58 protein-coding genes, 10 tRNA genes, 1 rRNA gene, 1 pseudogene, 1 riboswitch and 1 other annotated feature are annotated in these 50,485 nt (G+C 38.7%); of the genes and pseudogenes, 18 read left to right on the top strand and 52 right to left on the bottom strand.

The window, feature by feature from the left end; translation table 11 throughout:
* Positions 1-80: 80 nt before the first annotated feature.
* Together HUK49_RS06950 and HUK49_RS06945 are read right to left on the bottom strand one after the other, a co-directional pair.
* Positions 81-413 carry an ORF6C domain-containing protein gene (locus HUK49_RS06950; RefSeq protein ID WP_191913165.1) on the bottom strand — a complete coding sequence of 111 codons (333 nt, stop codon included), beginning with the start codon at positions 411-413 and terminating at the stop codon, positions 81-83.
* Positions 410-1,240: an AAA family ATPase gene (locus HUK49_RS06945; RefSeq protein ID WP_191913164.1), complete on the bottom strand. Its 831-nt coding sequence runs from the start codon at positions 1,238-1,240 to the stop codon at positions 410-412. The genes HUK49_RS06950 and HUK49_RS06945 overlap by 4 nt, the downstream gene beginning before the upstream one ends.
* 176 nt (positions 1,241-1,416) lie before the next feature.
* Here HUK49_RS06945 and HUK49_RS06940 point away from each other — a divergent pair, with 176 nt between their 5' ends.
* Positions 1,417-1,821 carry a DUF2513 domain-containing protein gene (locus HUK49_RS06940; RefSeq protein ID WP_191913163.1) on the top strand — a complete coding sequence of 135 codons (405 nt, stop codon included), beginning with the start codon at positions 1,417-1,419 and terminating at the stop codon, positions 1,819-1,821.
* On the opposite strand, the gene HUK49_RS06935 is transcribed toward HUK49_RS06940, so the two are convergent.
* On the bottom strand, positions 1,813-2,013 hold the full coding sequence (locus tag HUK49_RS06935) for a hypothetical protein (RefSeq protein ID WP_191913162.1): 201 nt from the start codon (positions 2,011-2,013) through the stop codon (positions 1,813-1,815). The two genes, HUK49_RS06940 and HUK49_RS06935, sit on opposite strands and share 9 nt — an antisense overlap.
* Before the next feature lie 63 nt (positions 2,014-2,076).
* Between HUK49_RS06935 and HUK49_RS06930 the strand changes: the two genes are divergently transcribed.
* Positions 2,077-2,421: a hypothetical protein gene (locus HUK49_RS06930; RefSeq protein WP_191913161.1), complete on the top strand. Its 345-nt coding sequence runs from the start codon at positions 2,077-2,079 to the stop codon at positions 2,419-2,421.
* Here the strand turns inward: HUK49_RS06930 and HUK49_RS06925 are convergent.
* Both HUK49_RS06925 and HUK49_RS06920 read right to left on the bottom strand, forming a co-directional pair.
* The gene (locus HUK49_RS06925) at positions 2,348-2,632 is read right to left on the bottom strand and encodes a hypothetical protein (protein WP_191913160.1); all 285 of its coding nucleotides are present in this window, start codon (positions 2,630-2,632) and stop codon (positions 2,348-2,350) included. The genes HUK49_RS06930 and HUK49_RS06925 overlap by 74 nt on opposite strands.
* 4 nt (positions 2,633-2,636) lie before the next feature.
* Positions 2,637-2,840 carry an XRE family transcriptional regulator gene (locus HUK49_RS06920; RefSeq protein ID WP_191913159.1) on the bottom strand — a complete coding sequence of 68 codons (204 nt, stop codon included), beginning with the start codon at positions 2,838-2,840 and terminating at the stop codon, positions 2,637-2,639.
* Positions 2,841-2,899: 59 nt separating this feature from the next.
* On the opposite strand from HUK49_RS06920, the gene HUK49_RS06915 reads away from it, so the two are divergent.
* Positions 2,900-3,148, top strand: a complete 249-nt coding sequence (locus HUK49_RS06915) for a hypothetical protein (protein WP_191911343.1) — start codon at positions 2,900-2,902, stop codon at positions 3,146-3,148.
* Here the strand turns inward: HUK49_RS06915 and HUK49_RS11470 are convergent.
* From HUK49_RS11470 to HUK49_RS06905, 3 genes are read right to left on the bottom strand one after another with little or no spacing between them, the layout of a single operon-like run.
* Positions 3,140-3,262: a hypothetical protein gene (locus HUK49_RS11470; RefSeq protein WP_268890010.1), complete on the bottom strand. Its 123-nt coding sequence runs from the start codon at positions 3,260-3,262 to the stop codon at positions 3,140-3,142. The two genes, HUK49_RS06915 and HUK49_RS11470, sit on opposite strands and share 9 nt — an antisense overlap.
* A gap of 22 nt (positions 3,263-3,284) precedes the next feature.
* Positions 3,285-4,085: an ORF6N domain-containing protein gene (locus HUK49_RS06910; protein WP_191913158.1), complete on the bottom strand. Its 801-nt coding sequence runs from the start codon at positions 4,083-4,085 to the stop codon at positions 3,285-3,287.
* A gap of 14 nt (positions 4,086-4,099) precedes the next feature.
* On the bottom strand, positions 4,100-4,285 hold the full coding sequence (locus HUK49_RS06905; RefSeq protein ID WP_191913157.1) for a helix-turn-helix domain-containing protein: 186 nt from the start codon (positions 4,283-4,285) through the stop codon (positions 4,100-4,102).
* An 89-nt stretch (positions 4,286-4,374) separates the two neighbouring features.
* Between HUK49_RS06905 and HUK49_RS06900 the strand changes: the two genes are divergently transcribed.
* The gene (locus HUK49_RS06900) at positions 4,375-4,599 is read left to right on the top strand and encodes a hypothetical protein (RefSeq protein ID WP_191913156.1); all 225 of its coding nucleotides are present in this window, start codon (positions 4,375-4,377) and stop codon (positions 4,597-4,599) included.
* Between the two features lie 133 nt (positions 4,600-4,732).
* Here the strand turns inward: HUK49_RS06900 and HUK49_RS06895 are convergent, their stop codons facing one another.
* A complete protein-coding gene (locus HUK49_RS06895; protein WP_191913155.1) occupies positions 4,733-4,957 on the bottom strand; it encodes a DUF739 family protein in 225 nt (74 codons plus the stop codon).
* 173 nt (positions 4,958-5,130) lie between these two features.
* Here HUK49_RS06895 and HUK49_RS06890 point away from each other — a divergent pair, with 173 nt between their 5' ends.
* The 5 genes from HUK49_RS06890 (at position 5,131) to HUK49_RS06870 (ending at position 9,130) form a co-directional block, all read left to right on the top strand.
* Positions 5,131-5,901 (top strand): S24 family peptidase, encoded by a 771-nt coding sequence (locus tag HUK49_RS06890; RefSeq protein WP_191913154.1) that lies wholly within the window; start codon positions 5,131-5,133, stop codon positions 5,899-5,901.
* A gap of 50 nt (positions 5,902-5,951) precedes the next feature.
* Entirely contained in the window at positions 5,952-6,455 is a 504-nt protein-coding gene (locus HUK49_RS06885) for a hypothetical protein (RefSeq protein WP_191913153.1), read from the top strand.
* A gap of 45 nt (positions 6,456-6,500) precedes the next feature.
* Positions 6,501-6,782: a hypothetical protein gene (locus HUK49_RS06880; RefSeq protein WP_191911348.1), complete on the top strand. Its 282-nt coding sequence runs from the start codon at positions 6,501-6,503 to the stop codon at positions 6,780-6,782.
* 186 nt (positions 6,783-6,968) lie between these two features.
* Positions 6,969-7,931 (top strand): Abi family protein, encoded by a 963-nt coding sequence (locus HUK49_RS06875; protein WP_328797262.1) that lies wholly within the window; start codon positions 6,969-6,971, stop codon positions 7,929-7,931.
* A 104-nt stretch (positions 7,932-8,035) separates the two neighbouring features.
* Positions 8,036-9,130, top strand: a complete 1,095-nt coding sequence (locus tag HUK49_RS06870; RefSeq protein WP_191913152.1) for a site-specific integrase — start codon at positions 8,036-8,038, stop codon at positions 9,128-9,130.
* A 145-nt stretch (positions 9,131-9,275) separates the two neighbouring features.
* On the opposite strand, the gene HUK49_RS06865 is transcribed toward HUK49_RS06870, so the two are convergent.
* From HUK49_RS06865 to HUK49_RS06845, 5 genes are all read right to left on the bottom strand, one after another.
* Positions 9,276-9,359 (bottom strand) — tRNA-Leu (locus HUK49_RS06865).
* Positions 9,360-9,419: 60 nt separating this feature from the next.
* Positions 9,420-9,704: a hypothetical protein gene (locus HUK49_RS06860; RefSeq protein ID WP_191913151.1), complete on the bottom strand. Its 285-nt coding sequence runs from the start codon at positions 9,702-9,704 to the stop codon at positions 9,420-9,422.
* Between the two features lie 410 nt (positions 9,705-10,114).
* On the bottom strand, positions 10,115-10,789 hold the full coding sequence (locus HUK49_RS06855) for a CPBP family intramembrane glutamic endopeptidase (RefSeq protein ID WP_191913150.1): 675 nt from the start codon (positions 10,787-10,789) through the stop codon (positions 10,115-10,117).
* Positions 10,786-11,013, bottom strand: a complete 228-nt coding sequence (locus HUK49_RS06850; RefSeq protein WP_191913149.1) for a hypothetical protein — start codon at positions 11,011-11,013, stop codon at positions 10,786-10,788. Before HUK49_RS06850 ends, HUK49_RS06855 begins: the two co-directional genes overlap by 4 nt.
* A gap of 53 nt (positions 11,014-11,066) precedes the next feature.
* The gene (locus HUK49_RS06845; RefSeq protein ID WP_191913148.1) at positions 11,067-11,675 is read right to left on the bottom strand and encodes a hypothetical protein; all 609 of its coding nucleotides are present in this window, start codon (positions 11,673-11,675) and stop codon (positions 11,067-11,069) included.
* 214 nt (positions 11,676-11,889) lie between these two features.
* Between HUK49_RS06845 and HUK49_RS06840 the strand changes: the two genes are divergently transcribed.
* Positions 11,890-12,525: a deoxynucleoside kinase gene (locus HUK49_RS06840; protein WP_102169116.1), complete on the top strand. Its 636-nt coding sequence runs from the start codon at positions 11,890-11,892 to the stop codon at positions 12,523-12,525.
* A gap of 78 nt (positions 12,526-12,603) precedes the next feature.
* Here the strand turns inward: HUK49_RS06840 and HUK49_RS06835 are convergent, their stop codons facing one another.
* A complete protein-coding gene (locus HUK49_RS06835; RefSeq protein WP_191913147.1) occupies positions 12,604-13,434 on the bottom strand; it encodes a metallophosphoesterase family protein in 831 nt (276 codons plus the stop codon).
* A gap of 244 nt (positions 13,435-13,678) precedes the next feature.
* Between HUK49_RS06835 and HUK49_RS06830 the strand changes: the two genes are divergently transcribed.
* Positions 13,679-14,035, top strand: a complete 357-nt coding sequence (locus HUK49_RS06830; protein ID WP_235981029.1) for a hypothetical protein — start codon at positions 13,679-13,681, stop codon at positions 14,033-14,035.
* A 139-nt stretch (positions 14,036-14,174) separates the two neighbouring features.
* On the opposite strand, the gene HUK49_RS06825 is transcribed toward HUK49_RS06830, so the two are convergent.
* The 4 genes and pseudogenes from HUK49_RS06825 to pepV form a co-directional block, all read right to left on the bottom strand.
* Entirely contained in the window at positions 14,175-15,230 is a 1,056-nt protein-coding gene (locus HUK49_RS06825) for a glycoside hydrolase family 73 protein (protein WP_191913146.1), read from the bottom strand.
* Between the two features lie 161 nt (positions 15,231-15,391).
* Positions 15,392-16,784 (bottom strand): annotated as a pseudogene (locus HUK49_RS06820) (L,D-transpeptidase).
* Positions 16,785-17,005: 221 nt separating this feature from the next.
* On the bottom strand, positions 17,006-17,503 hold the full coding sequence (locus HUK49_RS06815; RefSeq protein ID WP_102169110.1) for a universal stress protein: 498 nt from the start codon (positions 17,501-17,503) through the stop codon (positions 17,006-17,008).
* A gap of 62 nt (positions 17,504-17,565) precedes the next feature.
* On the bottom strand, positions 17,566-18,966 hold the full coding sequence (gene pepV, locus HUK49_RS06810) for a dipeptidase PepV (protein ID WP_191913145.1): 1,401 nt from the start codon (positions 18,964-18,966) through the stop codon (positions 17,566-17,568).
* A gap of 94 nt (positions 18,967-19,060) precedes the next feature.
* Between pepV and HUK49_RS06805 the strand changes: the two genes are divergently transcribed.
* Positions 19,061-19,921: an NAD(P)H-hydrate dehydratase gene (locus tag HUK49_RS06805; RefSeq protein ID WP_191913144.1), complete on the top strand. Its 861-nt coding sequence runs from the start codon at positions 19,061-19,063 to the stop codon at positions 19,919-19,921.
* A 103-nt stretch (positions 19,922-20,024) separates the two neighbouring features.
* Here the strand turns inward: HUK49_RS06805 and HUK49_RS06800 are convergent, their stop codons facing one another.
* The 6 genes from HUK49_RS06800 to HUK49_RS06775 all read right to left on the bottom strand — a co-directional run bounded on the left by HUK49_RS06800 (position 20,025) and on the right by HUK49_RS06775 (position 28,420).
* Complete coding sequence (locus HUK49_RS06800) at positions 20,025-21,656, bottom strand: putative polysaccharide biosynthesis protein (RefSeq protein ID WP_191913143.1); 1,632 nt, start codon at positions 21,654-21,656, stop codon at positions 20,025-20,027.
* A gap of 93 nt (positions 21,657-21,749) precedes the next feature.
* On the bottom strand, positions 21,750-22,013 hold the full coding sequence (locus HUK49_RS06795) for a type II toxin-antitoxin system HicB family antitoxin (RefSeq protein ID WP_191913142.1): 264 nt from the start codon (positions 22,011-22,013) through the stop codon (positions 21,750-21,752).
* Between the two features lie 301 nt (positions 22,014-22,314).
* A complete protein-coding gene (gene leuS, locus HUK49_RS06790) occupies positions 22,315-24,735 on the bottom strand; it encodes a leucine--tRNA ligase (RefSeq protein WP_191913141.1) in 2,421 nt (806 codons plus the stop codon).
* A gap of 70 nt (positions 24,736-24,805) precedes the next feature.
* Positions 24,806-25,020: a binding site (T-box leader), on the bottom strand.
* 43 nt (positions 25,021-25,063) lie between these two features.
* A complete protein-coding gene (metK, locus tag HUK49_RS06785) occupies positions 25,064-26,251 on the bottom strand; it encodes a methionine adenosyltransferase (protein WP_102169104.1) in 1,188 nt (395 codons plus the stop codon).
* A riboswitch (SMK box riboswitch) is annotated at positions 26,249-26,355 on the bottom strand. (Overlaps the previous gene by 3 nt.)
* 44 nt (positions 26,356-26,399) lie before the next feature.
* Positions 26,400-26,936, bottom strand: coding sequence for a DNA-3-methyladenine glycosylase I (locus HUK49_RS06780; RefSeq protein ID WP_191913140.1), 537 nt, complete (start codon positions 26,934-26,936; stop codon positions 26,400-26,402).
* 44 nt (positions 26,937-26,980) lie between these two features.
* Positions 26,981-28,420, bottom strand: coding sequence for an MFS transporter (locus HUK49_RS06775; protein WP_191913139.1), 1,440 nt, complete (start codon positions 28,418-28,420; stop codon positions 26,981-26,983).
* 119 nt (positions 28,421-28,539) lie between these two features.
* Here HUK49_RS06775 and HUK49_RS06770 point away from each other — a divergent pair, with 119 nt between their 5' ends.
* Positions 28,540-28,995, top strand: a complete 456-nt coding sequence (locus HUK49_RS06770) for a Fur family transcriptional regulator (RefSeq protein WP_191913138.1) — start codon at positions 28,540-28,542, stop codon at positions 28,993-28,995.
* Between the two features lie 78 nt (positions 28,996-29,073).
* Here the strand turns inward: HUK49_RS06770 and HUK49_RS06765 are convergent, their stop codons facing one another.
* Positions 29,074-30,408: an amino acid permease gene (locus HUK49_RS06765; protein WP_191913166.1), complete on the bottom strand. Its 1,335-nt coding sequence runs from the start codon at positions 30,406-30,408 to the stop codon at positions 29,074-29,076.
* Positions 30,409-30,566: 158 nt separating this feature from the next.
* On the opposite strand from HUK49_RS06765, the gene HUK49_RS06760 reads away from it, so the two are divergent.
* From HUK49_RS06760 to HUK49_RS06750, 3 genes are all read left to right on the top strand, one after another.
* Positions 30,567-31,091: a VanZ family protein gene (locus HUK49_RS06760; protein ID WP_180960003.1), complete on the top strand. Its 525-nt coding sequence runs from the start codon at positions 30,567-30,569 to the stop codon at positions 31,089-31,091.
* A 37-nt stretch (positions 31,092-31,128) separates the two neighbouring features.
* Complete coding sequence (locus HUK49_RS06755) at positions 31,129-31,296, top strand: hypothetical protein (RefSeq protein WP_164476887.1); 168 nt, start codon at positions 31,129-31,131, stop codon at positions 31,294-31,296.
* A gap of 139 nt (positions 31,297-31,435) precedes the next feature.
* A complete protein-coding gene (locus HUK49_RS06750; RefSeq protein ID WP_102169100.1) occupies positions 31,436-31,963 on the top strand; it encodes an HdeD family acid-resistance protein in 528 nt (175 codons plus the stop codon).
* Between the two features lie 59 nt (positions 31,964-32,022).
* Here HUK49_RS06750 and HUK49_RS06745 read toward each other — a convergent pair whose 3' ends face one another.
* Positions 32,023-32,454: an Hsp20/alpha crystallin family protein gene (locus tag HUK49_RS06745; protein ID WP_003717219.1), complete on the bottom strand. Its 432-nt coding sequence runs from the start codon at positions 32,452-32,454 to the stop codon at positions 32,023-32,025.
* A gap of 282 nt (positions 32,455-32,736) precedes the next feature.
* Here HUK49_RS06745 and HUK49_RS06740 point away from each other — a divergent pair, with 282 nt between their 5' ends.
* Entirely contained in the window at positions 32,737-33,585 is an 849-nt protein-coding gene (locus HUK49_RS06740; protein WP_191913137.1) for an aldo/keto reductase, read from the top strand.
* A gap of 76 nt (positions 33,586-33,661) precedes the next feature.
* Here HUK49_RS06740 and HUK49_RS06735 read toward each other — a convergent pair whose 3' ends face one another.
* The 8 genes from HUK49_RS06735 to HUK49_RS06700 form a co-directional block, all read right to left on the bottom strand.
* Entirely contained in the window at positions 33,662-33,985 is a 324-nt protein-coding gene (locus HUK49_RS06735) for a metal-sulfur cluster assembly factor (protein ID WP_191913136.1), read from the bottom strand.
* Positions 33,986-33,997: 12 nt separating this feature from the next.
* Complete coding sequence (gene sufB, locus HUK49_RS06730) at positions 33,998-35,401, bottom strand: Fe-S cluster assembly protein SufB (protein ID WP_191913135.1); 1,404 nt, start codon at positions 35,399-35,401, stop codon at positions 33,998-34,000.
* Between the two features lie 2 nt (positions 35,402-35,403).
* On the bottom strand, positions 35,404-35,859 hold the full coding sequence (sufU, locus tag HUK49_RS06725) for a Fe-S cluster assembly sulfur transfer protein SufU (RefSeq protein WP_191913134.1): 456 nt from the start codon (positions 35,857-35,859) through the stop codon (positions 35,404-35,406).
* Complete coding sequence (locus tag HUK49_RS06720) at positions 35,846-37,081, bottom strand: aminotransferase class V-fold PLP-dependent enzyme (protein WP_191913133.1); 1,236 nt, start codon at positions 37,079-37,081, stop codon at positions 35,846-35,848. Before HUK49_RS06720 ends, sufU begins: the two co-directional genes overlap by 14 nt.
* Positions 37,074-38,342 (bottom strand): Fe-S cluster assembly protein SufD, encoded by a 1,269-nt coding sequence (gene sufD, locus HUK49_RS06715; RefSeq protein WP_235981027.1) that lies wholly within the window; start codon positions 38,340-38,342, stop codon positions 37,074-37,076. Before sufD ends, HUK49_RS06720 begins: the two co-directional genes overlap by 8 nt.
* A gap of 13 nt (positions 38,343-38,355) precedes the next feature.
* Entirely contained in the window at positions 38,356-39,153 is a 798-nt protein-coding gene (gene sufC, locus HUK49_RS06710; RefSeq protein WP_191913131.1) for a Fe-S cluster assembly ATPase SufC, read from the bottom strand.
* 444 nt (positions 39,154-39,597) lie between these two features.
* Positions 39,598-40,251 (bottom strand): aggregation-promoting factor, encoded by a 654-nt coding sequence (apf, locus tag HUK49_RS06705; protein WP_191911381.1) that lies wholly within the window; start codon positions 40,249-40,251, stop codon positions 39,598-39,600.
* A gap of 400 nt (positions 40,252-40,651) precedes the next feature.
* The gene (locus HUK49_RS06700) at positions 40,652-42,349 is read right to left on the bottom strand and encodes a phosphoenolpyruvate carboxykinase (protein ID WP_191913130.1); all 1,698 of its coding nucleotides are present in this window, start codon (positions 42,347-42,349) and stop codon (positions 40,652-40,654) included.
* Positions 42,350-42,527: 178 nt separating this feature from the next.
* Between HUK49_RS06700 and HUK49_RS06695 the strand changes: the two genes are divergently transcribed.
* The gene (locus HUK49_RS06695; RefSeq protein ID WP_102169090.1) at positions 42,528-43,040 is read left to right on the top strand and encodes an acyl-CoA thioesterase; all 513 of its coding nucleotides are present in this window, start codon (positions 42,528-42,530) and stop codon (positions 43,038-43,040) included.
* Positions 43,041-43,098: 58 nt separating this feature from the next.
* Here the strand turns inward: HUK49_RS06695 and HUK49_RS11655 are convergent, their stop codons facing one another.
* From HUK49_RS11655 to rrf, 17 genes are all read right to left on the bottom strand, one after another.
* Positions 43,099-43,470, bottom strand: a complete 372-nt coding sequence (locus tag HUK49_RS11655; protein WP_191913129.1) for a heavy metal-binding domain-containing protein — start codon at positions 43,468-43,470, stop codon at positions 43,099-43,101.
* Positions 43,471-43,790: 320 nt separating this feature from the next.
* Positions 43,791-44,486, bottom strand: a complete 696-nt coding sequence (gene apf / locus HUK49_RS06685) for an aggregation-promoting factor (protein WP_191913128.1) — start codon at positions 44,484-44,486, stop codon at positions 43,791-43,793.
* A 354-nt stretch (positions 44,487-44,840) separates the two neighbouring features.
* Positions 44,841-45,227, bottom strand: a complete 387-nt coding sequence (locus HUK49_RS06680) for a hypothetical protein (RefSeq protein ID WP_191913127.1) — start codon at positions 45,225-45,227, stop codon at positions 44,841-44,843.
* Between the two features lie 67 nt (positions 45,228-45,294).
* On the bottom strand, positions 45,295-45,846 hold the full coding sequence (locus HUK49_RS06675) for a SufD family Fe-S cluster assembly protein (RefSeq protein ID WP_191913126.1): 552 nt from the start codon (positions 45,844-45,846) through the stop codon (positions 45,295-45,297).
* Positions 45,847-45,858: 12 nt separating this feature from the next.
* Positions 45,859-46,446, bottom strand: a complete 588-nt coding sequence (gene nrdG, locus HUK49_RS06670; RefSeq protein WP_102169087.1) for an anaerobic ribonucleoside-triphosphate reductase activating protein — start codon at positions 46,444-46,446, stop codon at positions 45,859-45,861.
* Positions 46,447-46,458: 12 nt separating this feature from the next.
* The gene (gene nrdD, locus HUK49_RS06665) at positions 46,459-48,693 is read right to left on the bottom strand and encodes an anaerobic ribonucleoside-triphosphate reductase (RefSeq protein WP_191913125.1); all 2,235 of its coding nucleotides are present in this window, start codon (positions 48,691-48,693) and stop codon (positions 46,459-46,461) included.
* Between the two features lie 360 nt (positions 48,694-49,053).
* On the bottom strand, positions 49,054-49,194 hold the full coding sequence (locus tag HUK49_RS06660; protein WP_178695933.1) for a hypothetical protein: 141 nt from the start codon (positions 49,192-49,194) through the stop codon (positions 49,054-49,056).
* 238 nt (positions 49,195-49,432) lie between these two features.
* A tRNA-Leu gene (locus HUK49_RS06655) sits at positions 49,433-49,517 on the bottom strand.
* Between the two features lie 28 nt (positions 49,518-49,545).
* Positions 49,546-49,616: transfer RNA gene (locus tag HUK49_RS06650), tRNA-Cys, on the bottom strand.
* Between the two features lie 41 nt (positions 49,617-49,657).
* A tRNA-His gene (locus HUK49_RS06645) sits at positions 49,658-49,732 on the bottom strand.
* 17 nt (positions 49,733-49,749) lie between these two features.
* Positions 49,750-49,820 (bottom strand) — tRNA-Trp (locus HUK49_RS06640).
* Between the two features lie 6 nt (positions 49,821-49,826).
* Positions 49,827-49,909, bottom strand: a tRNA-Tyr gene (locus tag HUK49_RS06635).
* Positions 49,910-49,914: 5 nt separating this feature from the next.
* Positions 49,915-49,987: transfer RNA gene (locus HUK49_RS06630), tRNA-Phe, on the bottom strand.
* Positions 49,988-50,039: 52 nt separating this feature from the next.
* Positions 50,040-50,112, bottom strand: a tRNA-Val gene (locus HUK49_RS06625).
* Positions 50,113-50,120: 8 nt separating this feature from the next.
* A tRNA-Glu gene (locus HUK49_RS06620) sits at positions 50,121-50,192 on the bottom strand.
* Between the two features lie 7 nt (positions 50,193-50,199).
* Positions 50,200-50,291 (bottom strand) — tRNA-Ser (locus tag HUK49_RS06615).
* 48 nt (positions 50,292-50,339) lie between these two features.
* Positions 50,340-50,456, bottom strand: a 5S ribosomal RNA gene (gene rrf, locus HUK49_RS06610).
* Positions 50,457-50,485 lie beyond the last annotated feature (29 nt).

The following is a 50,485-nucleotide window of genomic DNA, read 5'->3' as shown; positions in this document are numbered from 1 at the left end:
ATTACTGGAAAATCATATCGAATGAAAGATTATCAAGAACACACAAAGACACAAAAGTAAATCGGTGAAAAACGACATTTTTAAACCGGTGAAATCCTACATTTTAAAATCGGTGTTGACAGTGGAATATCAAAATAATGCTTAAATTCACTCCAAATAGCTGAGAACACCTTCCTTCCTAGTTGTTTATATGCTGGTGTATCTTTTCCGCCCAATGCCTTAATTACCGAAGTTTTACCCTCTTCATGAATCCTATACTCCTGCGTTCCATTAATTCGCATAGTATCTTCAAGACTGGTAACCCGCGTATCTAATTCATCAATTGACGTAACCATTTCGGCCATTGGTTGAGTTCTTTTCTTCTGTGCTACGTGACCCGTGCTCTTCCCTACAATCTCACTATTTCTAATCATTTGATAATCTCTCCTTCTAATGTATTTACAGTTCGACGACCCCCAGTAATTGACCGCTTATCATCAATCCATGACTGTAAATCATCTAATGCTTTATTCAGGCTTTCCAACGCTGCTTTACCAGAATCAAGGGCTGCTTCACGATCTTCCGATCCAATTTCATTAGTAATCAAAAAATTATGAATATTACTACGAAGTTTATAGACACTCACACGTCCTTGATTTTTCCAATGATTAGCTCTATGTTCTTGGTGTTCTGCATCCTCGTAATCTTTAAGTCTATTAGTGACCCTATCAAGTTCACCAGCTGCTTTACTGAATTTTTCTTCTAATTGCTTCTTTTCTTGCTTAAGTTGCTCATAGTCATCAGGTTCAACCTGCACCTCTTTAGTAACTGTCTTTGTAATTACTTTAGGAGCTGGTTGACTGTTTGAAGCTTCGCGGAGTTGATTGGTAAGCTCTACTTGTGCTTTGCGATTTTCTTCAAGTTCAGCCTGCTGGTCTGCTATTTGAGCATCTTTAGCAGACAATTCTTGCTCACGTTGCTTAAGCTTACGTTTAGTTTCACGAAGCTCCCGAACGGTCATGTCTTCAGGCTTTTTTGTTTTGCCGTTAGATAATTGCTGAGGCTTATTCCGCTCTTCTGGTGGCATGGTTGCGATAAGATAAAGAGCTTTTGCTCCCAAATGTGTGTACGTACCCACATTTGATTGAAGTTCTTCAACAATCTTGATGAAATGTGCTGCTTGAAAACGATCTATTTTTAAGGACTGGAGCCAATTAATAAATTGACCATGAGCTAAATCGTGTTCTTTAACCCATTTCAACCGACGTCCAATTTCAAAAATAGCTTGTCCACCAATTGACTGGTAAGTTTTGATTTCAGTAGTAATCTTGTCTAAATTATTGGATAACGGTTCTAATTCGTTCGTGATAATTGCTTCCTTTCATTTCCACTTCAAAATGCTTTGGTATAATTCTTCCTAGAAAGGAAGTAATAAAATTGAAATTAAAAACTGATAGTATTCGTATGGTTATGCTTGATTTAGAAAGCTGTTTAACATGGGATGGATCACAAACTAATATATGGTCTCCTAATGGTTTAGCAACTTTCGAAAGCTATAAATCCTTAGGACATGATGAATTCATTTACACGGTCTCCAAGCTTATTGAAGGAGGTTATATAAACGGGAAATTATGTCCCGCTAATAACACCATCGGAGATATATACGTTTACTCTATTACTTGGAAAGGTCACGAATTTCTGGATAACATTCGTGATCCAAAAGTTTGGAGTAAAACAAAAAGTATTACCGGTAAGTTTACTAGTGTATCTGTCAGTCTTGTTTCTAACATTGCTTCTCAAGTTATTGCAAAAATTGTTGAAGATACAATGCACTTACAGTAGCTTCTTCAAGCTTCTTTTCCATAACCAGAACAACAAAATCATCAAAATCCATAGCACTGTTTGAGCACTCAAAAAGAATAGCGCTATTTTTGTTTTCCAGATTAAGAAAGCAATTATTGTAATTATTTCAAACACTGTACTAATTGTTAGCCAGATTAGTACAACCACACCCTCAGTTTTTTTCTTTGCCATCCTCATCACTTCCTTTTTGTTTTGTTATAATTAGGCCATCTTCTATGAAAAGAGGCAGATATTATGGATTCAGAACTATACGCAGACTTAGCTCCTACATATCAGCAACTATTGCTTGATGACATTGATGGAATCGTTGAAGGACTAACTACTGATAAAGCACATGCCAAACAGTTAGAGTTTCGTTTTAATCTGTTCAAAAAGAACTTTGATAGTTTCCAAAGTCTTTTTAGTGAAACCAGCACTGTTAGAGATCCTGGAAAATATAATGATTTCATCGCTGATATAAAAGCTTTTATTGCAATTGTAGAAACATTGAAAGCAAAGCAACGACTTACGGACGAAAACCGTCAACAGCTCGTTGAAGTAGCTCACGAATTCCAAGAGATGCGGTACTACTTGCGTTAACTTTCTTTGCAAAACACCCTTTAATAAACTCTCTGAATTCAATGGCAAGCATTGGCTGACCATTTCGGTCAAAATAATCTGAATATTCACGTGCTAATTTAATTACTTGTTGATAGGCGTTTGGCTTATGAGGATCTACTTTTGCAACCTCATGTGCTAAGCGCTTTTCTTCATTAGCGAATGCTTTCAGAAATTCTTCTGACGGTTTCATGACATCACTTCCTTTCATATTTAATTCCAAAGTCTTTAATCAACGTAATAATGAATTTATTAGCGGCTGGATTTTTCTTCCGACCAGCCAAGTAATCAGACACATCTTGCTTGTTCATGCCATACATAGTTGCAAGCTGTGCACGAGAAATATCATGGTCAGCTAAGTAATTAATAATACGTTCACGTCCACTTAATGTTTCTGGCATCGCGTTGCCTCCTTTCTGATAAAATTAAAAACAGGTCAATATAAAGGTGGTGAAAATATATGGATGTTGATATTTTTCAAAAGAATCGTCATGATCCATTAAGAGTTACTAAACTAGTTAAAATCGAGTTTTATTCTGTAGTAGAGGACGAAAAGCAAACAATTGAAAAAGACTTTTCATCATTCTCATTGAATGGCGTTGTATCAGAAGTAAGCTTTGTAGGTAAAACTGATACTGTTACTATTCGACCTGGAGTGATTGAATCCTTGCATTTCTTCCCACACGATGAATTTGATGATTTAGCGTAATTGACGTAATTCTTTTAGCAGCTGGCTTAAATCTTTAGGACTTAAGCTAGCTCTTTTTATTTTCATCAAATCCAAGATGTAATCGCGTAATGCTTTATAAAGTTCTAAGTCCATATAATTAACATTCCTTTCTTATTTATTCCTCCATCCCGCTCTTTACGGCTTGAACACCTTTATCAAAATATAACCATTGAGGTACTTCTTTATCTGAATAGCGGGATTTACTATTACTCCAACGACCATACTCGTTCTGACCTGGTTGCTCAGCCTTGATTCCTAACTTATTAGCAATTCGACCAACCATATTAGAAGTAATGCCAAGTTGCTTACCAACTTCAGTAGCACTGTATTCTTTTTGTTTCATCGAGGGGATGATCATTTCTCCTGTTAATTCTTTAGCCGCCTGAGCTAATAATGATTGACGGCTTGAATCAGATTCGGTTGCCATCGCAATCTTGTACATGATGCTTGCTTTTCGGGTAGCCGCATTATCTTCCATAATTTGAAGACGGCATTGCTGAACCAGGGATGGTTCATTGTTCTTAATCGCTACTCGCATATTGAAGTAATTATCAACAAGCTGGTCATAAATGTCCCAAGCTTTATCATCATCGAGAATTTTAAGAAGCTTGGCATAGCCACGTTCACTTAAGAGGTAAACATGTTGCGTTCGATTGCTACCAATCAGTCCATTTTCTACTGCAAAGTTTCTAAGTGGGTCTGAGCCACTTAGAAAATCAATTAGGTCAATTCCATCTTTGAATCGTTTCCGATTGTCATTAATCCGACGGTTAATTTCCTTTAAAGGTTGGTTATGAATCTTTGCAATATCCTTAACCAACATGGCTTTCTTATCATTACCAAATCCACCTTCAATTCCAGTGAACTTGATTTTGCCAATTTGTTCTCTACCAATTACCCTTAATTGAGTTGTCATTTATTTGTCCTCCTTTATGGCAGTAGTAATTTGTAATCAACTCCCAGAGCCTTTGCAACCTTAATCAATGTTGCAATCTTAGATGGAACCTTGTTCCAACGGTATATAGCATTTTCGCCAACCCCAGATTCACGGCCAACATCTTTCAAGGATTTTCCTTGTGATTTAGCAAGTTGCTGTTTAGAAAGCAACTCGGTCAATTTGATTGACCCACTTTCCCTACACCTCCTTGTTTGACCATTTCTTTACAACACGTTTGCTATAATCACCTAGAAAGGTGGTGAAGTATATGACTAAAGAAGAATTTGAAAAACGTTGGTCGCAATTCATTAAGGAATTCAACAAGAATTTTGATAGTCCTGAGGTTAGCCAACAGCTGCAAGATGTTGCAATTCAAAATACTGTTAATCCAGAAGACTTGAAGATAAATTACGAGCACATTTACCAACAGCAACGCATGGATAACTTAGTTAAAGATGCGATTAAATCATTTTTAGACTTTGATGAAAATTAATAATAGATTTTTTGGCCGATTCTTTATCAATTTTCACTGGAACCTTTAGGGGTTCCTTTTTTTGTTTATCCTTAACCCTTTCCATTTGCTCGCCTTCTAAGTACGTATTTTTTTCTTTACAGCACGTTTTAGTTCACGATTCGTGAACTAAAACTCTAAAAAAATATTTTGGTATTTCTGAAGATTTGATTTTTAGAAGTTTTGTAGCTTTTGCAATTTCTGTATTTTTCCACGAAACTTTATTATTTAGCTTTAATGAAATGCTACGTTCTGATAATCCCATAGCCATTGCAAAATTCAATTGTGTTCCAAAAATTTCTACTATTCGACCGTTCAATTTTGAATAGTCAAATTTCATATCATTTTCCTCCTTTCTTGACTAGTTCACATATCATGAACTTTACATTCATTATAATATTATGACTTTTTATCTTTGTCAATATAAAAGTTCATAAATCGTGAATTTATTTATTGAACTTATATTCAATCAAACTTATAATAAAACCATAATATTATAAAAGGAGAACGGACATGGAAAATACTGCCGATAGATTAAAACAGTTAATGTCCGAAAGAAATTTGAAGCAGGTCGACATTTTAAATATGTCTAAACCCTTTCAGAAATCTTTAGACATTAGTATGGGAAAAAGTACACTATCTCAATATGTTAGTGGAAAACAGTCGCCAGATCAGCCACGCTTATATTTACTTGCTAAAACTTTGAATGTTAGTGAACCTTGGCTAATGGGATTTGATGTAGATAGGAGTCGAAAACTTGAAGAAGCGTTAAAACAATCCGATGTAAATTCTACTAAGCTCATAAAAATTTATAATCAACTTAATTCAGATCGTAAAAATAATGTTTACAATTACGCATCTGATCAGCTAAACAAACAAAAAAATGCCTATTCTTCATTAATTGGTGAGAATAAGCATATCGTATATATTTATGGTGCTGTTTCTGCTGGAACAGGTGAATACATTCCTCAAGATGAAGATAAACCAGAGAAAGTCATTGTTGAAGGCGTTGTTCCGGAACATGATTTTGCTGTACGTGTAAATGGAGATTCAATGGAACCAATTTTTACTAATCAGCAAATCATCTATGTCAACAAAATAGACAAATCTAATGTTAGGAATAACCAATTTATCATTGCCGAATTAAATGGAGAGTTTTTTGTTAAGAAACTTCATATAGATAACAACGATGAAATTAAATTAATATCACTTAACAAAAAATATTCTGACATTGTTATTCACGATTACGATGACTTTATTATTCGTGGAGTTGTAATTATCTAACAATGTCATCAAAAAAATATTAAATAACATATAAAAAAGGAGAATCTGCCGTGAAAAAAATAGGTTTAATTTGCGCTGTTGCTCTGGCGGGGATGAGCTTAGCAGCATGTGGTAATCAATCGACAAAGAAAGCTAGTTCACCTAGTAAGGTAAGCAGTAGCAAAGTGGTTAAACACCACAAGAGACAAAATAAAAAGAAGCAGAACACTTCATCTAGTAATGCAGTTTCTACTTCGAGTGAAAAAGCAAGCAGTCAAACTCAACAACAAGCTTCATCACAGCGGAAGTTTAATAAATCTGATCCAAGTACTTGGCATGATATTCCTTATAAAGGTTATCCTTCTTACGATGCATACTGCGAGGCGAATGGAGGAGATCCCGAGGTTCAAGCCGAAACTGCAAGTATGCAGCACGCAGAAAATGTAAGAAGAGGCATTGAAGATGCTAACGGTAACGAAACTCAAAACTTCCAGAATTGGGTGAGTGCTCGTGATAATGCATGGGATAACGGTAATGATAATTTCCCAGACTATGATCAGAACACTCAGTGGTAACTAAAACATCCCACCCGAAGGGGTGGGACGAAAGAATGTGTATGTATGAAAAATAAAATAGATGAACTATTAAACAACGGTTGGTTTGTTGTCCCATTAATAACTGCACTCGTAATGCTCATGCATTTATTAATATCACATGATTTTATAACTGTCCTATTAACAATAGTTATCATAGCGACTTGCCTAGATATTGCCTTTGGTTCTTCATCAAAAGAATTTAAAAATGAAAGCTTTCTGGTCAAACTATCAATTGTTATCAATAAATTACTAAACGATGCTGGTGTTGCAATAATATTTTTTATTTTAGGATTAATGGCAAAATAAAATATCTATCTAAAATTTAAAAAGCCCATCCTCGCACGGAGGATGGGACGAAGCGATATTGATAATATATAGATGTTGACAAGTTAAAATATGATAGTAGAATGTAGTCATAAGGAAGAGCGGTAGATACTCTACGGAGCCTATTGCGGAAGAGACCTTCATTCTACTAGGAATGGAGGTCTCTTTTTGTTACCTAAAGAATTTAAAACGATCGATGAGCAGATTAATCTTCTGAAATCACGAGGAATGATTATCCCTGATGAGAAAAAAGCTAAAAAATATCTATTAACAAATAATTATTACAATATCATTAATGGATACAGCAAGCCTTTCTTAAAGGAAAAAGAACAATATTTGCCTGGTGCTACTTTTGATGAAGTTAGTAGACTTTACTTTTTTGATAAAGAATTAAAGCAAACATTGTTCAATTATATTTTAGACGCTGAACATCACTTGAAATCAATCTTTGCATATCGATTTGCAGAGACTCATGAAGAAAACCCTGAAGCCTACCTAGACATACGTGCTTATGATCATCAAAAAAGTTTATCTGTTGCTTATATCATTTCCAAAATAAACAGAATAATAAGCAAAAACAGTCATTATCAAAACAATTCAATCAATTATTACCTCCATAACTATCATTTTGTCCCTATCTGGGTATTAGTTGATTACTTAGACTTCGGTGATCTCTCAACTTTAATAAATGTAGTTCCTAGAGGTCTTCAAAATAAAATTGCTAATGATTTAACCAGTTTTATTGTCGATAATAATTGTGACTTTCAAGATAGATTTGATCCAAAAGTAATGGTATCTTTCATCAAGAACATTCACGAAACTAGAAATATATGTGCCCATAATAATCGTTTAATTTACTTTAGGTGTCGATCAGACTCAAAGTATTTTGAGTATTTACATGGGAAATATAATTTTATTCCGGATGATGACAGGAGTACCGTGTATAGTACATTTATTAGTTTACAATGCTTTATTAGCCAAACCGAATACGCAAAACTAAATAACACAATTAGAAAAAGAGCCAAGACATTGGAAAATCATTTAATATCAATCGATATTAATTCAATTTTAAATTTACTTGGTTTTCCGAACGATTGGCACTTACGCCCGATAATAGAACAAAATGACTAACTAAAAAAGTCCACCAACAGCTGCAACTGTCAGTGGACTATGGGTTGAATTATACGGATAACAGATTCAACCCTTTCATTATACCAAAAATGGAGGGATATACTATGGCAACTTATTTTAAGCGTGGTAAAACCTGGTCAACAAAAGTCCGCTGGTACGATAGTGACGGTAAACGTCATTCTAAGTCCAAGTCGGGCTTTTCTACTAAACTGCTTGCTAAACAATGGGCAGTAGATCAGGAAAATAAATTAAACAAAGGTGTGCAAATTGCTAAAGAGATTAGTCTGGTTGATTACTACAACAACTGGGTTAATACCTATAAGAGAGACAAACTATCAGCAATTACGCTTGACCGTTATAAGTATACTGGCGAAGCAGTCAAAGACTTCTTTCATGATGAAAAGATAAAATCAATTACCCGTGTGAAGTATCAAGAATTTATCAATCAATATGGTTCTACTCACGCCCCTACCACCGTCAAAAAAGTTAATTCAATTATTCGGGCATGTGTTAAGTCTGCAATCCTAGACGATTATCTATACAAAGATTTCACTCAACGAGTAGAGCTGACTGCTAATAAAGATAAAGTCGTAAAAGTATACTATTTGAATCTCAAAGAAATTCACCAATTACTAACCGCTGCGACTGATAAGATTGAACATCGTCCTGGCTTTACTAGTCGCTTTATGATTGTCACCGCTATTTACACTGGTATGCGATTAGCAGAAATCCAGGCTTTAACTTGGAATGACATTGATTGGTTACACCAGACAATAAGCATTAACAAGTCGTGGGACATGAATACTCATGATTTCAAACCAACCAAAACTGAATCAAGTAATCGTAAAATCAAGGTCAATCCTGAGTTGTTACACTACTTAAAAATTCTTCAAGATAATCGACAATCTAATTTAGTGTTTATGAATCAGTACAAAAGCATCCCCACAAGTAATGCAGTCAATAAAACGCTCAGGAACTTGTTAGAGAGCTTAAACATTGATCGACGTAACTTTCACTTTCATTCACTTAGACACAGCCATGTGGCACTCCTATTGGCAAATGGAATAGATCTATATGCAATCAGTAAACGATTAGGTCACAGTAATATTTCTATAACTGCTAACACCTACGCATACCTGATTGATGAGTACCAAAGTAAAACTGATAAGCAAATCATCACTGCTCTATCAAGGATTTAAATGGGACCCATTTGGGACCCAAAGTCATTATTTCTTATGTTTTTCCATAATTTCTTTAAAATCAAAAAATCACCGTTAATCCTTTAATATCAAGGGCCAACGGTGATTTTTTTATTATTCATAATTCTTCAATTTTCTTCAAAAATGCCCCAAACAGGATTCGAACCTGTACATGGAAAACCATACAACGACCTGAACGTTGCGCGTCTGCCAATTCCGCCACTGGGGCATCGTTATTAATGAAATAACAACAATCTTATTATACTGGAATTTTATTGAATTACAAGTCCTATTTACCTTTAATAAATTGAATCATTGTACCATAACCAGTTAAAACTAGGAACTTGGGGGCAACCTGAACGTTAGCTACATTAGTATTAAAACGAACTCCGACAATTCCATCAGCTTTCTTCTCGGCTGCCCGTTCTCGTAATTTCTGCTGAACCTCACTAAATAGCTGATCCAAAGATTCAAATGAGTCAATCGCATCACTTGGCAGCATTAAATGAACTGTCGCATTAACAACTCCCAGGACTTTATGTGCCTGTGGATAATCTTCTGTTGAAAGAAACATTTCATTCACCTCCTTATTTATTATACCAAACTAACAAAAAGGCTTTAACGCTCAGCAAGTCTAAACGTTAAAGCCTTATTTGTAATTATGAGGGGTCCAACCTATTAGTTTCTGTTGGCCGCTTCCTCATAATATCTACGGAAGGAATCCTGCCACTTTGCACTGGAACTTTATTACTAAATACAAACTTTTGATTCTAATCTTCCGCAAAGTCGCTTTTATTCGTTACCGTTCAAATAGTGCACCCTGGTAACCACAATTTAAATCAAGATCTTTCCGGTTACTCTTACGTTGCTTCTAGTCTACTCCTTAACTTCCTTCGACTCTATTGGAACGGGAGACTTAATATTATATGTCTCTTTATCCTTCCTCACCAATAATATACCACCTTCAGTAACCGCTTTCAAGGATTAATTAAATACTTGTGATAGCATTAAGAACATTGCAACCAAATTGTTTAAACCGTGCAATAGCATTGAATTTCGAATGTCCCCACTCTTTCGATAAACGTACGCTAATGTCATCCCCAGCATACAGTACAAGAGAAAACTAATAATATTCGTGCTAACATGGCCAGCGGAAAAAACGATGCCAGATAAAATCACCTTTGGCCAGAACGTATTGGGTTTAAAAAAAAGATTCATTAATACCCCACGAAAAATCAGCTCTTCCGCTATCGGAGTCAAAACCACCGCTGAAATTGCAAATACAACTGTTACTAATGGATTATGTCCCAAAATTGTCATTAAGTTTTGATTATTCGCTGTTTCTGTCTGGTGGTAAATTAAAATATTCAACACACCAAGAATAAACTCTCCTATTAAAATAAAGAGGTACCCACCAAGAATTAATTTCCAATCGATTCTTTTTCTAATCGGCAGCTGGTTATAGCGGTGGTATGTTTGTCGAGACCATCCGATAATAAAACCGAACAGCAGAAGAAAAAGAAGAACTAATCCGATGGTTTTAACGGTTACCTTGTTGCTTCGATTAGCAATTTGCATTGCAATCGGTGGTAACTCAATACACAAGAAAAAAACTGCCATTAGACAACAGCGCTTAATAAGAGAAAAAATTTCACTCATTTTTGTTGCTCCTTCTTTTGCTCTTGAAGGCGCTTTTGTTTTCGTTGTTGGTAACTCCATTTTGCGGTTACTTTCGTTACCATTAAGTTAGCAACTACAAATCCTAAAATCCATAAAATATACATCGACCAGCCGGTAATTACTTTGCCAATCGTTAATGCCACTAAAAATGCAAAAATAATTAATGGGGGCAATACTACTTTTAAAATTAATTCTGCTTTCACCTTTTAATCCTCCATCGTCTTGTTCAAAAATTTCTTTTCAGTTACATAGCACTCTAATCCTGGTGAAATACATCTTCCAAGATTTGCTTAGTTGTTGCCATCTGTGTTCCTCGAGAACGGACATAATCGATCTGTGAAATAAGAATATCATAACTCCACATCGAAGACAGATCTTTCTCATTAAAATAGTGAAGATTTAACGTAATCTCATTTAAATCATGAATCATCCCCGAAAAGTCATCTATTCCTTGGTATTGTTTTGTTCCGATAACCACCGGCAATTGGTTGTTAGCCGAATCTTTTAATATGTTCATGAGAATGTTTCCGCTTGCTATTTCTGGGTGCTCATCAATAAACTGTTGAACTTGCCAAATATCGAAATAGTGGTATTCATGAGCTACTTTAGTTTTTTCAGAAACAGTTGTTAGGTAATCTGTTTGATCATTGACAGTGATAATGCTATCAAGACGAATTGCAATTAAGCCGTTGATTTTTCCATCCCAATCAATACTGATCATCAAGCAAAAATAATTATCAATGCCTACTACAAAGCCAACATTAAAATAATCATCATTTTTGATATTATGCACTTCAATCAATTTTCCCTGTTGCTTAGCAATGGTTAATTGAATTTTAACATCTTGCTTATCTGATTCTCTCAAGTATTTGCCTCCTAATTGTCATTTGATTAGTCAAATAAAAATTTACAAAAAATAGTCTACCAAGAATCATCAAGAAAATTCAATTCTTAAGTAGGTATAAACCGATAAGTGATTGTCCTCTTCATACAAAATATATCAAAAATTGAATAGGAATCCCCAATATTTTGTAGTAAGATAATGCTTGTGTTTAAAATTATAGTAAAGAGGGGCCATTATGGTGATAATTACTGCAGGAATGATTGGGGTTGGCAAAACTACCTTAACTGGTAAAATTGCAGAACATTTAAATACAAAAGCTTACTATGAGCCGGTTGGTGAAAATCCAGTATTACCACTTTATTATGCAAATCCAAAACAATACGGATTCTTATTGCAAATCTACTTTCTTAACAAACGGTTTTCAATGATCAAACAAGCATTATCCGATGATAATAATGTTTTAGATCGTTCCATCTACGAAGACGCATTATTTACTCGTGAAAATAACGCAGAAGGAAACATTAGCGATACAGAATTAGAGGTCTACCTTAAACTATTAGATAACATGATGGCTGATCTTAATCGGCTACCAAAAAAAGCACCTGACTTAATGGTTTATTCTGAAACAGATTTCGAAACAATTCTTTATCGTATTAAAAAGCGCGGTCGAGATTATGAACAAATCGATAAGAATCCTGAATTAAAAGATTATTACTACAAGATGTGGAATGCCTATAAAGACTGGTATCGCGATTACGATGCCAGTCCAAAAATGAAAATTGATTTGGAAAAGTACGATCTGGAAGATCCACAAAATGTTAAAACTGTTCTTGGTTTGATTGATGATCGATTAAAAGATATTCGAAACTAATAGAAAGTTTTATAATTAGTAATAGCTTAGCTCACGTTGATCCATTCAAAGAATTAACGTTAGCTAAGTTATTTTTATTTAGTGTTTCCTGGAATAATGAATAACATCCTGTAAATAATTATGTTTATGATTAATTTGGGCTAAGAATGGCTGATCATGAATAAAATTTCGACCATTTTCTAAATGACGTAAATACATTTCCTTGTATGGTAAATCATCATTTAACGCGCGTTCCTGCTCAGCTTGGCGATCCCACTCTACTCTAGGGTAATCAAGATCAGCAATTCCTGCATCGTCAATTGTCAGCAATAAATATCGAGCACGAAGATTATTCTGGTGAACATTCCATCCATCATAAGGTTCACCAACAGATCCAGGATTAAGGATTAACTGTTCTTGACTAGTATATCGATATAATTGGTGATGTACATGGGCATAAATTCCAACATCATAATTTCCAGATAAAGGCATAATTTGATCCATTTGTTGCTGATCGTTTGTTGGGAACAGACCTTGTCCAGCATTATTTTTAGGAAGATTATGATTTAATGCACCAACCTGTGTATTAGCCGTTATCGGCCATTTTTTGATTTGATTAATAATTCTAGGCCCAACCTGACTACCAATATATTCGCCAACTCGCGAAATCATAATTTTAGTCTCATCATCGTAAGAATGCTGACCATCATAAGGTTGCACCAAATCATCATCCCAGTTTCCCCGAAGACAAATTGATGGATTTAATGACTTTAGTATCCGCCAAATATCTGTTGCTCCTGGTCCTGGCATGAATAGATCACCTAGAAACCAACATTCATTTACATCTTGCTTGCTAATATCATTTTGAACTGCTTTTAGAGCTGTATAATTACCATGAACATCTGCAATAATTGCAATTCGTCGTTCCATACTTATCATCACTTTTTAATTTATTATTACAATTTCAGTATAATTAATCCAAATTTAGATTCAATTCAGTAAATTTAACTAAAATTTTTAGGCAATCATTTGCACAAATAGTAAATCAAAAGAGAACTTATGAATGTTTTAATATAATTTAATAGCCAAATTAACAGCGCTTTCTTTATTTTCTATTCTAAGGCTGACTCATCTAAAAATAAGTGAGTTAATTCATTTGAAAGAAGGGTTAGCCATGGTTAATTGGTTACTACCAAGTGCACCAGCTGACAAATTAATACCGAAAGAGCAACAGCATAGTGCTTTTATTAAGTACCGAACTAGAATTTTAGTTAGCACTATTCTGGCTTATGCAAGCTACTACATTGTCAAATCAAACTTTACTCTTTCATCACCATATCTGACAAAAGACGTTGGTTTAACGACAGCCGATATTGGACTTGTTTTATCAGCCCTCGCAATTTCATATGGAATTGGTTCCGTCGTTGGCAAAACCAGCTGGAATGCTGGATTTGGAATCGTCGCTGTTTCCTCAATCATCTGTATTATCTGTTTCGTTTTTCTTTTGAAGAAATATCATAATACATTATAATAACCTACCTAATATTGAGGCTGAGAAAAAGCAAATCGTTTTTTCTCAGCCTCTAACTATTACCAGTAATTTCCGAAATCACCGAGTCTAATCGTGAAAATCAAGCACTGATAAGTTAGAATTTGACCATCCCTCTTCTCTAACTCACAAGAAGCTTTTTTAAACCAGTAAGCGCTCCAGCTGATGCGGCACCACCAATAACTGAAACAACTGGTGAAAATTTTTTATGATTTGAAATTGTCTGTTGGTGAGTATTCCTTAAGTGAGGTTTTCGAGGCATTCTTAATTGTTGCCTATTCATGGTTTGCGCCTGATCATTCCCGTCCTTTTTCGGGTCATCATACCTTGTTAGTCGATAACTATCAATAATTTGATTCAGCTTCTCATCATAACCAGGATCTGTCGCATAACGGCCGACAAGTGCATGAGTTGCTTCACGGTAGCTTTTTGTAACTGAACGGTGCACTTCTCTATACAAGGGTTGCTGAAGCGTCTTAGCATAGTCTTGTAAGGATTGCTTGTTACTAGTATACGAACGAAAAACATCCTGAATCTGTGTTGATTGAGAGCCAACGAATTCTGTCGTTGGCTTTAGTACACCACGTCCATTATATTTTCCCTTTACACCAAATAAATTATGATGCGGTGCTAGGCTAAGTTCACTCGTTCCCCAACTACTTTCTAATGCAGCCTGTGCAATAATAATGGATGGGTAGAGGTCATAATCCTTACCAATTTGTCGTGCATCATCAGCAATCTGATTAATAAAACGTGCTTGGTTCGGTAATGGCTGCTTGGGTAAATACTTTTTCTGATCAACTGGTTGGTCAGAGAGAGTATTTTCTTTTAATCCTGTTTTTTCTTGAACTTGTGTTTTTGCCTCTTCAATTCCTCGTTGGTAAGCAGCTTGCTCAACGTGATCACTAAACGCACGGGTTCTTCCTTTTTCCTGATCCGCTACTCCTAACTGAAATGCCTGACAATATTTCTGTGTTGCATTATGAAATTGAAGTAAAAATTCACGCGTATACTCATCTCCGTGGCTTCTTAGCACTCGCACGTCTACCAATTCTTGGTTAATTACCGCAACTTCAGCAGCATTTCGTGCATCATCCTGTTGACTAGCAAGACCAGGTAACGCTGTATTAAGCGAAACCAACATTACAACTGTTCCTAAAATTACCTTATCATTCATCTATCTCACTCCCGTATTAGTCCTCTAAATAATCAATACGGAATAAATTTAGCTTTGCACCTTTAAAGTTAAAAATTATTTGAGTATATACAAATTTCCAGTAACTAATAAAGGATTAGTAATATTTCTTTATCGAACATCACTAATCCTTTATATTCTCATTAGTAAATTATTACTGGTTCATTAACTTCAAGGCTATTATATGCCCCAGCAGCATCGCTTGGGTGCATGTTAGCACAACCATTTGAACCATCATTTAAATAAGCAGTTTTAGACCAATTATGCCGCCATGAAGCATCATGGAAGCCACAACCACTATCGGTAAATTGAGCCCAGTATTGAACCTTGCTGCTATATTTAGAACCATTATCACTCGTCCCCTTTAGTACTGAAGGAGATTGCTTATACATGATATACCAGACTCCCTTAGGTGTTTGGTCAGCCTTATTACTCATCTTTCCGGTAACAACGTCGACATCGTCTACACACTTACCATTTTTATAGAACCAGGCATGCTGGTCAGCAATTGAAATAACAGCATAGGTATTACCAATACCATCGTTTTCTGTTACCCCATAACCAGTCCCACGACGATTATAACCAATTCCATAAATATCTGCCTTAGCATCTACAGAAGATTTGCCATTTGCAATTGCATTAGCTAAAGATTTTCCGGCACGTTCAGCACTTATCTTCCATCCGTAACTACCATCCCTTGCAGTAGTTATCTCCTTACCATCAGGAGTCTTGAATTTAAATGCTTTACCTAGCGTTGCTTGCTTTTTATTAATCTGCTTAATCTTCTTATCTATAACAGACGTATTAAAGTGATATTGGCCATCTTTATAGGTAGCACTCGTAATCACGTCACCCGTTGTTAAGTGGTAAGTCTGCTTTTCAACTTTATAGTTAACCTTTTTCCCCGTTAGCTTTTGCAACTGCTTCTTTTCGTTTTGCACAGGTTTGCTATTTGGCGAAAGTGGTTGTTGTTGCTTAGCGGTAAGATAAATCTTACTGTTAGTTGCCTGAGAACTTAATTGGTGAAGAATCCGTTGCTCATCAATCTTGGTTCCCTTTTGTCCCTTATGAACTGTCACCTTACCGTCACGAAGTTCAGCGTAAGCATCTACCGGAGCTTGTCGTCCCCGATTTTCTCGTTGAAGAATTGACTGAACGGTTGCTTTTTTTGTTTCATACTGACTGAGATCCCGTCTACTAGGCTTTACCTCTAAAGAATAAGCCTTTCGGGAAGGAAAGAGTGTAAACTGCTCATGAAATACTTTTTTGATCTTGCCTTCATCTGCTAATGTAAATGCTGAGTCAGTATCAGAACCATCATAAATTAAATCGTCATTTAAATAAACCTGATTCTGATTTTTAGTTGATTTGACCTTCTTTAGGGCTTGCTTAGTAGTTAACCCACCAACATTAATCCCATTGATTGATAGTAACATTCTTGTTAAAATGATGTGCTTGGTGCCACCAATTAATTCCAAGAACAATTACTAATAATGCAATAATTACTAATAGCCAGTGCTTCAATTGAAAACGCATTGAAAAATACTCCTCACGTCGAATCAGTAATAGCAAAGTATCGACTGTCATATTTTACCACGATCTAGTAAAATTAGCATGCTTTATCGAACGTATGTTATCAAAAATACAGAATTATTAGTTCTATAATAATAAATTTTTACTAAATCATCATTTTACTATAAAAGAAAAACTTCTGGGATTAGGAAATACCTGATCCCAGAAGTCTTCTGAATTAGTAGTTAAATTTCAGGATAACTACTTTCCTTAATATCTAATTTTTTATTTTCTAAGTCAGTTTTAACTACTGTCACGTCACATGGAGCAATCCTAACAGTATAAGCCGCAGTTGAACCAACAATTAGGCGACCAATCGCATTTAACCCGGTAGCGCCAATTACAATTAAATCGATTTGGTTATCCTTTGGGTACTTCTCAGCTAATTCTACCTTAGCATTCCCAATTTCAACATCGGTATGAACTTCTTTTACCCCGGCATCCTCAGCCTTTTGCTTATTTTCAGCTAACCGTTTGTTCATCTCTTGAATAGCAGAATCATAAATGCTCTTATCAACAAAGCCAAAACCACTTGGGCTTGTTGTTGGGTAGCGTTCACCATTAATTACACTAAGTAAGTACAACGCCGCGTCATTTTGCTTTGCAATATCAACAGCCTTTGAAAAGGCCATTTCTGATTGCTTTGAACCGTCAATTCCGACAAGGATCTTTTGATAACTCATATTGACACCTCCAGAAATTCTTCTACCATTAATCTTATTTTACCATATTGCTTTAGTAGCGATTAATCTGTTACCAGGTTATTAATTGCTTGCATGTAAATTGCCATTGAAGTAATTAAATCGTTAACAGGCTGAAATTCATTTGCTTGATGCATTGTATTTGGTGTATTAGGCATAAGAGCACCAAAAGCAACACCACGCTTCATTAGCCGGCCATAAGTTCCGCCACCAACTACTTCAGGCTTAGCATTTTGGTCACCACTAATATCAATATATGCTTCCATTAATGTCTTAACAATTGGATCATCAGGATCAACATAGTGTGGTAGTTGGCCGTCACCTTGATTAACAGTGATGGCTAGTGACTTGGTTATCTTTTCAACCTTGGCTTGAATTTCATCTGGAGTAATTCCCTTTGGATAGCGGAAATTCATGTTAATTTGACCACCATTCTCTTCATCATAATTTAAAATTCCAGCGTTCATCGTTAATTCACCCATTACATCATCGGTAAATGAACAATCAAACTTCTCCATTCTCGTATCAAGATGAAGATACTTAGCAAGAAAAATAATGAAACTAGCTGCACCACCAGCAAAATCATACTTATTCAGGAAAGAAGCCAGGTATGTCCCAGCGTTAATTCCCTTTTCTGGCTCCATCCCATGAGCGGCCTTCCCAATCACTGTCAACTTTAAGCCATCCATTGTTTCCTCAACCTTGCCAGTTACTGGATTGTTTTCGATAAATTGGCCAAACTCGCTTGTTACCTGTTCCTTATCTGGCACTGTGATCTCAGCAACTGCCTCACGAGGAACCATGTTGAACCGCAAGCCAGATTGGAAACTCTTAAGCTGAGCCTGACCGCCATTACCTGCAGGAACATTAAGAAGCAACGAGAATTGACCTTTTTCACCGTTAATTACCGGAAATTCTGCATCCGGTGAGAAACCCATTGTTGGTGCTGGTTCAACTTCGAAGTAGCGGTGCATCCCCGTCCAATTACTTTCCTCGTCCGTTCCCACAATAAAGCGGACCTTTTTATTGAACTTAACTCCCTGATCCTTCAAATATTTAAGAGCGTAGTAGCAAGCCATTCCAGGCCCCTTATCGTCAGAAGCGCCCCGAGCATATAAATTACCGTCCTTAATAACGGGATCAAATGGATCGGTATCCCAACCTTTCCCAGCAGGCATCACATCAAGGTGAGCCAGAATTGCTAAGGTTTCATCACCCTCACCCCATTCTGCATATCCAACAAGATTATCAATATTCTTTGTCCGGAAGCCATCATTCTTTGCCATCTTCAAAAATTCTTGCAAAGCTTTCGCTGGCATCGGTCCTAATGGATATTCATCCGTAGCCGCACTATCATCACGAACACTTGGAATCTTCAACAGGTTAGTTAAATCCTTAAGGTAGCTTTCTTCCTGACTTTGTGCTGCTTTCATCCAATCCGTCATTTTATCAACCTCCGTTAATCTTTTCGTTAAAATAATGATACCATGAAAGTAGTCGTTTTCAGTTTGAAAGCACTTGATATAAAGGAGCATTAAAATGAAAAAATTAACTGATCAAATCCTGTTTGACGTTATTAAGCCACGTCCTAACGATAGTTTTAAAGGGACATACGGGAAGGTAACCTTAGTTGGTGGTAACCGTAACTTTGGCGGAGCAATTATTATGGCATCCACGGCTGCTGTATGCTCTGGTGCCGGACTAGTTACCACTGCTACCGATCCTAGTAATTCGGGAGCTCTCCATTCACAACTGCCAGAAGCAATGTTTGCTGATTTTAATAATGCTGACCAACTAGCATCCTTAGTTGAACCTGCTACAACGGTGGTCGTTGGTCCAGGTCTTGGGGATGATCAAACCAGCCTAGCAATTCTTAAGAATGTTTTTGATCATACTAACGAAAAGCAAAACGTTATTATTGACGGTTCTGCAATTACCCTAATGGCGCGAGAAGACCTCGCTCAACCAAAAGGAAATATTACCTATACCCCGCACCAGATGGAATGGCAGCGTCTTTCAGGAATTAAAATTGCAGAACAAAGTGAAGAACGAAATCGAGAAGCACAGGCAAAGTTAAACGCTACCGTTGTTCTGAAAAAACACCATACAGAAATTTATACTAACGATGATATTTACCAACTAACAATTGGTACCCCTGCTCAAGCTGTTGGCGGCATGGGCGACACGCTTGCCGGAATGGTTGGGGGGTTTACTGCCGAATTCTCTAAGACTCCATTAAAAGCAGTTTTAGCCGCTGTCTATGCTCATAGTGCGATTGCTGAACAGATTGCCAAAAATCAATACATCGTTCTTCCGCACCAAATTAGTCGGTCCTTACCATCATTTATGAAGAAAATGGAGGGCGGCCAAACTGAGCACCAAATTGGTTTCCTGAGCTAATCACTTCTACATTTGAATTTAAAAACTGAAGAGACAGGGAAAAGCGAAATTTTCCCTGTCTCTTACTATTACTAGTAATTTTCAGTTTTCTTTAATTTTAACATCAACTCATATGGAATATTTGTCGTAATCTTTGTGCTCGGCTGCCAAGCAACTTATCCGCAAGACGGAAGTGGAGCGATAGGTAACCATAGACACCTGCACCAACAATAACGCCAATTACTAGTGTGAAAAAAGCAGTGTAACGCCCATAAGGACTAATAAATAATCCTAATAAAAGCATTACCCCCTTAGTAGCTACCAACATAACAAGTGAGTATGCCAAGATTTGGTTGGTTGGCAACGCCATCTGTTCGAAGTTCAAACGGAATTCCTGATTAAATGAATGGATAATAAGGTAATTAATAACCATCATCGCAATCCCCGTAGCCAGCAATGGTCCTAAGCCCTGCGCAATCCAGATACATGGGAATTGAATTACTAACTTAATTAGTAGCCCAATTCCTAAGTATTTCATCATTCGCCGGTTTTCAGAAATCCCCTGCATCATTGCCGCTGCAACTGTATACAAACCTAACGGAATAGAGATGAAAGCAGCAAATTCCAGGACGATTACCCCAGCATGATTATACCGATAAAAGACAGTGTATACCTGTTGGGCAACCGCATATAAGCCAAGGACAGCCGGAATCATGACAAAATAAAAGAGCATTAGGACATTCTCAATTTGGTTTCTCATTCCCGCATGATCATTTCTTGCCCGTGCCATCGCCAATAACGGAATAGCAGTGACCGCTAAGGCGTTTGCTAAGGCAATAATAATCATATAAAGTTTATTGGCATTAAACGCAAACAAGGCATATAAAACATCAATTTGATACTTAGAAAAGTGCCCCACCAATGGCATCATTCGTTTAAAGCTGTATTGATCAACTAATTGGAAAAGGTTAATTCCTGATTCAATAATGATAAAGGGAATTGATTGATAAACAATCTTCAGAATTAATTCAGTTGTCGAGACTTCCGTAACTGGTTGTTCAACCGTCCCCGTTCCTTGCATAACTCCTCGATACTTTAGCCATGCCAGGAAGAGAACAACACAAGCACCAATTGCACCAATAAAGGCAGCGAATGTTGACTGGCTAACCGCTGCAACCCAACTGCCTTTTTGAATCTTCATGATTAGGTAAGTAGCACCTAACATGTAAATTATCCGAAAGAGCTGTTCCACAAACTGGGAAATTGCAGAGGGCGCCATCATACTGTACCCTTGAAAAATCCCCCGACTAATTGCCATTAACGGGATAATGAAAATTGCCCAAGCCAACGACCGCAATACGGGGATTAAGTTCGTATCACCATTGTAAACGATTGGCCATGAGGCAATATACATCATGATGGTACCGCAAATAACTCCCGACGCGAGCGCCATGTACAATGCCGATCGATTCAATTTTTGGCTTACCCCGTACTCATTTAATCCATTATAGTGAGCAACCAGTTTGGAAATTGCTGAAGGGATCCCTGCAGTTGAGATGGTAATAAAGAGGCTATAAATATTATATCCTTGAGCGTACAAGGCATTGGCTTCATCACTGTACGCCCCTAACCAGGTAACCCAGGGAATAATATAAATCGCCCCAAGAATGCGCGAAGTAATATTCCCCGCCGTCATCCATGCCGAACCATTCAGCATTTTTGAACGAGCAGTATCCTTTTTCTGTCCTTCACTCATAACTTTTAAATCCTACCTTTTACTTTTTAAAATCAATACTAATCATTCTATCCTTAATGGAGCATTGTCGCAAATTATTTTAAGAAATCTTTGCTAATACTGCTCCAAATCAACTGTTACCATTTTCACCACTGCTCTTGGATGAGCTGCTTGTACTTTGGCTAACTCACTAACTTGCGGAGCTTTTTCAAAATGACCTAACTTGTCGTTTAGTGTAATGGCTAATCCTAGCTTAGCAAATTCCATCGCTGTCGCCATATCTTTTCCCTGAGTAAATGCTTCGGGCAGATCCGGAAAATCGACTTCAACCTGGTTATTTGTTTGTTGAAAAACTGCCGGATAACTAACAATTTCCATTTTGATTCCTCACTTTTTCTTTTTGAAACAACCAATATTTTACCACGAACGAAAGGAAGCTGGGAATTAACCCATTTAAGAGCCTGGTGGGCTAACCTAGAACGATGAATGATGATGAAATCATCAGAGTCGTTCGTAGCCGAATAGGCTTGCTTCGCTGCGTTAGACTCGAAGGCTCGGGTTACGAAACAGAGTGAGCCTATTTGGATTCCCGCGATTAGACTCAGTAAATTTTAAAATTACTGGTAATAGTAAGAGCCTGGGAAAAAATTTTGTTTTTTCCCAGGCTCTTTATCATTTTCTATTTAGCAACGATATTTACGATCTTGTTTGGAACAACAATGACCTTCTTAATATCCTTGCCATCCGTAAACTTTTGAACGTGTTCATCAGCAAGAGCTAACTTTTGTGCTTCTTCGCGATCAATATTCTTTGCCATCTTAATCTTTGAACGAAGCTTCCCGTTAACTTGAATAATCATCTCAACTTCGTCTTCTTCCAATGCCTTTGGATCATATGTTGGCCATGGTTGATAGGCAATTGTATCACTAACGTTGAAGTGACTCCATAATTCTTCGGCAACGTGCGGTACTACTGGTGAAATCATCTTAATAAAGCCTTCCATGTATTCGACAGGAAGATCATCAGCCTTAAACGCTTCATTAACGAAGACCATTAATTGAGAAATGGCTGTATTGAAGTGCATCCGTTCGTAGTCTTCAGTAACCTTCTTAACGGTCTGGTTATAAACCTTAGTCAGCTTACCATCATTAAAGTTAGAAACCCGGTCACGAAGGTGATTATTTTCATCCATCAATAACCGCCATACACGTTGAATCCACTTGTATGAACCGTGAAGTCCTTCTTCATCCCACGGAACGGATTCGGTCAATGGTCCCATAAACATTTCGTAAAGACGAAGGGTATCCGCACCATATTTTTCAACAATATCGTCTGGGTTAACAACATTTCCTTTAGACTTGGACATCTTTTCATGGTTAGATCCCAGGATCATTCCTTGGTTAACCAACTTCATAAATGGTTCCTTAGTTGGTACAAGTCCCAAATCGTATAAGACCTTATGCCAGAAGCGCGCATAAAGAAGGTGAAGGACAGCATGTTCCGCCCCGCCAACATACAGATCTACTGGAGACCAGTAATCTAATGCTTCTTTTGAGGCAAATTCCTTACTGTTGTGTGGATCGGTATACCGGAGCCAGTACCATGATGAACCAGCCCATTGTGGCATTGTGTTTGTTTCTCGTAACCCATGCCGACCTTGATCATCATAAACATTGACCCAGTCCTTAACGTTCGCTAGCGGACTTTCACCAGTACCAGATGGTTCAATGTTATCAGTATCAGGTAATTTCAATGGTAATTCATCTTCTGGTACTAGGGTAGTCCGACCATCATCCCAGTGAATTACTGGGATCGGTTCACCCCAGTAGCGTTGCCGACTAAAGATCCAATCTCGAAGACGGTAATTGACCTTCTTGTGACCAGCATTATGCTCATCAAGCCATTCAATCATTTTTTTCTTGGCATCTGCAATGTTCAAGCCATCCAAGAAACCAGAATTAATGTGCTTGCCATCTCCGTCAAAGGCGCCTTCTGAAAGATCAGCACCTTCCATAATTGGCTTAATTGGCAAATCAAACTTCTTAGCAAAGTCATAGTCACGTTGATCACCAGATGGAACTGCCATTACAGCACCTGTACCATATGATGCTAGGACATAGTCACTAATCCAAATTGGTAACTTCTCACCATTAACCGGATTGATAACGTATGAACCAGTGAATACCCCAGTTTTATCCTTGTTCAGATCGGTCCGTTCAAGATCAGACCGCCGCGAAGCTTCTTCTTGGTACTTCTTAACTGTTTCCTTATTTTCAGGAGTAGTTAACTGGTCAACCAGCTCTTGTTCAGGAGCAAGAACAACATATGATGCACCAAACAATGTATCTGCACGGGTAGTAAAGACCTCAATCTTAGTATCCTCATCTCCCGCAACTGGGAAGTAAACAGAAGCCCCTTCTGACCGACCGATCCAGTTACGTTGCATCTCCTTAACGCTTTCTGGCCAGTCGACAAGATCCAAATCATCAATTAAGCGGTCTGCATAGGCAGTAATTTTCAAGACCCACTGCTTCATTGGCTTCCGATAAACTGGGTAGCCACCACGCTTTGTCTTACCGTCTTCAACTTCTTCGTTAGCAACAACGGTTCCACCCATAAAATCAGGTGCCCAGTTAACCATAATTTCGCTTTCGTAAGCTAAGCCCTTCTTATAGAGTTGTTCAAAAATCCATTGAGTCCACTTGTAGTATTCTGGATCAGTCGTGTTAACTTCCCGATCCCAATCATATGAAAAACCAAGTGATTGAATTTGGTTACGAAAATGATCAATGTTTTGGTTAGTAAAGCTCTTGGGATTATGACCGGTCTTCAGTGCGTATTGCTCTGCGGGAAGACCGAATGCGTCCCAGCCCATTGGGTGCAAAACATTGTATCCTTGCATCCGCTTCATTCGTGACATCACATCAGTCGCGGTATAACCTTCTGGGTGACCAACGTGAAGTCCTTGTCCAGATGGGTAAGGAAACATATCCAAGGCATAGTATTTCTTTTGATCCTTATTTAAGTTAGCCTTAAATGTCTCATTCTTTTTCCAGAATCGTTGCCACTTGTTTTCAATGGCAGTGTGATCGTAAGCCATATCTTTCTCTCCTTTTATTTGCATAATTCTTCTGTTTGATCGTAATAAAAAAGCCCCGTAGAAAACTATTCTACGAGACGAATTTACTCCGCGGTACCACCCGAATTTCCACGGTTAACATAACCATGACACTTCACGCCATAACGCGGCAGACGTTATTACCTACTCGCTTTCAGTAATAATCTTTTTGGACGAGTTCATTATTAGTAATCCTCGTGTTTACAGCACCACACGATCTCTGAAGAATTAACTAACAGTTACTATTTCCAATTCGATCAAATATTTAATGATATTCTAACAATCAGCATTCGTAAATGCAAGCATCAAACTAGCCAAGAACCTTCTTTAGTTCTTCAACCTTATCCAGTTGTTCCCATGGTAGTTCAACATCAGTCCGGCCAAAATGACCATAAGCTGCAGTTGGTTCATAAATTGGGCGCTTAAGATTAAGCATCTTAATAATTCCCGCTGGGCGAAGATCAAATACCTTACGAACCGCAGCAATTAAGTCTGCTTCACTCCGGGTACCAGTACCATAAGTATCAATTGAAATTGATACTGGTTCAGCGACCCCAATAGCGTAGGCAACTTGAATTTCAAGCTTCTTTGCATAGCCAGCAGCTACTAAATTCTTAGCAATATAGCGCGCAGCATAACTAGCTGACCGGTCAACCTTGGTAGCATCCTTACCGGAGAAAGCACCACCACCATGATGAGCAGCGCCACCATAAGTATCGACAATGATCTTTCGACCGGTTAGACCGGCATCCCCTTGAGGACCACCGATAACAAAACGACCGGTTGGGTTAATGAAGTACTTAGTTTGGTCATCAAGATATTCTGCAGGAATAACAGCCTTAATGACTTGCTCCATAACATCCTTTTTAATTTGATCAAGTGAAACTTCTGGATCATGTTGTGTACTTAATACAACAGTATCAACTCGCAAAGGCTTATCGTTTTCGTCATATTCAACAGTGACTTCAGCCTTAGCATCTGGACGGAGGTAAGGAATAGTATTATCTTTACGAAGCTTAGCAATCCGTTGCATTAACTTATGACTAAGCATCAAAGTTAACGGCATGTATTCTGGTGTCTCATCAGTTGCGTAACCAAACATTAATCCTTGATCACCGGCACCAATTTGATCAAGCGGATCAGCATCCCCTTCACGAGTTTCCAGAGAATCGTCAACCCCTTGGGCAATATCCGGTGACTGCTCATCAATTGCAGTAATTACTGCACAGTTGTCAGCATCAAAGCCATACTTACCATCTGTATAACCGATCCGCCGAATTGTGTCACGAACAACCTTTTGAATATTAACGTATGCCTTAGTTGAAACTTCCCCAAAAACCAATACAAGTCCGGTCGTAACAGAAGTCTCAACAGCGACCCGTGAATCAGGATCTTGTTCAAGCATTGCGTCTAAAATAGCATCACTAATTTGATCAGCAATCTTATCAGGATGCCCCTCAGAAACAGATTCTGAAGTAAATAAATGTTTTTCTACCATGTGTATTAATTCCCCCATATGCAAGTTGCAATTAAAACATTCAGTGGTTACAAGGCATCTTCACAGTAATGTGAATCCTATCGGGAATTTGCTTTATAACGAGACCCATCTTAGCATAATTTGCTGACCATATTCAAACATAAATTAACTAATCTTCACGAGCATTAACCATCCCAACAGCGGTCATAAATGAATAGGCTGTTGTCGGCCCAACAAATTGAAAACCATCCGCCTTCATTTTCCGGGCCATCTTTTTCGATTCACTTGTTTGTGACGGTAGCCGTTTCCCGTTTAACTGTAGCCGCTGAGACTTAAAGTTAACGAATGACCATACATAGTTATTTAATGTTTCTCCATCTGCTAATAGTTCTTGAATTACCTTAGCATTGTTGATCGTTGCCATGATTTTCCGCCGATTACGAATAATTGTTGAATCGTTCATCAAGCGCTTAAAGTCATCCTGATCAAATACTGCCACCTTAGCTGCATCAAAATTAGCAAATGCCTTTTCAAAGGCAGCCTCGCGTTTCCAAATTGTTGACCATGACAGTCCAGACTGAAATAACTCTAGCGTCAGCATCTTAAATAATTCGCGATCATCATGTTCGGGAAAGCCCCATTTTGTATCATAATAATTACGCATTAATTCAGATGTTTCCGCCCACAGCGGTCGTTTTGTTGTCATTTAATCACCTCATTAAATCTCTCTATATATTCAAAACGAGATAATCAAGCTTTTGCATCTTTTTTAACTGTATTCTTTAAGGCAAGAGCCAAAAAGAGACCAACAATTTCAACGGCTAACATTGTTAAGAAGACATAATGGTAACCACTAAGGGCCGCACTAAGATTTCCCATTCCGTGACTAAGGTTATGACTAGTTACGGTTGTCAAAATAATTGTTGATACAGCCACTCCAGTAGAACCAAGGACTTGCCGTACCGTTGTTATAACAGCTGTCCCATGGGGAACCAGCTCATTAGGTAAGGAATTAGCACCTAAAGTAACGGCAGGCATCATCACAAAAGCATTTCCGCCTTCAATAACCATTGCACAAAGGATCATAATCCATAAGCTCATTTGGTTAATCAAGAAGAGACCGGCAAACCAGCCAGCAACAATCATTGCCATCCCCACAAGCATTGTCGGTTTAAAGCCAATTTTGTCGGCCAGCTTTCCTGTTAGTGGATTAAGAATACTTAACAAGGCAGCCCCAGGAACAAGCGACATTCCCGAAACAAACGGACTAACTTTAAGCACTCCCTGATAATACAGTGGAAAAATAATCGTCGTAACAATCAAGGTAATGTAAGAAATTGATGTTAGTAAAATTGCTAAATCGTAATTAAAGGTTTTCATTACCCGAAGTTCCAATAACGGATTCGGTAGCTTTAATTGGCGAATACAGAACCAAATAATTGCTAAAATACTGACAAGCAAGATTGTGCCACTAATTGTCCAGTTAATCTTCGTTTTACCAATTTGGTTAATTACGTACATTACACCAATCAACCCAATAGACAAGAAAACCGAAAGCCAGTCAAGGCTACTTTCATGTCTCTGCATAACGTCACGGATAAGTCCTGAACCAGCCATAATAATAATCACGGTAATGATGATCATAAAGAAAATAAACAGACTCTTCCAAGTAAAGAATTTGAGAATAATTCCGGAAACAATGGGGCCACAAGCTAATGCCGAGCCCATTACTAAGCCAGCGATTCCCATTGTCGTTCCCCGAGCCTCTCGCGGTGTTATCTCAAGAAGGACTGACTGATATGACGGAAATAGAACCCCCACAGCAAAGGCCTCCATTGCCCGACCAATCATCATAAACCCGAAACCGGATACTCCCCAACTAGCAGGTGTCAAAATAATCATCAATGAACCAATATCAAATAGGGCTAGTGCACCGATAAACATGGTCTTAAAATTAAGGTTATTCAACATCCATGGGCTAATAGGCATACTGACACACATAACTAACATGAAGCCAGTTGTTAGCCACTGCACTGTCGAGGCAGAAATTCCAAAGGCACTCATTAACGTTGGATAAGCTGTCGACAGGGACGATTGACTAATCGACATCGTAAAAGTTCCAATTAATAGTGTAAAAATAAACCAGAACCGGCTATATGGTCGGCCATTTTGATCAATTGACTCTCTCATAAAATCCCCTTCTTTAGAATTATTATTAATAATCAAATTGTATTATAAAGTTTAAAATCACAATTGTAAATGTTATACTTAACGTAAATTAAAGCTCTTAAACTAGTGAGGTGAGTAAATTGGCTGAAGCAGAATTTGATCGAGCAATTGAACAACTTAGAGAAAATCACGTTAGGGTTACTCCCCAACGAAAAACGATTCTAAACTACTTGATTTCGCATCATACCCATCCTAGCGTGGAAATGATCTATGAAGATTTGAAGGATAGTGTTGATAACATTAGCATGGCGACGGTTTATAATACGTTAAAGCTTTTTGTCGATTATAACCTCGTCATCGAATTAAAGAATGGTGACGGCAGTACTCATTATGACTACTTTGGTCATCCTCACTACCACGTTATTTGTGATAATTGTGGTCAAATTACTGACGTGTTTGACCCTCACTTTACAGAAATCAGTAAGGATCTAGCTGCCATGACTAGAGAAAAAACTGGTTATCTCGTCACTGGCAATAATATTGAGGTCCATGGTATTTGTCCTAATTGCCAAAGAAAATTACATTTGAATAGATAGAGAATAGTTACTACCAAAAGAAAAGAGTGTAGTTCAGCAAAGAACTTATTAAAATAAGTTTTTTTGTTGAACTACACTCTATTTTTGTTTTCGTGGCTGAGATAGTGAGGTAACTGCTAAAATTGCAAACCAAATTAAAGTAAAAATCAATGCTCCTAGCGTTTGTTTATCAAGACACAAAACGACTAAAACAAACGCTAAAAAGGTTAGTACTAGGTAATCAGTATACGGTGCTCCCGGAACCTTAAAAGACCGTTCTTGGGGATTAGATTGAAGGTACCTTAAATGAGTCACAATTATTGTTGCCCAGATAAAGAGAAAACTCGTCGTGGCAATACTCGAGATAACCGTAAAAACTCCGCCAGGCATTATCAAGTTTAAGATCGCGGCAATAGCAATTACGCCAGCAGAAATAATCACTGCTAGTGCTGGGACAGAATTTCGCGATAATTTGCTAACTAACCTAATTCCTGGCCGGTGCGATGTTGATGTTAGTTCCGCAAGCATCCGCCCCGTCGTATAGAGTGAACTATTGCATGCGGATGCTGCAGCCGTAACAACGACAAAGTTAATTAAACTGGCTGCTCCACGTAAGCCAATATCATTAAAAACCATTACGAAAGGACTCTTTGACGGTGCTAAGCGGTCCCAGGGATAGATACACATAATTACCGCCAATGCGGCAACATAAAATAGCAAGATTTGAAAAGGAATTGCGTTTATTGCCCGGGGAATAACGTGACGTGGATTTTCTGCTTCAGCTGCCGTCATCCCAACCATCTCAATTCCAACAAAAGCGAATACTACCATTTGAAACGAAAGGATGAACCCCTTTGCGCCAGCAGCAAAGAAACCGCCATTATTGAATAAATTCTCCGGTGAAGCAACATAACCACTAGTACTCTTAAAACTAACCAGCATCATGCCAATCCCAACAAGAACCAGCAATGCAATCGCCAAAATTTTAATTAATGCAAACCAGAATTGTAATTCACCAAACGCACTGACAGTAATTAAATTAATGCATAAAAGGACAATTAATGTTAATAATCCCGGTATCCACTGAGGAACGTTAGGAAGCCATAGCTGAAAATACATCCCAATTGCAGTGATTTCTGCCATGGCTAATGCGATCCAACAAGCCCAATACGCCCATCCCGTAATGAAGCTTACTCGTGGACCAAGGTAAACACGAATTGCATCAACAAATGAGCGGTAATTAAGATCTGACATCAAGAGCTCACCAAGTGCTCGCATAATCCAAAAGCAGATAATTCCGGTAATGATATAAGCTAGTAATATTGCAGGACCTGCAGAGTGAATTGCTTGACCTGATCCTAAAAATAGTCCAGTTCCGATGGTGCCACCAAGTGCCATTAGTTGAATATGGCGACTTTTTAGGCTACGCTTCATTTTATTTTGTGCCAATATGGTTCAATTCTCCTTAAATTTAATTTCTCGTAAAAAACCATTAATAACCTATCGCTTTTTAGATTATTTTATTTGATAATGGTAAATAGTTTATCCGAGTTTTTATTGTATACCTTTTTTCATGAAAGGAGGGAATGAATTTGTTACACTGGTTTCCATTTTGTGGTTATTTTGTTATCGCACTTGTTTTAGCAATTAATTTTTCTTCGCGTTATCAGCAATTTAGTAAGCGATTAACAATTTTTGCTTTTCTATGTTATTTTGTTATCATCCTTCGTCTCTGCCTAACTCCAGTTACCTTTAGTTTTATTACTGCTAACCGTAATTTACGCTATTTTCACGGAGTACCATACAACCTTCTTCCCTTTCAACAGTTAGATTTAGAATGGTTATTAAATATCATCATGACGATCCCACTAGGTATTTTATTATATCTGGTCAACCGAAAAAATTCTTTTGTTACTATTCTTATTCTCAGCTTTTTGTTTAGTTTCTTTATTGAGGGAAATCAATTTGTCTGTGACTTTCTTTTCCACATTGGTCGAGTAGCGGATATTGATGATATTATTACCAATACCATTGGTGGAATAGTTGGCTTTTATGGACTAAAATTACTTGATCGAGGATTTATTGATAAAATAATCCATCCTTTTTTCCTATCATAGAAAAGTTTGGTAAACTATTACTGATGAGGTGATTATAATGATTTCAAACGAACAAAGGGCTCACGATATTGCTATTGCTTTAGTTCAAGCTAATGGCAAGGACATGAAGCCAATCGAAGCATATCATGAATATATCAACTACCTTCTACCAATTCTTAAAGAGATCGACAAGGATTTTAAGAACGGTATCAAGGAACATATTTAAAAACTAGAGACCGATGAAGCACCTATATCTTTCATCGGTTTTCTTTCTGCTTACAAACATTCTGGAGGTAACATATAGTACAACCATTATTTCTTTTTTTGCGGTATGATTAACTTATCAGAGAAAGGAGCTATGCGCTATGAATAATGTTTCGCATCGGCGGTTCGACTGGTTTAGTTTACTGATTGGAATTCTTTTTATTCTTGGAGGATTTCTTTCGTTTTCCCGACCAGATAAAACCTTACATTTATTGTCTGTTATTATTGGAGTTGTCTTCCTTTTTGATGGGATCTTCGAACTAACAATTCGGCGTCGCTTTCTTCGTTCACTCGGTGAGGGCACTGGCTGGATTGTAGTTCTTGGTATATTGAACATCGTCTTAGGAATCATCTTTGTCTTCCATCCCGGCTTCGGCACATTATACATTGCAATTATTTTTGCTATCTGGTTTATTTTGGATTCCATTATGGAATTTTCCGTTGGCCGTCTTTTCAAGGGTGTCAGTGGTGGTTACTACTGGTTAACCATTATCTTTAGTATTCTCGGGGTTATTCTAGGAGCAATCCTCCTCTTTAGTCCTGTTGTTTCTGCCTTAACAGTTGTTTGGATTATTTCTGTTTTCCTAATTATCTTCGGTGTTCTAAAGATTGTTCAAGCTTTTAATTAAACAAAAGAGGTCCTAGCATTCAGCTTTTGAACGCTAGGACCCTTTTCGTTAGTCATCAATTAATCAATTTCAATCCGCGTATCGTCATCACTTTCAGCCTGCTTCTTTGGTAAAACAAGTGAAAGAACACCGTTTTCATAATGAGCAGTAATGTTCTTCCGTTCAACATCTGGCAAACGGTATTGCCGACTCATTTGACCATAACGCCGTTCACTGTGAAGAATGTGACCATTCTTATCTGACTCATCATCAATAGTGTCACGGTGACCAGTAATGGTTAAAATATTATTTGTGTAACTAATATGAATGTCTTTCTTGTCAAAGCCTGGCATATCAATTTTTACTTGATACTGCTTATCATTTTCCTCAATGTCAGTCTTCATGTGATCTTCAACTGGCGTAAAGTCAGAGAAGAAATCATCATTCATTAAGTTCCGCATGTTCATCATGTTATCCAAAAAGTTATTCCGACGTGTTAAATCGTTAGCCATAATAAAGCTTCCTTTCCGTTAACTTGATCTTGATTACATTACCTATCTTAATCACTAGAAGAGAAAGCGCAACTATTTTTAGCACTTTAAATCAAAGAGTGCTAAAAATAGTTTTACCTTTATTGACCAATTCCTATATGACAAGCTTTAAGGGATTACTACTTCCCCACAAAAATATAAATTTTAATTTAAACATATGAAATAATAATCATATGTTATTCAGATGTATTTATGGAAAAAGAATGGTAGGATCAAATCGTAATTAAATTAAGGAGGGATTTGATGATCACAGTACAATTAGGTCAAACAACTGTACCAGCAATTGGCGTTGGTACGTGGAATATTGGTGAGGAACCAGCAAAACACGGCGAAGAGGTAAAAGCAATTCAAACAGCAATTGATGCAGGAGCAACCGTCATTGATACTGCCGAAATGTATGGTCAGGGACGTTCAGAAAAACTTACCAGTGAAGCAATTAAGCCGTTTGACCGGTCAAAGCTTTATCTCATCGACAAGGTACTACCCCAAAATGCCAGTCATCAACGATTGGAAAAAAGTCTTGATCGGAGTCTTAAGCTAATGCAAACTGATTATTGCGATCTTTACCTACTCCACTGGCGAGGCGGAATCCCCCTTGCAGAAACGGTAGATGAACTAGTTAAGATGCAAACTAAGGGAAAGATTCGTCACTGGGGCGTCTCTAATTTTGATGTTGCTGATTTGGAAGAATTATGGGCACTTCCTCATGGTCGAGAATGCGTTGCTAATGAAGATCTGTATAACCTTGATCGCCGGGGAATTGAATATGATCTTCTCCCTCTAATGCGAGATAATGACTTACCATTAATTGCTTATTCACCGCTTTCCCAAGGGGATCGATTAAGTGGTAATTTAGCAGTCAATCCCCTACTAAAAGAACTAGCTGCTAATCACCAAGCAACCGTCTACCAGATAATGTTAGCCTGGGTAATCCGTGATCAGCATACCTTAGCAATTCCCAAGGCTGCTAGTCCAAAACATGCTCGTGAAAATATTGAGGCATTAAATATCACATTTAGTCATGATGAGTTAGCTGCCTTAACAAAAGCTTTTCCTAAGCCAACCCACAAAGAACCATTAAGCGTAATTTAAAATAATTTCACTAAAAATGGCTTTAGAAGTCCACGATTTTGGTCTTCTAAAGCCTTTCTGTATTTATTCTTTTCACTTAAAAATGAACTCCTAGTGCCATCCGGGCAAAGCGACTCATTTTATCTGGTCCCCATGCCGGCTCCCAGACGAGGTTAATTTCACATTCCGTGATCTCCGCTACCTGGAGAACGGCCTCCCTAATCATTTTATAAAGCAAATCACTGATCGGACAGCCCATTGTCGTTAAGGTCATCGTAATTTTACATTGTTGATCATTAACCTCAATGCCGTAAATAAGACCCAAATTGACTAAATCAATCCCCAACTCCGGATCAATCACGGTTTGCAATTGCTTAAGGACCTCCTGCTCAACAGAGCTTAATTTCTCTTTATCTAACATGATAAACCCTCCTTAGCCAATCGAACCTTCCATTTCAAAACTAATCAGTCGATTTAGCTCAACTGCATACTCCATTGGCAATTTTTTCGTAAAGGGTTCTACAAAGCCCATGATAATCATTTCCGTCGCTTTTCGTTCACTAATTCCCCGACTCATCAAGTAGTAAAGTTTCTCTTCGGAGATTTTCGAGACCTTGGCCTCATGTTCCATCGTGACATCCGAATTATTAATTTCATTGATTGGAATCGTATCGGAAGATGACTGGTCATCCATGATAATCGTGTCACATTCCACATGGGCCTTTGAACCGTTAGCTTTTTCGGTAAAGCGGATATTGCCCCGATAATCCGTTGAACCACCTGTCCGGGCAATCGACTTGGAAACGATTGAACTAGAGGTGTTCGGGGCATTGTGGATCATCCGTGCTCCTGAGTCCTGATGAATGTGATCACTAGCCACTGCAATCGAAAGCATTGTCCCGCGAGCTCCCTTGCCATTAAGATAGACACTCGGGTACTTCATGGTAACTTTTGAACCAAGGTTTCCATCAACCCATTCCATTGTGGCGTTCTCGGCTGCAGCTGCCCGCTTCGTCTCCAAACTATAAACATTCTTTGACCAATTTTGGATCGTTGTATAACGGCAATAAGCGTCTTTTAGAACATTCACTTCAACTACTGCGGCATGCAGGCTATCAGACGAATAGTTTGGTGCAGTACAGCCCTCGACGTAATCAACGCTAGCACCTTCATCAACAATAATCAGTGTCCGCTCAAACTGTCCCGTATTCTCCGCATTCAACCTGAAATAAGCCTGGATTGGCGTCTTGACCTTAACGCCCTTAGGAACATAAATAAAGGACCCTCCAGACCAAACAGCACCGTTCAACGCAGCAAATTTATTATCAGCTGGTTTGACTAACTTTCCAAACCACTTTTTGAATAGGTCTGGGTACTTTTGTAAGGCAGTGTCAGTATCCGTGAAAATGATCCCTTGTTTGGCAAACTGTTGCTTCATGTTATGGTAAACAACCTCTGACTCGTACTGGGCAGCTGAACCAGCTAAATATTTTCGTTCTGCTTCTGGCACCCCAAGACGATCAAAAGTTCGCTTTAGTTCTTCAGGAACGTCCTTCCAATCCCGGTACTTCTTAGCGGTCATTTTCTGGTAATACAACATATTCTCCAAGTCCAAGCCAGATAGATCTGGACCAAATTTAGGCATCGCCATTTTTTGATAAGTATGAAATGATTCTAAGCGATAATCCAGCATCCACTGCGGCTCATGCTTTTCTGCCGAAATTTTCCGGACTGTTGCTTCAGTCAATCCGCGTCCCGCTGAATAAAGTGGCTTCACGTCATCATGAAAGCCATATTGATAATCTTGATTACCGAGGACATTATTTACATCTGTCACGATCACTTGTCTCCTTTTGCATTCTTGAGCAAGGCTTCTTGTAGAGCCCACCAGGCTAAAGTTGCACACTTGATCCGGGCAGGAAACTCCATGATTTGGGTTAGCACCTGGGCATCCCCTAATTTTTTCAATTCATCTCTAGAGTGCTTTTCACCAATTGCTTCATCGGAAAAGATTTTAGCAATTGCTAGTGCCTCTTTAGTTGTTTTCCCCATCATTACATCGGTAAGCATACTGGCTGAGGCCTGACTAATCGTGCACCCCTGACCAGTAAACCCAATATCAGTTATTCTGTTATCTGCCCCCAGGTGAAGACTAATGTTAATTGTGTCGCCACAAGTTGTATTATGGAGCGTCTTTTCATTAGTAGCGTTATCCACAGCATAGTGGTGATGGGGATTAGCTGCATGTTCTAAAATTACTGCCCGGTATAATTGATTTAATTTATCTAAGCTCACCCTTAAAGAACTCCTTTGTTTCTTTGATTGCATTAATTAACTGGTCACAGTCAGCTTGATTATTATAAAATGCCAAACTAGCGCGAACAGTCGAATTGGTTCCTAATGAATGAACGAGTGGTTCAGCACAATGGTGGCCCGCACGAACGGCTACTCCTTCCATGTCTAATGCCGTTGCGACGTCATGGGGGTGAAGAGTATCGAGGTTAAACGAAACAACCCCAACGTGCTGCTGAGGATTCTGTGAACCATAAACTTTCACTCCAGGAATCGCCATTAATTTAGGTACTAAATAAGCCATCAATTCCGTATCCCGTGCCCTTATTTGCGTCATCCCGACCCGTTCTAAATACTTGATTGCCGTTGCTAATCCAACTGCTCCCGCAATATTAGGCGTGCCCGCTTCAAACTTATGTGGGATCTGATCCCACTTACTGTTGTCGAGCTGAACATCCGCGATCATTTCACCGCCAAATTGGTAAGGCGGCATTTGTTCAAGGAGCTGTTGGTTTCCATATAAAACACCAATTCCCGTTGGTCCCAACATCTTATGCCCCGAAAAAGCATAGAAGTCAGCTGCTAACTTTTGCACATCTACCGGAACATGACAGGCTGCTTGGGCACCGTCAACAACAATAATTGCTTCGTTCTGATGAGCCAGCTCTGCTAATTCCCTGATTGGACTAACGTTACCAAGAACATTACCAACGTGGGTTACCGCAACAATTTTCGTTTTAGCGGTGATCTTTTGCTTGGCATCGGCTAAATTAATTTCACCGTTCGGGGTTAAATTAATGTATTTTAAGATTGCTTTCTTTCTAATCGCTAACTGTTGCCAAGGGATCAAATTGCTGTGATGTTCCGCAAGCGAGATTACGATTTCATCCCCTGGCTTAACATTCTGTTCACCATAAGTGGCTGCAATTAAATTAATGCTTTCGGTCGTTCCTCGGGTAAAGATTATCTCACGGGAAGCTTTAGCATTAATGAAGTGCTGAACGATTTTACGAGCATTCTCATATTCTGCAGTCGCTTTGAATGATAGCTGGTATGTTCCCCGGTGGACATTAGCATTTTCTCGTTGATAAAAGCTGACTAACCGGTCAATCACGGACGTCGGCTTTAAGCTTGTTGCCGCATTATCAAGGTAGGCAAGCCGTTCACCGTTCATTGTCTGTTGCAATTCAGTGAAGTCTTGACGAACAAGCTCCCAATTAGGCATTTTCCAGTAACTTCCTTTCCAAAATATCAACCATTTCTTGGCGGACATTCTTATCAGGGATAGCAGTAATTACCGCGCTTAAAAATCCCCGAATCACCATTCGCTGCGCTTGGTGTAGGGGAATCCCCCGACTTAATAGGTAGTAAAGCTGATCCTGGTTAATCTTACCGACACTCGCTGCATGCCCTGCTTCAACGTCATTTTCATCAATCAACAAAATAGGGTTGGCATCGCCCGTTGCGTGTGGCGACATCATCAATAACCGGTTTTGCTGTTCTGCTTCTGAGCCATGAGCACCATGAATAATCTGACCAATTCCGTTAAAAATCAGTCGTGAGTTACCAAGAGCAACCCCACGCTGATTAATTAATCCCTGTGAATGAGGACTACGGTTAGTAACTCGATTATTAATCCCAAGCTGTTGGTCATTTGTGGTTAGGGCAATCAGTTGTGAGTTAGCACGTGCTCCTTTACCAATTAATTCTGAATCAATTTCACCGACAGTATTACATTCATTCATCAACCCAATTGACCAGTCCACCTTAGCATAATCTCTAATTGCTGCCCGGTACTGATAATAACTAGGGCTTTGTTGCGCTAAATGATCAAGTGAGGAGAAATGAACCTCACTATTTTCTTCAGCCATGATTTCCACAAAATTGGTTAAGGGATTAGTTTGCTGACGAAAGGAAACTAAGTGATCGATAATCTGGAAGCGACTATTTTCTCCAGCAACAATTAATAGATGAAAATTAATTGTCCCTTTGATGGTCTGGTCAAAGTTAACTGTCAGGTGAATTGGCTCCTTTAATTCGACGTTGCGCGGAACATATACAAAAAGGCCCTGATTAATAAAGGCAGTATGGTAAGCCGCTAGGAGGTTTTCATCCGGTTGAATTACCCTTGCTAAGTATTTAGTTAGTATTTGAGGATGAGCAGTGATTGCCGAACCTAGCTCACTAATAATAATCCCCAGTTCTTTCAATTGATTAGGGAGCGTAACTGTAACTTTCTGGGAATTTACCTCTACTGTAACTTGTTCAGAGTCCGTTAGCTGTTCAATCACTTTAGGAAACTGAAGAGACGAAGACTGATCAGAAATAAGCGGCCAATCTTGAAAATTAAATTTTGTTACTTTGGGCAACTGTGTAGTGGTTACATCCTGAAATGCCCTTTGACGCAACTGAGTCAGCTCTTCTGGCTCCTTAGTCGTTGCAAACTGCTGAAGTTGGGATTTAAGGTGTGAATAATCAAAATTCATAATATCAGTACCCCTACTTATCTTCATCAACCAAATCAACTTTTAAGCCAAGCTCATCACGCAATCCGGCATACCCCTCAGCTTCTAGTTTCTTTGCCAATTCAGGGCCGCCATCCTTAACAATTCGCCCGCCCATCATTACATGAACCGTATCAGGAACAATATAGTTCAGTAGTCGTTGATAGTGGGTAATAATTAGCGAACCAAAATTAGCACCCCGCATAGAATTAACTCCCCGAGAAACGACTTTTAGAGCATCAATGTCTAGTCCCGAATCAATTTCATCTAAGATCGCAAAGCTTGGTTTAATCATCAGTAGTTGAAGGATTTCATTCCGCTTTTTTTCGCCACCCGAAAAGCCTTCGTTAAGGTAGCGTTCCGTCATTGACTCTTTCATGTCTAACAGTGCCAGCTTTTGGTCAAGTTCCTGAAGAAAATCCATAATTGAAATTTGGTCATCCTTTGGTCGTCGCGCGTTCATTGCTGCTCGCAAGAATTCTGCATTGGTTACCCCTTGAATTTCTGCTGGATACTGCATTGCTAAAAATAATCCTTTTCGGGCACGTTCATCAACGGGCATCTCGAGGATACTCTCACCATTTAATAAAATATCACCTTGCGTAACGTGATAGTTGGGTTGTCCCATAATCGTCTGCGATAAGGTTGACTTCCCCGTTCCATTCGGGCCCATAATTGCGTGAATTTCCCCAGTTTGCATTTTAAGATTAACACCCTTGAGAATTTCCTTTTGTTGATGAGTTTCTTCATCTTCAACCGCAACGTGAAGGTCTTTTATCTGTAAAATAGCCATATTTAGTGTTCACTCCCTAATAAAACACAATATCATGATGTCAATTACCTATTTTACCAGTTTCTCTTGGGGATGAATAATTAGATTGAGAAAAAGAAGTTTGATTCTCGTAATTAGACTTAATAGACTCGAAAATAATTAAGTGATTGCTAGAAGATCGAAAAAAGCTAACTAGTGATTAACACTAATTAGCTTCTTGAATGTTATATGATTAAGAGCGGTTTCTCGGCAACATAGCTGAAACGTGTTCGCAGGAAAGCCCTTAGAGACAACAAAGAGCTAACTAGTAGCGAATACTAATTAGCTCTTTAACTATTATATGGTTAAGATCTGTTCCTCAGGAACTTGCTAGAGCTAGCAACCTCCTTCCTAGGCGCTAGTCGCCTTCGTCAGGAGAAATTGCTAGCTTTCCGCAAGTTCTTTGCTGAGTCACACTCTATTTTTTTAGTACCAACCGTGTGATTGCCAGAATGATTGAGCGGCACTCCAGGAACCGTAACGGCTAGCTACGTATTGGTCGGCTACTCGTTCTTGGTTTGCGGCAGAGTAGTCACCGTTAAGGTATGATGCGGATAATTGGTACTTACCAATGTATTGACCGTTTTGGGCACCGTAGTTACCACCTGATTCACGGGCAGCAATCCATGCCTTAGCAGCGGCATCATTACCGGCTACGCTTGATGTGTAGTTGCTGTAACTTGCAGCATTGCTTGCTGAAGTTGTTGCAGTTGCAGTTTGTGCAGCTGAGTTGTTAGTAGTAGCTGCAGAACTAGTTTGGTTGTTTTGAGTTGTGGTATTTGCTGATGGCAAAGTTTCAACTTGTTGTTGAGTAGCAGGTGCAACTTCACCGTCATCCTTAATTACTAACTTTTGACCAACGTAGATCAAGTTCTTGTTAGCAATGTTGTTGTTTGAGGCCAAAGTATCAACGAAAGTTAAATCATGACCTAATTTGTAAGAAATCCCAGAAAGGGTGTCGCCTGATTGAACAGTGTAAATACTGTCGGCGCTAGCGGTGGTTGCAGTAGCTACAGTACCTAAAGCAACGGCACCGGCAATGGCTGCTGTAATCTTAGCTGCTTTCTTAGATAACTTCATAAAAAAATCAATCCATCCTTTTCTCTTGTAAGTTTGTAAGTAATATGATGTTAATTGTTTTGGAAATTGATGTTTTAGATATCATCAACGGTTATATACTATACAGGTTCAGCGTTACGGATGGGTTACCACGATTTTTCAAATTCCGCTATTTTTGTAATTTTTTGTAACAAATATGCATCTTTTTCTTATATATTCATTTCACTAAAAGAGTCATTTGCTGATATACCAACGTTCTTCGGTTATCCTAAATTTTTCCTTCGTTAATTTGGAAACCAACCAAATATTCCATTATTTTCGCTGCTTTTTACTAAGAATTCTTATTTTAAGCTAAAAAAAGCCCCGTAACACGTAAATGTTACAGGACTATTTCAATTATTGATGTCTTTGTAATCTGAATTTAGTTATTCATCAAAACATCAAGCAATTCAGAGGCAGACTCCTTCAATGCATCCTTAGACTTATCATTTCCAAGGTGAGTGAAGATTTCACCAACATAAACTCCCTTATTAAATAGTTCAGTGAAGACCTTGTCGATAACTGGCTTGGTCTTTTCTGGTTCTTGAACAGGGCCAAATGGGTTAGCAAAGAATGTCTTACTCATCCCAACTTCATCAGTTGTTCCCAAGGCCTTCCGTTGACCAGCAATAAAGACTTTTTCAGCTTCTTCCTTAGTGTCAAAGCGGTGAATTCCAACTTGATCGCTATAGTTGTTAGCATACAACCACATGTCAATATGATGGTGCTTAACAACATTTTGGTAAGTATCAGCTGGAATAATAACCCGGGCGTTACTCAATTCAGGGTTAAGGTATACCCCCCGGTCCATGTTGTTAAATGCAACCGCACTGCTCAAGTCGTCCAAACGAACAAAGGCACCAGTTTCTGTACCTTGTGCATAGATGTGACCATCATTAGTTAAGGTAAAGCTTCCCATATCATCAAAAATGGTTTCCATGCTGACAATCTTATCATCAGCTAATTCTTGCAAAGCTTCAATTGATTCTGACTTTCCGGCACCGGAGTCCCCAAAGAAGACAACGTTCTTTTCCTTACCATTAGTGAACTTGATCTTCAACATTGAACCGTGAATTGGCAAACGACCATTGTAAATTTGGTGAAGGTTATGAACGGTCAAGCACATCTTCTTCATGTAACCAAAGTAAGTGGTCTTGTCAGTATATGGTACTTCACCAACCCAAATATCGTTCTTCTCATCGTGGTAATAGTGTGAAACCATTCCCTCAGTCTTTTCAAGACCAAAGAGAACAACAAGATCTGGCTTTTGTCCTTCAACTTCTTCGGGTGATGCTAATTCAAACAAGTTTGAAAGAGCAATCCCGTTTACTAAGTAGTCAACGTTAAAGTAGATGAAGGCAAGACTTTCACCAATCTTAGCTGGATAACAGAACCACTTACCCCGTTCACCATGGAAACGATCGACCGGGTTCTCTTCTACAGCCGAGAAGACACCTTCCCGCTTGTTACTCTTGGTATGCATCATCATTGGTGGTCGGAGCATTACGGTATTGATGAAATCAATGTCACGCAGTTCTTCATAACCAGCAGGAATCTTCCAATCATGTTGTTGAACTAAAATTGTAGCGTTAGTTGCCGCATTAACTTGCCGGTAAGTCCGGTTTTCAAATCCTTGAAGTTTTTCTTCAAGAATCCGGTAAAGTTTCCGTACTAAATCATTAAACTGGGTATCAATAGTCCGAAATTCATTGCCAACAATTTTATTATCATTGTAACTAATAACAGAAACCCGCAATAATGAACGATAGTATGAGTACAATTCTTCGACACTAGCTAAGATATCTTTAGGATCATATTCATCAAAGGCACTATCATCGTCAAAAAGGATCTTCTTTAATACATCGATAAACTTATCAACACTGGCATTATCAAAAGCATCATCATCATTATCAGGATTTCGTGAATCCAAGTATAATTTAACGATTTGCTTTACCTCATCACTATTTACTAATGAAGGAATATCAGTGAAGTAATTTTGACTGTAATTTAAGGTCGCTACTCCACGTTCAGGATTTACATATAGTGACTTAGTATCAATAATCTGACTGTCTTTTGACATTAATCTCATCCTTTCATCTCCGTAGTGTCTCTATTATAGTATATTTTTAAGAGAGAGATGAAAAAAATATTAACAAAATTTCATTTATTTACGTAAAATACCAAGTTTTATTAAAGAAAACGTTTTCTTAACTATGCTAAAATAAACTATAAGTAAATATTTTTAAGGAGAGCCATTAATAATGAAGATAAATTGTAATAAAACCCTTGCCGTCTCTCTTCACCGTGTTTTTAATGCAGACCTAAATGAACACGGAACCGTTTTTGGCGGACGAATTTTAGAGCTAGTGGACGGTGAGGCATCTGTTGCCGCTATGCGGGTCACCCGCTCAACTGTCGTGACTGCCGCTATGGATCATGTTCAATTTCTTAAACCATTTCAACTCCAAGACTCAATGTGCATGGAAGCTTATGTTACAGGTGTTGGTCATAGATCATTAGAAGTTTTCGTTAAAGTCATTGGTGAACACCTGATGACTGGTGAACGTTTCGTCGGCTTTTCTTGCTTCATGACTTACGTGATCCAAGACCCTAAGAAAGTAATCCAGTACGACCAATTGATTCCCCAAACAGCAGAGCAAAAAGCAATGGTGGCTGGCTATGCAACCCGTCGCCAGCATCGAAAAGAAAATCGTCAAAAACAAGCAGCAATTATCAACTCAATCAGTAAAGATAAGCCATGGGAAAATTAATTTAATAACGGCTTCTCAACCCCCAAAATGATTTGAAAGTTGAGAAGCCGTTAAGTATTTATTTGACTATTTTAACTGCAGTCCCGTATGCCGTAACTGTTGAAGAAGTAGAATCAAAACGCATCGCTACTACCACATCTGCTCCCACTTGCTTTGCTTTATCTCGTAATGCTTTAATTGCTTGCTCATGGGCAGACGTTTTCTCCTCTCTAGTAGCAGTCCCAAATACTACTCCAATAATCCTATAATCGTTCTCTGGAATTTGTTCAGTCGTTGTTAAAGTAATTTCATCAATTGCTTCAATTACTGACCGTTTTTTCTTCTTTTGTCCCTGAGAAACAAAACCGGCTAGGCCACGATTTATTCCTGCTCCATATATCTTTTTAGCGCGATCAATCGATTCCTGATCATTTTTTGACTTAAACAGCATTTATCTCCCACACCTATTCATAGATTATTATATTTAGATTATAGCAAAAACTCTCAATAATAGCGGATAACACACTATTATCGAGAGTTATTTACTATTTTATTGCAGAAACGCGTTCGCAGAAAAGCCCTTAGAGACAACAAACTCCCTCCCAGGTGCTTTCAGCACCCAGTCGGGAGAAATTGTTTTCGGCAACATAGTCGAAATGCGCTCGCCAGGAGCTTGCTAGAGATAACAAACCCCTGCCTAGGCGCAAGTCGCCCTCGGCAGGGGAAATTGTTATCTTTCCGCAAGCTCTTAACTGGCTCGCGCTCTATTTTTTAGTACCAACCGTGTGATTGCCAGAATGATTGTGCGGCACTCCAGGAACCGTAACGGCCAGCTACGTATTGGTCGGCTACTCGTTCTTGATTTGCGGCGGAGTAGTCACCGTTAAGGTATGATGCGGATAATTGGTACTTACCAATGTATTGACCGTTTTGGGCACCGTAGTTACCACCTGATTCACGGGCAGCAATCCATGCCTTAGCAGCGGCATCATTACCAGCTACGCTTGATGTGTAGTTGCTGTAACTTGCAGCATTGCTTGCTGAAGTTGTTGCGGTTGCAGTTTGTGCCTGAGTATTTGCTGAAGCAGCTTGTTGTGATTGTGCTTGGCTTTGACTAGCAGCACTAGTTGAGGTAGCTGCAGAACTGGTTTGGTTAGCAGTATTTGCTGATGGTAAGGTTTCAACTTGTTGTTGAGTAGCAGGTGCAACTTCACCGTCATCCTTAATTACTAACTTTTGACCAACGTAAATCAAGTTCTTGTTAGCAATGTTGTTGTTTGAAGCTAATGTATCAACAAAAGTTAAATCATGACCTAACTTATATGAAATTCCTGATAAGGTGTCACCGCTTTGCACCGTGTAAATTGAGTCGGCGTTAGCGGTTGTGGTAGTTGCGATAGTTCCTAAGGCAACAACCCCGGCTACAGCAGCTGTAACTTTAGCGATGTTCTTCGATAACTTATTCATATAAATGAAATACCTTCCTTTTCTCAAATATTGTTTCAAATTTCTAATTATTAATTTAAGTCGTTGATGACCTCATCAACGGTTTCTAATATACACGATTAAAATTACATGGTAGTTACCACAAATTATCAATTTCAGCCTTTTCCGTAATCTGATGTAATAAAAAGTTTATTTTCACTCTTGAGAAATGATAATAAATCCCAGTAGCAAGCGCTCCACGTGTCTTTCTTTATCAAATCATTTATAAAAGATATTTTGTAATAAAGAAAAACAAAAAAGTCTAAATTAGGGATTTCTGACCCTTAATTTAGACTTTTTATCACTATTCAGTGTGTTTTTGTAACTGTTTTGTAACTAAGAAAGACGCGCTAACCATGAACTAGCTGGTAATTGCGTCTTAAAGAAGTCATCAGGAGCATTAAAATGAGAGGTCTCTTTTTGATCATTAACCACTGTCTTTGCACTACTAGCAATTACACGGTGTTGATGAAGCTCCAATGGTTCGTCATCCACAGTGGCCAATTTTCCCCACTTCAACTGTGCATTAGGAGCTACCCATCCCCACTCATTCACTTGGGCACTAGTATTTTCACCGTAGCCATCAACCTGAGTAACCACCTCTTGCTGGCAGTCAGCCTCAACCATAGAAGCTAACTGAACATTCCAACGCGCATCAGAGCCATCAAGAAAACTATAAAAGCTGCTGTATCCGTGTTGATTCTTTGGAATAATTCCTTCCACATCCAGCTTTGAACCCCGTGCCTGATAAGAATGAACCGCTTGACGAACTAAATTGCCATAATAGCTGTTATTTTGGCAGAACTTTACCTGCGCTCCTGCCCCCCCCCATCAAAATCTCAGTAGCAGTATATAACGGAGCTTGCGTCTCATAACTACCTTCTTCAATGATCGTTACTTGAGCGCCAGCACCAACAATGATTAGGTTATGCGGATTATTGCTCCTCGTTACTAACTCAATTTTTAACGGTTTCTCTAATTTTGTCTCATCTGGAACATAAATAAATTGACCAGTATCCATTAATGCCAGGTGAAGTGCATTCAACTGGTTATCCTGCCAACGAACTGCTTTCTCCATCAAGTTTTCCTGTAATAATTCAGGGTACTTTTGGACAGCTACATTGATTGGCAGTGCTACAAAATCATCCCCATCATGATTCAGTGATAAAGATTCATCATTACCAGCAATACTTGGTTGCTGCCACTTTGCTAACCATGCTTGCTGGTGATTGGCTAACGGAAACCGTTTTTGCAACATTATTGCTAATGAACGCTTCTTTTGTAACCAGTCTGGTTGTCCCTGACTGACCTTTTGAACAGTCTTCAATAATTCTTCATTCATTAATTTCACCTGTTAATGGACTAACTTATCCCAAATAACCACTTTGCCACTAGCAAATGACTTAGGGACATCAATAATTCGTTGATTGGAACTGCCCCGGAATTGTAAAGTCAGATCCTTTTTTGCCAACAAGAACCGACCATCAACCAGAATATCAATATTATGAAGCATTTCCAGTTTATCATCAGAATCCTTCAACAGTTCCTCCCAGGTATATCCAGACCATGACCAAATATCTTTAGTATGGCCGAATTCTTTTCGTAACCGGTGAATTAGCTTTAAACAAACCTGAGTGTTTAAGAACGGTTCGCCACCAAGAAGAGTAAGCCCCTGAACATAGCTTTGCGAAAGATCCTCCATTATCTGATCTTCAAGTTCCTGGGTATAAGGCTGTCCATAGTGAAAATTTTGTGCCGCCTTATTGTAGCAACCCGGACAATTAAATAAACAACCACTAACATAAACACTGCAACGAACCCCTTCACCATCAACAAAATTAAATGGCTTATAGTCCGCTACGTATTGAAGTGAATGATCCTTTGCTAACCATTCCTTTGGTTGCGGATTTTTAGGTAACCTTTGCGGTCTTTTCTCTACCATTCTAATCCCCCTCTAAATTTGATCGCCATTAATGGCAGCCCGATCTTCTTTTGAATCGAATTGACGATTTTGTTCAAACTGAGCAGCCGACTTAATCATTGAAGAACTCATATGCTTTACTCGGTGGATGATTTCCTCGTGCCGACCATGAACCATTGGTCGTTGTTGTGGATTACCTAAGTAGCCACAAGTCCGCTTAACAACGTCACACGTTGCCGGATCATGGTTCCCACATTGCGGACACTTAAACCCACGTGCAGTTGCCTCAAATTCGCCTTTAAAGCCACACTTAAAGCATTGATCAATTGCGGTATTTGTTCCTAAGTAGCCAACATGATCATAAGCCCAGTCCCAAACTGCTTCGAGCGCCTTCGGATTTTGACGAAGATTTGGATACTCACAATAGTGAATAAAACCACCGGCAGCTTGGTATGGGAACGCTTCTTCAAATTCTAGTTTCTCAAATGGTGTCGGATGCTTGCGAACATCATAGTGGAAACTGTTAGTGTAATATTCCTTATCAGTAACATCCTCAATCCGGCCAAATTTTTTAAGGTCATCTTGGCAGAAAGTATCAGTCAATGATTCAGCGGGAGTTGAGTAAAGACTGTAGTGGTAGCCTTCTTCGCTTTCCCACTTAGCACAAAGTTCATGCATCGCCTTAGCAATCGAAACTGCAAAGTCATGAGCTTCCTGGTTATGTTCCCAATTTGAACCATAAAAGGTGGTGCAAACTTCATATAATCCAATGTATCCCAAAGAAATAGTTGCTCGGCTATTCTTAAAGACTTCATCAACACTATCAGTCCGCTTTAGTCGCTTGCCAAACGCACCGTACATGTAAAGCAATGGCGCATTTTCGGGCTTAGCCTGCTTTGTTCGGGCAATTCGGTACTTCAAGGCAGTGTGACAAATATTCATCTTTTCTTGGAAGATTTGCCAAAAGAGTTCCTTATCGCCTTGCGCTTCAAGGGCAATCCGCGGTAAATTAACCGTTACTACCCCGAGATTCATTCGACCAGAATTAACCTCTTTACCAGTTTCAGGGTCTTTCCACCCTTGCAAGAACGAACGACATCCCATTGGTGTCTTAAAACTGCCAGTGATTTCTTTAATTTTGTCGTACATTAATAGGTCTGGGTACATCCGCTTAGTTGAACATTCAAGTGCAAGTTGCTTGATATCATAATTTGGATCACCAGGTTGTAAGTTTAACCCGCGCTTCAATGTAAAAATCAATTTAGGGAAGATTGCAGTCCGGTGTTCCTTTCCCAGTCCCTTAATCCGGATCTGCAAAATTGCTTTTTGAATCTCCCGGCTAATCCAGCTAGTCCCTAGGCCAAAGTTAATTGTGGTAAATGGTGTTTGACCCTGACTTGAATAAAGAGTGTTGATCTCATATTCCAGAGCCTGCATTGCATCATAAATATCCTTCTTTGTCTTCGCCCGAGCAAATTCTTCCCGCTTTTCAGGGGCAATCCACTCCTCAGCATCTTTCATATGCTTTTGGTAGTTTAGCTTTGCATATGGTTCCAATAATTGGTCAATCCGGTTAGCGGAACAACCACCGTACTGTAGTGAAGCCACGTTTGCAATAATTTGGGACATCTGAGCAGTTGCAGTTTGAATTGAACGTGGTGAAGAAACCCAAGCGTTCCCAATTTTGAAGCCATTTTTGAACATTTCATCAAAGTCAATCAGACAACAATTAGTTTCAGGAGTCACTGGTGAATAGTCCAAATCATGCCAGTGAATATCGCCACGTAAATGCGCCTTAGCAACTAATTCAGGTAACATTCTCAATCCCAAAGCACGGCTAACGACCCCTGCTTCCAGATCCCGTTGCGTATTAAAAACGTGACTATCCTTATTGGCGTTTTCGTGGACAACCCGCGAATTACGGTCAAACAATTGACTAAGCTTGTATTGTGGATCAGTTGCTTCCGCGAAGTTTTCTTCGTCTTGACGACGATAGTTAACATATTTTTGAGCTAAAATGTTTTGGTCTGCTTTCTTTAGCCCCGAAATAAATGCCTGTGCAATTTCAATCGTAGAAACTGTTTTCTTTCCCATAAAGGAGAGCAGCTCTTGGTAAACAGCAGCCTTCGTTTTACTATCAGCATTTAGTTCTTTTAACACTAAGTCAATCTTATAGCCGTAAAAGGGTGTCTCAGTGCCGTCACGCTTGACAACCTTTACATCGGTAAGATTTTGTAAACTTGTATCATTCATTAACTCTATTTTCATTTCTGCAGACCCCTCTTTTATTGTTTAACGATTGCTATCTTACTATTGAATAAATTGAAGAGAAAGGTTGACTTCCCCAACACAATATGTAGGGGGTAGGATATTATACCCACTATTTATTGTGATTTTTACTCAATTGAGACAATCTAATTAAGAATGATAAAGTACAAAGTCCTGCCTTATTAACTTTCTCCTGGATTTTGTATTGAAAATCCATCTTTTTTCTCTTCCTCATATTATCAATAGATAAATCACTTAACTAAAAATTTATTAGTCTAGACATATGAAAAATAATTCATATATAGCTAATCCTTAACTGATTACTTCAATAAAGTTCAGTAGAGAGGTCTAAATTTATGGTTATTTTATATTGCTTTTTATTTTGATTCCCTTATTAACTCGTGAATCATAAGTTAGCTTAACATACGCAGGCATGATAATTGGCAATGCGGTTACCAAAATCATCAAGCCAAGAATCACAGCAATCAAAATCAAGGTCATAATTCCATAGAGGACTAGGGCACAGGATTTCCATTCAAAATAAATTAAATGAAAGCAAAATCTAAGAAACATATTGAAGTGATATTAGATATCCTAAATTCGGACAATGATGTACAAACAATGTACAAGAACAAAAATAATTAATTTAAAAAGTAAAAAAATAGGTTGAAGCAAGATGCATCAAGCTTCAACCTATTTCCATTATTTGCTAACTAATATTAATTATCCGTCTAAAGTATGCCTCCGGTGGGGGTCGAACCCACACTCCCTCAACAGGAACTGGATTTTGAGTCCAGCGCGTCTGCCAATTCCGCCACAGAGGCAAAATATTAATATTAGCTAACAACTAAAAGGTGGTAATCGGATTTGAACCGATGATAAAGGTTTTGCAGACCTCTGCCTTACCACTTGGCTATACCACCAAATAGTTAACGTTAAAAGTGATAAATGCCTTTTAACAAAGGGCGGTATGTGGGATTCGAACCCACGCGTGCCGGACCCACAAACCGGTGTGTTAACCAAACTTCACCAATACCGCCAAAAAATTCATAAAAGCAGGGATAGTAGGAATCGAACCCACAATGACGGTTTTGGAGACCGTAGTTATACCGTTTAACTATATCCCTATAAAATGGGGGAGAGTGGATTCGAACCACCGAACCCGAAGGAACGGTTTTACAGACCGTCGCGTTTAACCAGACTTCGCTACTCCCCCATAAATGGCGCGGGACGGAATCGAACCGCCGACACACGGAGCTTCAATCCGTTGCTCTACCAACTGAGCTACCGAGCCATTGCGATAATATGGGTTTTATTAAATTACCAAACACAACTTTCGTTGTGAATGGAGGATACAGGGCTCGAACCTGTGACCTCCTGCTTGTAAGGCAGATGCTCTCCCAACTGAGCTAATCCTCCATAAAGAGTGACCCGTGCGGGATTTGAACCCACGATACCAGCGTGAAAGGCTGGTGTCTTAACCACTTGACTAACGGGTCATAACAACGGAGAGTAAGGGATTCGAACCCTTGATACAGGCTTTAACCCGTATACAGCATTTCCAATGCTGCTCCTTCGGCCAACTCGGACAACTCTCCAAAATCCGAGCCCTGGCAACGAACCAGGTGCCAAAGCTCAATCAAATCGCGTGGCAACGTCCTATCCTCGCAGGGAGCGATCCCCCAACTACTTTTGGCGTGTTGAAGCTTAACTTCTGTGTTCGGCATGGGAACAGGTGTATCCTTCAAGCCATCATCACCACACTTACCCTTCCGGGCAAGAGCTTGCGCTC

Source organism: Limosilactobacillus portuensis (assembly GCF_014838735.1).
In the GTDB taxonomy this organism is placed as follows: Bacteria; Bacillota; Bacilli; order Lactobacillales; family Lactobacillaceae; genus Limosilactobacillus; species Limosilactobacillus portuensis.
This window is presented reverse-complemented; position numbering and strand designations above follow the sequence as displayed.

Coding starts and splice junctions, on each gene's coding strand:
- HUK49_RS06925 (WP_191913160.1), bottom strand. CDS start 2,632: ATGAAACCGTCAGAAGAATTTCTGAAAGCATTCGCTAATGAAGAAAAG.
- HUK49_RS06890 (WP_191913154.1), top strand. CDS start 5,131: ATGGAAAATACTGCCGATAGATTAAAACAGTTAATGTCCGAAAGAAAT.
- pepV (WP_191913145.1), bottom strand. CDS start 18,966: ATGACGGATTGGATGAAAGCAGCACAAAGTCAGGAAGAAAGCTACCTT.
- nrdG (WP_102169087.1), bottom strand. CDS start 46,446: ATGGTAGAGAAAAGACCGCAAAGGTTACCTAAAAATCCGCAACCAAAG.
- HUK49_RS06675 (WP_191913126.1), bottom strand. CDS start 45,846: ATGAATGAAGAATTATTGAAGACTGTTCAAAAGGTCAGTCAGGGACAA.
- HUK49_RS06835 (WP_191913147.1), bottom strand. CDS start 13,434: ATGGAACGACGAATTGCAATTATTGCAGATGTTCATGGTAATTATACA.
- HUK49_RS11655 (WP_191913129.1), bottom strand. CDS start 43,470: ATGCTGTTTAAGTCAAAAAATGATCAGGAATCGATTGATCGCGCTAAA.
- apf (WP_191911381.1), bottom strand. CDS start 40,251: ATGAAGTTATCTAAGAAAGCAGCTAAGATTACAGCAGCCATTGCCGGT.
- HUK49_RS06915 (WP_191911343.1), top strand. CDS start 2,900: ATGGATGTTGATATTTTTCAAAAGAATCGTCATGATCCATTAAGAGTT.
- leuS (WP_191913141.1), bottom strand. CDS start 24,735: ATGGCTTACGATCACACTGCCATTGAAAACAAGTGGCAACGATTCTGG.
- HUK49_RS06860 (WP_191913151.1), bottom strand. CDS start 9,704: ATGTTTCTTTCAACAGAAGATTATCCACAGGCACATAAAGTCCTGGGA.
- HUK49_RS06755 (WP_164476887.1), top strand. CDS start 31,129: ATGATTTCAAACGAACAAAGGGCTCACGATATTGCTATTGCTTTAGTT.
- HUK49_RS06800 (WP_191913143.1), bottom strand. CDS start 21,656: ATGAGTGAAGGACAGAAAAAGGATACTGCTCGTTCAAAAATGCTGAAT.
- metK (WP_102169104.1), bottom strand. CDS start 26,251: ATGGTAGAAAAACATTTATTTACTTCAGAATCTGTTTCTGAGGGGCAT.
- HUK49_RS06900 (WP_191913156.1), top strand. CDS start 4,375: ATGACTAAAGAAGAATTTGAAAAACGTTGGTCGCAATTCATTAAGGAA.
- HUK49_RS06895 (WP_191913155.1), bottom strand. CDS start 4,957: ATGAAATTTGACTATTCAAAATTGAACGGTCGAATAGTAGAAATTTTT.
- HUK49_RS06920 (WP_191913159.1), bottom strand. CDS start 2,840: ATGCCAGAAACATTAAGTGGACGTGAACGTATTATTAATTACTTAGCT.
- HUK49_RS06765 (WP_191913166.1), bottom strand. CDS start 30,408: ATGAAGCGTAGCCTAAAAAGTCGCCATATTCAACTAATGGCACTTGGT.
- HUK49_RS06720 (WP_191913133.1), bottom strand. CDS start 37,081: ATGCCTAATTGGGAGCTTGTTCGTCAAGACTTCACTGAATTGCAACAG.
- HUK49_RS11470 (WP_268890010.1), bottom strand. CDS start 3,262: ATGGACTTAGAACTTTATAAAGCATTACGCGATTACATCTTGGATTTG.
- HUK49_RS06700 (WP_191913130.1), bottom strand. CDS start 42,349: ATGTCAAAAGACAGTCAGATTATTGATACTAAGTCACTATATGTAAAT.
- sufC (WP_191913131.1), bottom strand. CDS start 39,153: ATGGCTATTTTACAGATAAAAGACCTTCACGTTGCGGTTGAAGATGAA.
- HUK49_RS06910 (WP_191913158.1), bottom strand. CDS start 4,085: ATGACAACTCAATTAAGGGTAATTGGTAGAGAACAAATTGGCAAAATC.
- HUK49_RS06930 (WP_191913161.1), top strand. CDS start 2,077: ATGGATTCAGAACTATACGCAGACTTAGCTCCTACATATCAGCAACTA.
- sufD (WP_235981027.1), bottom strand. CDS start 38,342: ATGAATTTTGATTATTCACACCTTAAATCCCAACTTCAGCAGTTTGCA.
- HUK49_RS06830 (WP_235981029.1), top strand. CDS start 13,679: ATGGTTAATTGGTTACTACCAAGTGCACCAGCTGACAAATTAATACCG.
- HUK49_RS06815 (WP_102169110.1), bottom strand. CDS start 17,503: ATGAGTTATCAAAAGATCCTTGTCGGAATTGACGGTTCAAAGCAATCA.
- HUK49_RS06935 (WP_191913162.1), bottom strand. CDS start 2,013: ATGGCAAAGAAAAAAACTGAGGGTGTGGTTGTACTAATCTGGCTAACA.
- HUK49_RS06735 (WP_191913136.1), bottom strand. CDS start 33,985: ATGTTAGATAAAGAGAAATTAAGCTCTGTTGAGCAGGAGGTCCTTAAG.
- HUK49_RS06745 (WP_003717219.1), bottom strand. CDS start 32,454: ATGGCTAACGATTTAACACGTCGGAATAACTTTTTGGATAACATGATG.
- HUK49_RS06855 (WP_191913150.1), bottom strand. CDS start 10,789: ATGAGTGAAATTTTTTCTCTTATTAAGCGCTGTTGTCTAATGGCAGTT.
- HUK49_RS06740 (WP_191913137.1), top strand. CDS start 32,737: ATGATCACAGTACAATTAGGTCAAACAACTGTACCAGCAATTGGCGTT.
- HUK49_RS06870 (WP_191913152.1), top strand. CDS start 8,036: ATGGCAACTTATTTTAAGCGTGGTAAAACCTGGTCAACAAAAGTCCGC.
- HUK49_RS06825 (WP_191913146.1), bottom strand. CDS start 15,230: ATGAATGATAAGGTAATTTTAGGAACAGTTGTAATGTTGGTTTCGCTT.
- HUK49_RS06660 (WP_178695933.1), bottom strand. CDS start 49,194: ATGACCTTGATTTTGATTGCTGTGATTCTTGGCTTGATGATTTTGGTA.
- HUK49_RS06805 (WP_191913144.1), top strand. CDS start 19,061: ATGAAAAAATTAACTGATCAAATCCTGTTTGACGTTATTAAGCCACGT.
- HUK49_RS06780 (WP_191913140.1), bottom strand. CDS start 26,936: ATGACAACAAAACGACCGCTGTGGGCGGAAACATCTGAATTAATGCGT.
- HUK49_RS06950 (WP_191913165.1), bottom strand. CDS start 413: ATGATTAGAAATAGTGAGATTGTAGGGAAGAGCACGGGTCACGTAGCA.
- apf (WP_191913128.1), bottom strand. CDS start 44,486: ATGAATAAGTTATCGAAGAACATCGCTAAAGTTACAGCTGCTGTAGCC.
- HUK49_RS06750 (WP_102169100.1), top strand. CDS start 31,436: ATGAATAATGTTTCGCATCGGCGGTTCGACTGGTTTAGTTTACTGATT.
- HUK49_RS06795 (WP_191913142.1), bottom strand. CDS start 22,013: ATGGAAATTGTTAGTTATCCGGCAGTTTTTCAACAAACAAATAACCAG.
- HUK49_RS06840 (WP_102169116.1), top strand. CDS start 11,890: ATGGTGATAATTACTGCAGGAATGATTGGGGTTGGCAAAACTACCTTA.
- HUK49_RS06880 (WP_191911348.1), top strand. CDS start 6,501: ATGAAAAATAAAATAGATGAACTATTAAACAACGGTTGGTTTGTTGTC.
- nrdD (WP_191913125.1), bottom strand. CDS start 48,693: ATGAAAATAGAGTTAATGAATGATACAAGTTTACAAAATCTTACCGAT.
- HUK49_RS06775 (WP_191913139.1), bottom strand. CDS start 28,420: ATGAGAGAGTCAATTGATCAAAATGGCCGACCATATAGCCGGTTCTGG.